We start from the raw sequence: 57,671 nt of genomic DNA, 5'->3' as shown, positions 1-57,671 counted from the left end.
CCTTGTTCATCTCTGATTTGAATGTCCACTTCTTGCTGTTGAGGCTCTATCAAAAAAAATGTTTCTGTATTTGGTAATTTTTCTAGCAATCTCCGGTCAGACTCCAGATTAATCCCAGTACTATCACCAAGAATAGCTAAGATTCTGATTTTCTTTCTAAAATGAATTGATTTTTCAACTTCTCCTTCATAGGTTGGAGCACTTAGTACCAGTTCAGCCTTGGGGTAATCCTCGAAGAAATTCCACAGCTGCCAGGGTAATCGCTGTAGTAAAGAATTTCTAGTTTGCAGAATTACTCGTACTTCGTCAGAAGGCTGTAGTCTCGATAGCATTGCCTCTTTAATAGGTCTAAACTGCTCAGAGTTTAGCCAATTATTTAAACTAACACGCAGATTATTGACTAAATCTTCTATATCATTAGCTTGATTAGAACTATTGGAAATATTGGTAGACTGCGATGCTTCAGGTTTGATTTTTAGAGTTACTATTCTTTGGTAAGCTGCCTGCCAACGTCTGTAGAGATCAGGAATTTCTGAGGCTGGTGGCAAGCTGCCTGAGATTCCTGTAAAGGGGAGAGATTCTTCCTCTCTAATTTGAAGCGAGGCTGGAAAACCTGTCTCAAAGTTGCCATCTTCTACTTTGAGAACAACTAACTGGACTCTTACTAGTTGATTGTTTGGGGAAGTTTTGCTGGTGTGCTTGTTAGTTTTCTCAAGTTTCTGTTTGGGAATCGGCAAATTGACATTAGCAACCTTTAGCTGCTCGCTCTCTCCAGATACTTTGTTAAATTCAGTCGCAGCAGCTACAAACTCACCACGGAAAAAATTCCCCACCCCACGACCATAAATAAGTAAAGGCTCAAATCCAGCCTCAATGAGTGGTTCCGCCAAAGTTTCTACCAACGAAGCGAGGCGAAATACCTCTGCCATATCTTCTTGTTTCACTCTCAAACTGAGAGCCTCGGCTAACTCATTCGCTGCCTCGGTTGGTTGCGTGTATGCCAATGCTGTCCACTCCTGAGCTTCTCGCAAATCCTGTGTATCTGGATCGTCCTCGGTAAGTCGCTGCGCTACATAATCCAGCAAAAACTCACCCAGTTTGTCCAATCGTTCTTGTCCAAACTGCTCTTTGAGTTCCCTCAACAACAGATTGCGATCACTAATATCCATTTCATACATCTCATAGCCTACCTGCCGACATAAGCGTGACAGCAGCACATGAGCCACTGCTGTCCAAGGGCCTTCCGGAACAAAGTTTGCCCAAATTTGGTAGAGCAAATCCGGGGTGAGTACGAGGGGAAATGCCGCGTGACGAGCCAAACTTCGATGTGCCTCCCCAAATTGCTTGGCAAACCCTTCAATCCGTTTAACAGCAACTCGCATCGCACGGGCTTGGTTAATGTTAGATGTTACAGCAGCCATGAGTACATCCTCTCCCAAGCAACATAACGACCCCGCAAAACGCTAATCGCCGCATTCATTCCCTGACGACTCATCTCAAACATAGGCAGCAAACGGGCAATTTCCCCAGCCGTGGTACGCCGCCAGTATTCATTTGGCATCGGGTTCAGCCAAGCAAAATAATGTACTGACTGCTGCAACTGCTCAATCCATACCTTAGTGCTTTCAACCCGCTCTTGGTCAAAATTCCCTCGTGCTGCTCCTCCATCGCTGACAATCAGCACTACCGCCCGTTCTCCAATCTCCTCCAGTACCTCAGAAATCGATTGAGCATCCAACAAAGCGGGATGACGATATAGGTGCTTATCAGGATAGTCGTGAAAGTAAAATACACGAAGCTGCCTCAGCCGTCCACCTCCCTGTGCTGTCTCCACTAACTGCCGAGATAGCTCGTGAAACGGCACCATCGAACCTTCTTGATCAATCATCAGTACAAGATCAGTCCGATTGGAACGCGGGGGCATCAGTACGGGTTCGAGTAAAATACCTTCGTGCCCCATCTTTGCCACTGTCGCTTCTACATCTAACTCTATCGGTACTCCTTCCCGCACCGGACGACGCAGATAACGCCAGCTTTGCTTCATTTGCCGCTTAGTCACCGGAAAATATTCAGTCAGCAGACTATAACGAGGGCGTTTTAGTTCCCTATCCCGCCGACTACTCCGCACAGCTTGGACAGCCTGCACGGGTTCTGGTGTTAGACTCGGATGTGTCTCAAACTCAGGCAACGGTTCATTAGATGAAGGCGGTTCAGATGCTAGCGTTTCATTAGCATCTATAGAGTGCTTGCCCTCATTCCCTGACTCAGCTGGGGAATGTTTCCACATTTGCTCGAATAGCCGTCGAACCAAGCGATTCTCTTCCTCAGACTTTGCCCACACCAGACAGCAAAGTTGCTCTACTTCCTGACGACTGCCAATACCAAAGCCAGCCTGAAGCGATCGCAAAACTGCCAAATACTCATCAACCCCCAACGGCAAACCATGCCGCTGTCGCAGGCTGTTAAAAATATCGAGCAGTGGCAGTTCTTCAAGCTTCATACTTCAGATACCGCAGATGATCCTCCCATTTCTTCAGCAACACTTCCGGGAACGGCAGTTCCTCCTCAAGCTGCTTCAACACCTCATCTTTAGGAAATTGATGCAGCACCGCAAACCAATCGAGCAACTCACTGGTGCTAACCTTTTTCCCCGACTTGCCCTTCTCCATTTTCCGCCGCAGTTCGGTAAAACGGTTCACCGCTGCCTCTACTACATCAGGGGGCGATTCGGGAAAGTGAGCCTTGACAATCTCAGTTAATTGTAAATATGGAAATTTAATGTAATAAAACAGGCAACGCCGCAGAAACGCATCGGGTAAATCCTTTTCATCGTTGCTGGTAACGAACACAATGGGAGGGAAATTTGCCTTTATTTCTTTTCCCGTTTCCTCAATCGTAAATTTCTGCTCGTCAAGCTCCCGCAACAGATCGTTAGGGAAGTCAATATCCGCCTTATCAATTTCATCAATCAGCACCACTGTGCGCTGTGGATTTTCAAACGCACGTCCCAGTGGTCCCAGTTCGATGTATTTGTCCAAATTATCGACCTTGGATTTGCTCTCCTCCCCCATCCGCACCAGTTGAGCATCGTGCAACCGTCTTACAGCGTCGTAGCTGTAGAGTCCATCCCTTGCCCTGCTTGTAGACTTGATGTACCAAGGCTCATAGGGCAAACCCAGTTCGTGAGCTACCGCCTGCGCCAAGCGAGTTTTACCGCATCCCGGTTCCCCCTTGAGCAACAGGGGGCGTTTTTCCAGAAAGATGGCGAGGTTGACGGCATCAATCAGTTCCGGCGATGGCAAGTAAGGGGCGAGTCCGTCCTGTTGGCACTCCTCCGGCGAGATTGGCTTGCCCTTGTAGAACTGCTTGCCACTGGCAGCGAGTACACCTGCTAAATTAGCCATTTTGCCAATCCTCCTTCCCAATCATGACCGTAGTGGCAGCAAATTTCTTCATAGACAAATTCAGGAATACCGTCATCAGACTTCTCTAACAAGACTTGAGAGGTTAACCCAGCAGGCATCTGCACATCGGCAAATCCCGTCACCATATCAAGCCAATCATCCAGGACATCGGGCGGAAACGGACTAACAGGTGGCAAGTGCAAGGGAATCCGGGGATACTCCGGTTGCTCGCATTGCTTTGCTAGCACAATACTTGACTGACAAACGCTGCCGCTATTGTCTACTAGGAACATTAACAGGTGTGTCCCTTCTGGAGTCGGACAGCAATTTGTCTTAACCCTTTCCACCAGCGGTTCCCAGAATTCCTGAAGCCACGCGCCCAGAACCTTTGGCAGCATATAGTCCACTGTGTAAAAAATGAAAATGACATCTTGAGTCAAAAGGCGATCGCAAACCCTTTCGATAATCTCACTTGGCTGAGCATCTTTTGGCAGATGGAACCAAGAGGCAACTTGTCGCCACAGGTGAGAGATACTTCTCCCTACACCGTTATGGCTCACATCAATCTTGATGGGTGATATATTCTTCCACTGTGGCTTCAGCCGGAATAACCGAGTCACCAAAAGCTGCTGTCCGCAGTAAGGCTCACCGTGAACCAAGAAAGCCGCGATTCGGTGCAATGTCATGACTTTTTTCACCAACCGCACCTGCTGCTTAAAGTCTACTTGCAGCAGTAAGTCAAAAAGTAAATGAGGCGGCGTTTGAATCGGTAGAAATTCCCTTTGTGTCTGAACTTCTACAATTAGCTCATCAATGTGTACCTGGATGTTTACACCCACATCTTGACGAATCTCTGCCAATAAAGCACAAAGCGCAGGTTTTCCAGGAGTAACTTCACCAAAGACTACCAGTTCCTTCACCATACCCGTGATGAAAACATCCACAGGTATATTCCAGACAAGACGACGCAACACAGGTGCATCCATACCCAGCGCCCTTATCAAATACCCTCGACGCTGGTTCTCCTCCTCCATAAGGGGTCTGAGCAGAGGCAATAATTTTTGGATGATGTCACTACTTATTGCCATCGCCTAACTATCTATGTGCCAAACCTTGATAGTCGTATCTGCACTGCCACTGACTAGAGTTTGTCCATCAGAACTGAAAGCAACACAATGAACTGGACCTAAATGCCCTAGTGTTTGAAGCAGTTCTCCCGTCTGGAAATTCCAAACCCTCAGCGTATTGTCATCACCACCACTGGCAAGGAGCCTCCCATTGGGACTAAACGTGACACAATAAACTTTACCTGAGTGTTCCGTGAGAGTACGCACCAATTTTCCAGTGCCAGCATTCCATAACATAATTGGCTGCTCGGAACCCCCGCTAGCAATCATCTGCCCGTCAGGACTGATAGCCACAGACCAAATTCCCCCAACAGAGGAATCAAACCAGGACACCAAGGAACCAATTAAGTCTGAAGGTGAGGGTCGATTCAGGGTGTATAGTAATTCACCTGTACGCCAATTCCATATCTTGATGGCACCATCCAAACCTCCACTCACGAGGATTTTTCCATCATGGCTAAAGGCGACTGAATTGACATCCCACCCATGCCCTTTGAGAGTGCTATGCACTTTACCACTGTTCAATTGCCATAGCTTAATCGTGGCATCAATGTTTCCGCTAGCAAGAGTTTGCCCATCTGGACTAAAGGTGACGCAGCTAACACGAAACCTGAGCAATCCTTTGCCAAGTGAGCGTTGTAGCGTTCCTGTCTCAACATCCCACAATTTGATGTTGCCGTCTCCAACTGCCAGGTTACTGGCACTAGCAAGGGTTTTCCCATCTGGACTGAAGGCAACGGATATAACTACACTGGAGTGTCCCTCAAGGGTGTAAAGTCGTTTGCCAGTCTCCAAATTCCAAAGCTTGATCGTCTTATCACCACTGCTACTAGCAAGTATCTGACCATCAGGACTAATTGCCACAGCTCGAACTAACTCTGAATGTCCTTTGAGAGTATGCACACCCTTCCAGAAGAGATTTGGTTCTGGTGTTTTCAGTTCTTTCTTAACCTGAAGTAGCAGTTCATCTATGTCTGACCGTACATCTACACCCACATCTTCACGAATTACTTCCAACAAGGCACAAAGCGCGGGTTTACCAGGTTTAATTTCACCAAAGTAAACTAGTTCTTCCGCCATAGACGGAATTAAAACAGCCATAGGCGTATGCCACCGCAGACGAGTTAACACGGGTGCATTAATGCCCAACGCTAAATTTAAATACGCACGGCATTGGTCTTCATCTCTAATGATTTGTGTAAGCAATTGCGATAATTTTTGAACAGTTTCACCGCTTATTGCTGCCATCTAACTACCTCTGCAAACGGTCATAAATTCCAGGTGCATTGTTTTTTAGATCATCTAACACAGCGATCGCACTCGTTCCTTCGCTTCGTAGATAACGTTGATCCGTACCCGGTTCAGTCAAATCCCCACCACTGTGGTGAATGGCAACCACGTCAAACTCATCGTTAAGCACAGGTGAACCAGACGATCCTGGTAGGGTGCTTCTGGTATATTGCACTACCTTGGTATCGGCATAGGCGACAAAGTTATTCTGCATCGAGATTTTCTTCAGATGTCCGCCTGGATGCTGAATGATTGCTACGCGATCGTCTCGCCGCACTTGCTTACTCTTAAGAATTAGGGGCTTGCCAAAGGAGGGTGCATCTTTCAGGGATACAATGGTGTAGTTTAGTTCAGCATTTGTGTAAAACACACCCCCTGGTAATGCTTGAACTGTATGAGTGCTGCACTCTTTACCATCAATATCCAGTTGATAATTGAAAGTATATTCACTCTGTTCGGCTTGCTCTCGACTGGAGATGATGTGATTGTTGGTCATTAACAGTTCCGGTGCAATCATGAAACCTGTCCCCATAGCCTTTGAAACACGCAGATGAACTACGGCTTTTGCTGCCTCAAAAGCTAACTTCAAAATGTAAATATCGAGAGTATGAACAGGTGGTCTAGAAATTCCCGAACTCAATTCCTGTTTGTTGAGATCTTCACTAATCGGTTGCTGTTTCTTCAGTTCCTCTCTAATCTGTTGAAGCAGCTCATGTAGGCGTATCTTTACGTCTACACCTACATCTTCACGAATCACCTCCAACAAAGCAGAAAGTGCGGGTTTACCAGGGGTAATTTCACCGAAGGCTACCAGTTCCTTCACCATATTGGGAATAAAAACATTCACAGGCGTATCCCAGTCTAGACGATACAACACAGGTGCATCGGTGCCTAACGCCCTGATCAAATACGCCGAACGCTCCATCTCATCCTTCATATACGGTCTTAGAAGGAGCAGTAATTTTTGGATGAGATTGTTACTTATTGCCATCGCCTAACTATCTCGGCAAAAGGGCATAAATTTCCGGCGCGTTGGTCTGTAGATCCTTCAACACGGCTATCATACTCGTACCCGCATTGCGTAAGTAACGCCGTCCTGTACTTGGTTCAGTCAAATCCCCACCGCTGTGATGGATTGCTACTACTTTAAATTCATCGTCAAACACAGGTGAACCGGAAGAACCCGGTAAGGTATTCGTGGTGTATTGCACAACATTGACATCAGCATAGGCGACAAAGTTGTTCTGCATTGAAATTTTCTTCAAATGTCCGCCTGGATGCTGAATGATTGCTACGCGATCGTCTCGCCGCACTTGCTTACTCTTAAGGATTAGGGGACTGCCAAAGGGAGGTAAATCTTTCAGAGATACGACCGTATAGTCTAATTCAGCATTCGTGTGAAACGCACCCCCCGGTAACGCCTGAGTTGTCTGTATATCGCACTCTTTCCCGTTGATATCCAGTTCGTAATTGAAGGTATATTCGGTCTGTTCAGCCTGTTCCCGACTAGCGATGACGTGATTGTTAGTCATCAACAAATCCGGTGCAATCATAAAACCCGTACCTGCCCCCTGTCGTCCTCCTTCTCTCGGAACACGCAGATGAACCACAGCTTTTGCTGCCTCAAGAGCCAAGTTCAAAATGTAAATGTGGCGTAGGGTATCTTCTCCGATAATCTTTTCCTGTACATCAGCCACACTGCTAGTTCCGCGCCATCGGTCAATCAAGCGGTCAGGAGTGGCTGGGACATCGAGGGGATACTTCTGAAATAGCTCCAAAATGAAGTCTGAATCTTCATCGCCAGTAAAAGGCTGAATGTAGTTGAGGAAGACGCTTAAGGCTTCTTTTCCGTAAGCCACCTGCCCAAACTGTGACAAGAAGCGTACTACTTCCACCGAGACGCCCATTGCAGTACCATCCAAATCGAGCCGCGCTAGGATTACATCTGCCTGGGGTACACCTTCCAACGCCCCTGCAACCAAGCGTCTGCGATCGCGCACATTGGCAAAGTCGGGTAAATTCTGAACAATGCGGGTCAATCGTTGAAAGTCCGGCTGGTCTAGCTGAACGGTCACACTTACTGCTCCTATGCAAGAGGATAGCTACATTTTGGCTTAGGGCAATATTAATGCGCTACCACCAGCACTGTTCTGCTGTCTAGCTCTCAATCTCACAACTCAGCCCGTATGCCTCTTCTATTCTCTATTTCAGCAATAGGCAACAGCAACGTCTCCTCAATCTCCTCCCTGACGCGATCGCTCACCACACAACCGCTATGAAGACAATCTACTAATAATTTATTGGCATTACAGTAACACTGAAGTAATTGCTTTTGTTCGGGATTAAAGTTCCAGTTATGTCCTACATTTTGATGTTTAATGATCGATTCTCTAAGCTGTTCAGTCCATGCTTTTCCTTCATGCCGCCACCACTCTCGACGGATATCTAGTTTACTTTCTGTTTCTAAAAAAATATGGAGATCGGGTACTATATCAAATTTATGTAAATGTTCTAGAAGTTCCTTCAAAGGTTTATCTAGTTGAGGTTTAAAATTGGCGGCATGGATGCAAGCCCGATTTAGAGAATGACTAATACCCTTGGCTAGCAAGTTTTCATGGTCATCTCTAGTCGTCGCTCCTACTTTAAATCCGGGAGTAAATCCAATCTTAATAGCAAGGGTTTTGGTTTTATCAAAATTTCCTTGGAAAGCATTGATTATGTTTTGCTTGGAGGTAAGCGCTTCAGCAAAGAAAAGAGCGGTAACAAGCGCTAAATCAAGATCAAAAACGGAATTGCTGGTAATTTTATCTATATTGACCTCAAAGAAGTAGCCTGGTGAATCATGGGCTATAGCATAGTAAAAAGCACGTATAGCCACAGTTCTATAAAAATTCGGCGCTGACTGAGATTTCTCATTTACCCAGTGAAGGAACTGCTGAAGTTGTGAATTTTTTGCCAAAAGAGAATCAGTCTTGCATTTCATCACTAACAAAAAATTGTCAGCATTATCCAATAACTCTAATGTCAATAAAAAGACTTCTCGCCAATGAGATTTTGTAATGTGAACTTCCAACTGTTGGAAAACTTCTTCTTGTGTGGAGCTGTTATCAATAGCATATTTAGCTAGAAAATATTCTTGAAACGTTAGATGGGAAAATGACCAAACCTTCTGCGATCGCTCAATCAACAACCCATGCTGAGACTCGATCGCCTTCAACACCACTCGACTATCCCGCTGCCCAATCCCCAAAAACTCTGCAATATAACCCTCAATCTCCTCCTGCTCAAACAACACATACTGCGGTTGCTCAAACTTCTTCACTGCCAGATAGCTCAATAGCTCCAGCTTCCGCTCCACCGACAAATCCCGATAAATCTCATCCCGCTCAATCTCCCGCGACTTGTCCCACTGCTCCAGCAGCAACTCCAATCCCTCCTCATAGAGTTTGGAACGCTTTGAGTAAAACTTCCCCGTCTGGTGAAACACCGCACAGGTCAAACCCAGCAAAATCGGCGTAATTGCCAACTCCCGAATCGGCTTATTTGCCTCCAAAAAGAGCAGCCCCAGAAACTCCTGCGCCCTCGCCAGTCCCGCCAGCTCATCCCCCATCACCGCCTTAAACCAATGCTCGGCAAACGCCCGCACCTGCGGCTCATTAAAATCCGCCACCTCCACATAATCAAACCGCTCAAACCGCGATTCCTGGCTCTGCGTCCGACAGGTCACAATTACCTGCACCTGCGGATAGGTACGAGCAAACCGCTTGATTTCCTTTGTGATGTTCTTCCCATCCTCCCCCGTCACCTCATCCAACCCATCCAACAGCACCAGCACCCGACCTCGATCAAGTACCAACTGAGTTTCTTCTGCATCCAATAACCGCCAGTACCGCTCTAGATAACGCTCTAGCGAATAAGCAACCTCACGCCCATCCTCCACAAACTCTCGCAGTTTAATCAACACTGGAATCCGGTGCGCTTGTAAATTCCCAGTGTTGCACTCGGTCACCACTCGCTGCAAATACGTAGTTTTCCCCGAACCCGGTTTACCCACTACCATCAGGTTCGTATTCTTCGCCAGCACCTCCAGCCCCGATACCCGTTTCCGCTTTTTGCCCAAGCCAATGCGATCTAAACTGCTATAGCTCGAATACCCCTGCATCCCCGTCGTGAAGTCCTGCCACAGGTCATCGAGTTCCGACCTACAGCTACTGCTCAACTCCTCCAGAATATTGACATCGACAAACAAGTCACCCAACGGCACCCAACGATCCACGCCCCAAAGTGGCATCGTGCCATGCAAGCGTTGGATGTCTTTGTGTAGGCGCGATCTCACTTTTTGCACCAGGACATCAATATCAAGGGTTTCGATACCAGAGCTTATGTCAGTTGCTGCATCAGAATGTGATCGCAAATGAATCAAGGGACGCACTTTGTCGATACGTTGCTGTACATCAACACCAGCTTGTGATCGCACATATTCCAGCAATGCCCAAAGTGCTTGTCTACCTGGTTCAACTTCGCCATACTCTGCCAGTTTGCACACCATATCTGGAATGAAAGTCGCAACAGCGCCACTCCATGTTATGCGTTGCAGCACAGGTGCATCATTGCCCAGTGCTGAGACTAGGATGGAGTGACGGTCTTTCTCAACTTCTATGAATGGTCTGAGAAGTTCGATCAACTCATTGATGGTGTTCGGATCTAATCTCACCCTCACTTCAACCTTTCAACCGTGTAATCCCTATAGGCAAACCATAACTTACTCAGTGAAGAAGGCTGTAAGTGCGATCGCATTATTGACATAACCTTATATGTTTTTGCGATATCGCACGTTAGCAAAGCCGGGTAAATTCTGAACAATGTGGGTTAGTCGTTGGAAGTCTGGCTGCTCTAGCTAAACGGTCACAGTTACTACTCCTATTAAGGATCATTTTATATTTGAGTTTTTCTTCTCATAATGGAAAAACTCAGTATCAGTCATAGCCACTACAATCGTGCCGCTTTTGTCGAAATTCCTTTTTTTCTAATAGAATTCCGGACTTTTAAAAAAAAATCAGTAAAGCGTATACAAAGTACGTAATCCTTAATTTAATTTTTTTGATATGTCACCTGCCTATCAAAGATTCAGAGATTCTTTAGCTAGTCTTCTAGACCAAGGAGTCACTCTCCATGACGCTGTTCAGCAGGTCAATCAACAATATGGTGAGCTTGCCGATAAGGCTGCTCAAGAATTGCTAGAAAAACAAGCTCTTGAAAAAGCTCTCCGAAATTGCCAAAGACATCTTAGAAATAGGTCTTAATTTACTTACGATAGTCTTTGTATGAAATTGGTGATACAAGCTTTTAGCTCTGTGGTTGCTTGGCTAGACAAGGAATTAGGAATTCTTTGGTCTCTAATATAGGTGAAGGACATTTTATAAGCATAGACAGGTAAGGTTTGGAACTCAGGTTCCTCTATAAGGTCGTATTTACCCCAAGTTAAACACCAAGATATGCGTTCTAAGTACTTTTCAATTTCCCAATAGAAATCATCTATCTCATCGGGTGAAAAATCTGTTCTTATCTCTTGATACTCATCTAAAGCGACATTCCCAGCTCTTTTAGCCAGAGCTGCTCGATTCTTATCTAGCCATTTGGCTGCGTCTTGGCCAGCTTTTAAGTCTTGGTCAAACTGCCTAATAACTTGAAGTTGCTCCTCTAAAGGCTTTATCTTTTGTTCTAGTTCAACTTTAAGCTGCTCTATTTGCAGTAAATTATTACTTCCTTGCGAAGATAACTCTTCTATCTCAGATTCGAGAATTTGTCTTGTTTCTCTAAGAAATACTTGTGCTTGAATTGCCATTTCAGATGAATGTTCGTTCGGAATTATCCAAGATTGCACCTTATTCTTCAATATATTGATGGTGCCTCGATGTTCTTCTGAAAGTTTTCCAGCATTCTGTATCTTTTTAGCAGTATCCAAACATAAACGAATAGTTAACATAAAATTGATATGGTCAGCTAGTAGCGCTAACAGCTCGTCCATTGACTTAGGACGCGAATTAATCAGAGGACGCAGTTTATCGATACGTTGCCGTACATCGAAACCCGCTTGAGAGCGCACATATTCCAACAATGCCCAAAGTGCTTGTCTACCTGATTCAACTTCGCCGTAGTCTGCTAGCTTTTCTACCATGTCCGGTATAAAAGTCGCTACAGAACCACTCCAGATTATACGTTGCACCACAGGTATATCATTACCAAGCGCTACGAATAGGAAAGGACGGCGGCTTCGCTCATCTTCCAGGAATGGTTTGAGAAGTTCAACCAACTCATTGATGGTGTAGCGGTCTAACCTCACTCTTAGCTCAACCTTTCGACTCTGTAATTCCCATAAGCAAACTATACCTTACGCACTAGGAAAAGCTGTGAGTGCTATCGCTTCAGCATCCCCGCAGGAGTCTTCAAACTTTTCGCCTTACTTGTCGAAGTATCTTGTAAAAAAGGATACTGGTTTATACCAACTACAAGTGCATCCCGTGTCATAGCAACTAAATAATTCGCATCAGATCGACTAGCTGTACTTTGTCGCCTGGTTACCTTAAGTTGATGAATTCCTCCGCTACCAAGACCCTGTTAGCTCTCCTACTGGCTTTGAGAGAGCTGAAAGTGCCCTTAAGCACTGATGAACAAGAAGTTCTGCAAAATGTAGGACGGGAACTGGAACTCGACCCTGATTACTGGGAAGAAATTGAAAAAGGTCTGATGGCAATAATTGAGGCAAATGCTGCCTTAAATCAGCTCTACCAGCTTAACAAAGCCAAACTAGAGGCTTTAGACGGTCAGATTCCACGAGAGTTATTGCCTAGCCTGGTTGAGTTAGAGCAAGAACTTTTTCCGGAAACCAGAGAAGTCGTAACTTTTGACGGCTCTCCTAAAGGCATTAGTAGTCAACCCAATGAAGTAATCAGCCTTACTAGCACAATTCTTAAAACTGACAACCAAGACCAAACGGCTAAGGAGCTTAGTTTTCTAGAAGGACTCTCGGACTACGTTCAGTCCTACCGTTTCTTCAACACCTACTTCGGCAATTCTGGCGATCGCGTCACCATTCCCCCCAGCGAACCCCTCATCCACGGACAGCCTTACCTCTTATTCATCGATATCAGTCCCGAACGAAAAGGACTAGACGAAGAGCCAACTCCCTTCCCAGACCAAGCTCTAGCTCAAGTTTGGAACGACCAAGAAACCCTATCTCTCGATGTAGTTATTACCTCTAAAGATTTCAGCATCGATGCCACCGTCAAGTTACTCACCTTGCCTCGCCGTGGTTCGTCAGATAGCGTACAATTCACCGTCAAGCCGAATTTATTTGAAGGTCGCGGCTATATCCGGGTCGAGTTGCTCTATCGCGGCTACCTGCTCCAGTCCAAGCAGATTACAGCTCTAATTCTATCCAGAGCTGGCGCTGAAATTCCAGAATCCCTGCGACCCCCCCAAACCGCCCGAATTACCTTCACCACCACTGACCTGCTGACCAACGAACAGCTAGCACTGCTGCCCGAACGAGTCCTAACCGTCGATGTAGAGCTTGACCGACGTGATGGCAGCATTGACTTTCGCTTTCTCGATCGCACTCAAGGCAATCAAGAACTCGGCTTCTACGACACGACCTTACAGCCTACCGCACTCGGAGAAGCGATCGCGGCAGTTCGCCACCAACTGACGTTAATGGCTTCAAACGACGAGGGATACAAGTGGAAAACTCAGGGCGATATGGCACTGCTCAATACCTGGCTCCCGGCTTTAGCTAATGCTGGACGCAGCCTCTATCGAGCCATACTCCCCGAAAATAAAGGGAATACCTTGGGAGAAGACCGAGGCGAAACATTACGAGCCGCTCTTAATCCCAATACCGTCATCCAAGTCAACCCAATTTTAGGAAAGGTAACAATCCCTTGGGCGTTGCTGTACGAGCGCAAAATCAGATTCAGCCAACAGGTGCACGTGTGCGAGCAATTTGTCGAACGGGACACAGACTGTACGGACTGCCCGTTCAAAGATGATTCTAAAGTCGTTTGTCCCCATTCCTTTTGGGGTTATCGCTATGCCATTGAGCAACTTCCGGCTTGGACGAGTAACGAACTCCCTCAACCCCTGGCACTGGTGCGGCAAATTGCGAACGATCGCCCCTTATCGCTGAATTTTAATGTCTGTCGGGAGTTTCTCTTGTGGCAGGAACACTTGCCAAAAATTGAAGCACTCGGTTCAGTGAAAATGTTTGAGGCTGATGAAATTCCTGCACTCGAACTCATCTGGGAGAATGATGGTGCAACGTTGGATCTGATTTACTTTTATTGCCACGGTGGGGTGGAAGAGTCCAGCAAGCAACCTTATCTAGCACTCAGCGGAGAACGAATTTACAGTAATTTCCTGGAAGACTTTGAGCATCGGTGGCAGCATCACCCCTTAGTCTTACTCAATGGCTGCGGTACGGGTGATTACGGGCCAGAAAGCTACATCAGCTTGATTGATGACTTTCGAGCGGCTGGTGCCAGTGGCGTGATTGGTACGGAATGTCCAGTGCCGGAAATGTTTGCCGAACCCTATGCGATCGCCTTATTAGGCAGGCTATTTCGGGGAGAGCCGTTGGGACAGGCTATGCTGGCAGTGCGTCGAGAGCTGCTTCGGGAAAACCTAAATCCCTTGGGTCTGGTTTATTCGCTGTATGCCGCTCACGAGATTGCTTTAACTGTTCCTGTCGCCCATCACTAATTCCTGAAGACGGATAATGAAACGTTGGATTCCTGCTGTTCTGCTGATTTTACTGGTTTGTCCTGCCCCAGTTCTGGCTCAAACCAAAGTTGGGATTCAAGTTGACGCTGGAGACAAGCCTCTACAAATCAAGGGTTGGCTGGGTTCTGAGAATGCTTTCACAGGCAATATGCGACTGACGGCTTCTGGGGGAAATGTAGCAGCGTTTATCTTCCTACCCTCCGACCTCAAACGCAAGGATGGGGATGAAGTCATTGGTCGGCAGCAGGTGGAGTTGGTTGAAAAACCCCAGCTCTCGGCGGAAGTGCCAAAGGATTTTCAGGTGAAGGTGAATGGCATCAAAGTGCCGGGAACCTATGAAGGTCAAATTGTGCTGCTGTTACCCGGTCAAAAGCGGCCTGATGCGATGGTCATTCCCCTAAGCGTGATGGCAAAAGCTAAACCTGCTGTGGTGCCTGTCAAAGGTGGCGAACAGATACGGCGTCAGTTAGTGCGGTGTAGCTGGCTACTAGACTGTGCTTTGGCGCGTCTGTTGCTCCCGGCTAGTGCGTTTCAGGATCAGTGGCAACTCAAGTTAGACAACCCCGTTGAGGCACCCGCATCTCTTACCAGTACTGAGGTGGTCTTAGAGGGTCAGCAGACTGGCTACCAAATTACTAAAGCTGAAGTAGAGCCACCCCCAAGTCCAGCAATGTTAGCAGCCAATCAAATTATTAGCTTGCCGTTGAAATGGAAGCGATCGCAAATTCCCCCCGACCGCTATACAGGATGGGTTTACCTGACGCTGGATGGACGAGAGGAGAGGCTGGGAATTCCAATCGATTTGAATGTGCGGATTGGACCGCTGCTGCCACTGTTGGTTTTACTGGTGGGAATTGCTTTGGGCAGATTGTTTAAGTACATGCAGGAAAAGGGAATTCCCCAATCCGATGCTTTAGGGAAGGTTAACGAGTTGGAGCAAGAGATTGCTGAAGCTGACCCCGAAGACCAGAAAATTCTCACCCCAATGGTTAAAGAAGTCCGCAAATCAATTTACCAGATGGACTTGGAAACAGTTACGGCAAAGGTAGAAGCGATCGCAGACCGTCTCAACTGCTTGAAGCGGTTACGCACGATGGAGCAAAAGTTGGAACCGAAACAGCAGCATCCCAAGGTTGGGGGAGAAAACGGGATACTGCAAAAGATTGCTGAAGCGCGATCGCTGATTGGATTGTCGTCGGATGAAAAAGGATTGGAGCAAGCGAAAACGTTACTCGAAGAAATCCAGGCAGAGGCGGTGAAGTTGGGAACGGCGATGATGGGTTCAGACAAGCAGCCTGATGCCACGATGACAGAAACGGCTCAAGAAGCTCAGAAAGCTGCGGCGGCAGTTAATCATGCTGTGCAGGCTGAGGTGAGGAAAGCGCCTGCTTTGCCGATGTGGGTAGTGCAGTTGAGGCGATCGCTTATTTTCTTGTCTGGAGTATCCAGTACGGTACGAGCCGAAGCAACGTTGTGGGTGGTGCGACCACTGTTGTCGTTGGCGCTGCTGTTTGGGTTGTCCGTGGTAGGAATTCGCGCTCTTTATGTGGAGAAGGGGGCGACATTTGGAGCTGACCCGTTTGCTGATTACTTAGGATTGGTGCTTTGGGGATTGAGTGCGGATGTGGCGAGTCGCAGTTTAAGTAATTTGCCAGGGGGAGAGGCTAAAAATGACTAAGCTTGTGCACCTTAATTAGCAGTTCCGATGCCATCGCAGAGATGGCGATCGCTATCCTTAACGGTGGAATTGTTTTTTAAATAATTGCGTACCCAATCACAACCTTTCCCCAATAAAGAATCTATATCCAAATTCCACATAGTTACAGAACCAGTATGCACAGCTAGAATTTTACTATTGGCAATAAAATTAAGACTATAAACATTAGGGCTTTTAGTCGAAAATGATTTTATTTCTTTTCCATCAATACTCCAAAATTTGATTGTACCATCATCCTTTGTGCCACTACCACTAGCAGAAGCGAATATTTGTCCATCAGGTCTAAAACTTAAACTCGAAACAGCAGAAGTGTGTCCTTGAAGTATTTGAAATCTTGTTCCCGTGAGACTCCAAATAATAATATTTCCATTCTTGTTTCCTGCTACTAAACTTTTGCTATTTGGGCTAAAGCTCAAACTGGTAATAGGATAAGAACTTCCTGCTAAAAATCGTAATTCTGTACCATCAGCGTCCCATATTTTGACAGTATTATCGCTACTAGCAGAAGCAATAATTTTACCATCTGGACTATAACGAACTATCTTGCTCCCTCCTTTAAGGCTTTTGATTTCTGTACCATCGGTATGTAAAAGTTTTACAGTGCCATCTTCTCTTCCAACTGCAATAGTTTTGCCATCTAGACTGAAGCTAGGCTGACCATAATCATTGCGTTTGCCTCCAGCTAGTGTCTGTATTTTTTGTTTCATGATCGTTCTAGATTCTCCAGTTTCAATATTCCAAACTTGAACAATATGATAATTGCTATAACCGCCATATACCAACTGTTTGCCGTCGGAACTGAAATTTATCTTAATTCTAGAAAGAGGGATATTCTCTGCAAGAGTTTTTCGAGGAGTCCCGTCTAAGTTCCAGAGTTTTATTGAACCATCACCAGTAACAACAGTAGCAATTGTTCTACCATCTGGGCTGAAACTTACATCCCCTAAAGATACATTAACTGGCTTAAAGATTTCTTGTTTCACTTCATCAAGGTTCCAGATTCTAACTGTTTTATCAGCGCTGACTGAAAGCAGCATTTTACTATCTAAGCTGAAGTTGACATCAGTAATAATGGAACTATGTCCAAGCAATGGTTGTTCTTGCATCCGCAAACTACCATTAACCCATTCCCAGAGGTTAATATTATCTCTCATACCAAAAGTAGCAACTTTATCACCATCAGAACTAAACTTTACGCCAGTTATGAAAGAATCGTAAAAGTCATCTAATCGTTCAATTTCTTGCCCATTGAAATCCCAAAGTATAGCTTTATTTAACTCTTCAACAGAAGCAAGCATCTTGAATGCAGGACTAAAACTTAGACTGCTAACGCTCCAATTTTGCTTCAATGTGATAGGAGCTTTACCTTTGAGACTCCAAAGTTTAACAGTACCACTGGTGCTATTATCAGCAGAAGCGATAATATTGCTGTCGGAGCTAAAACTTAAAGCGCTAACCCAACTACCTGGTTGCAAGGGATGTTGAAATGATTGCAATTCTTGACCGTTGCGCTTCCAGAGTTTGATTTTCCCTTGAAGATTAACGGCAGCAATAGTTGTCCCATCACGACTAATGCTCGTCAAAATGATGTCTTTTGCATTACCTTTAAAGCTCGATAGTTCTTGACCATCAAAGTTCCAGAGTTTAATGCTGCCATCCCTAGTAGCAGCAACTATAGTATTGCTTTTGGAACTAAAGCTGACGCTACTGGCTAAATAATTTTCATTACTGAGTTCAGAATTTGGTTTGAGATTAATATTAGTTTTTTCTGTTCCATCTATATTCCATATTTTGATACTGCCATCCTCACTAACAGCAGCAATAGTCTGACCATCAGGAGAAAACGAAGTGAGATTGAACTGTTTATTATAACCTTCAAAGCGATTGCGCTCTCTCACACTGTAGACGGACTGTAGTAAAGCACCCACAACTCGCATCTCAGTATTGGCATTTATGCCAAATTCTCTTTTCATTTGTTTCCCTGTTCTGATGCTTTCTAAAAGTGCATCAAACTCCTTATTTGAGGCAAACAATGCTTCTGAAGACTGACTGCGAGCGATAAGTTGAGCATTTTTTTCGGCAATAACAGTACGCCACCATCCCATCCCAGCAGCAAGTGCAAGAATAGAGGCAACTACAGAGAAGCTAGTAAGCGTAATGATAGTTTTGCGGCGTTGACGATCACGCTCTGCCTGTATGCGGTCGCGCTCTTTGTGACTGTCCTCTACAAACTCCTTAGCTAAACTCGACAGTGGCACAATATCCGCCTCATCCTGAAGAAACTTTTCAGCTTCCCCCAACCTCAACCCTGTGAGCAGATAATCCTTAGACTTCTCTTTCTCTCGCCACTCCTCAGCCGCTGCCTGAATCTTCCGCTCAGTTCTAATTGCTTCTCGGTTATTATCTAGTAACTCCCGTAACCGCGACCAATAGCGAATCAGCGATTCATGAGCTACATCCACCACCGCTACCTTCTCTTGTCTTTTCCTTTGCTCGCTGGTGACAATTAACTTTGCCTGAACCAACTTTTGAATCACCCGCCCCACCAAACCAGCTGATTGAGGTTGGGCAAACAGATCCCCTTGAGGAACTTGCTTGCGAGTATCCGGCGTCCCTTCCCCTAACTGAGTTAACTTGATAAAAATCTGATCAGCTACCCGCTGTTCCTCAACGGAGAGCTGCTTGTAAGTTTGTTCAGCCAGATTTTCTAGAGTTTTTTGTACTCCCCCCAGTTTGTTGTAACTATCCAGCTTCAGCCAGTTCAGGGTCTGCCGTTGCCAGAGCTGCTCTAGTGTATAGGACAATAGGGGCAGCATTCCCGGTTCAGGTTCCCGTGTCTGCTGTTCGACCTCAACGCCTAAATCCTTAAGGATGGCGTCAATCAAATTCTCCTCAACTTTGCGCCCCAGTTTTTTCGCTGGTTCGATAACCGCCTGCCTCAACTCCTGGGCATTCATTGGTGTCACCATCACCAGATTGGCTTGAATCAAGTCAGCCAGTTCTCGATAAGCCACACACTTACCCAGGAAATCATCTCGCATTGCAAAGATAAGGCAGAGCTTATCCCCCGTTTGTTTGAGCGCTCCCAACAAACTAGAGATAAACTGTTGTCGCTCAGCCTGACTCTGGCAAACAGTAAAAACCTCTTCAAACTGATCCACAATCAGTACAGTACGCGGTGATTTAGAGGCTCTAATCAACCGTGCCAAACCTGTTACTCCCTGTGCGTTCGCGCTAGCGTGCCGGAGGCATATCGCTTCTTCTGCCTCCTTGAGCTGCCTTGCACGATCAATATCCGTTACTTCCTCATCCAAAAACGCCGTTGCCAAACTTACCAACGGCTGTTCCCCTGGCGTAAAAATCCGAATTTTCCATTGCTCCGTCCCCGGCAACCTGCGCTCCTGCTGCAATTGATGCATCAATCCAGCTCGGAGTAACGAAGACTTGCCACTCCCAGAAACCCCCAGCACCGCCAGAAAATTCCCCTTACCCACCTGCACTCGCTCGATGAGCTTTTGACTCAACGCTTCCCGCCCGTAAAAATAGGCAGCATCTTCAACATCAAAGAAGCGCAACCCCTTGTAAGGACAAATCCCGTCTGGAGTGAGAACGAACACCTCTTCCCGTTCGCCCGTTAGGATAATTTCACAGTTAGGGTTGTACCAAATCGGCTGTTGGGGAGTGCCTTTGAGCCTCTGGTCAATATACTCAATCAACCTGTCATTATTAACCACACCATCCGGTTGTCGCCTGGGGTCGAGTCCTTCCCAAAGTACCTGAGAAAACACCCCATGCTCACCCTGAATATTCTCCTCAGCCGGTTCAAACTCCCGCGCTGCCGCAATAAAAAACCTTGTCCGACCCTGACCCGCAGTCCCCAAATCAGCTTCAGCGAAATTGAGCAACTCACCACTGTAACAGCAGTCTAGCCAAACCATTTGCTGCTGTATCGGAGTCTTTTGCAACAGTTCCCGCAACCACCGCAGAGAAACCCCCCACTGATTCTTCCGGGGGTCAGAATCACTCGTTGCCAAAAACCCTTCAGTCACTCCACCCAGATTGCGGCGCAACCCATGACCCGCAAAATACAACAGTGCCGTCTGGGGAACGCTATCTCCGACTGGATTAAACAGTTGGATAATCGCCTCGTGCAAAGCATCCCCCTGTACCAGCTTTTTCGGATCGACCCGACGCTGCTCTTCCTGAATCGATTCCGGCAGTCGCCGCACTCGAAACCCGCCATACTCTTCTAATCGTAGGGCGATCGCTTCTGCATCGCTAGCAGGGGTATTTAGATGTTTCGCCTTGCTCGTCGGACTATCCTTGAGGAAGGGATACTGATTAATCCCTACCACCAGGGCATCTCGATTCATAGTGGTTAAGTACGTGTACGGTTAAGAAATTTTTCTATCTAAGAGCAATGTCTGATAACAAATTGTTGGTTCCATTATTATCAAATTGATGTCGTCAAGGTGCCTTTGTAGGCATAATTCTTATCCAAAGCCAGAATTGTTGAATGCTGATACAAAACTTTACATAGTTAGTTGCACTAAGTCTAAAAAGCCTAAATTAGTCAACATAACATTATCTCCTCAAACCAATGGACATAACTGATTTTTTGGCACATACAACATTGTAAATAGCGGAATTTATCTAATAGTGTATGCCCCCATTGTTCGGGAATGCATAAAAGCTGTAAAATCAGATAACCTATCAAACTAACGTAAATTTGGATAGTAATACTATTGACGTTTTTGGTAATTAATTTGTCAAGTTTTAAGTGCATCTTTAAAAACTTCCATAATAATTCAACTCTCCAGCGGAGTCGATAAATATCCCTAATGTCATCATCACTAACTGCTGCATCTCCTGCTGCTGGTAAATTAGTCACACTCCCGGAATTCAGTTCGGGTTTCCACATCACAAAAATTAATCACTCTATATGCTTGAGCATCGTTAGATGCACCAATTTTTACTAATTTATTTGACTCTTAAAATTTTAGTTTCCAATTGTTTTGTATCCGCAAAACGAAGTATTTATTTTTTTGTACTAAGTCTTGAATAAATTTTAATCCCGCCAATCCCCTATCCATTACACCAACAGCATGTGTTGGTAAACTAGACATCATTTTTGCACCAATATCCAATGGCGATATTGGGTGAGATTGACTGTGACAGTTAGAAAAGCAGAATGTGAGGTTGCATAACTGCCACACCTCCACGCTTAGGCTGGAAGGACAGAAATTCAATGCTCCCTATCCCTGTAAGGCTTAAGCGCCGCTGTTAAAAAATGAAAGCCTCTTTCAAACCGCTAAGATTTTTCTTCCTGATCTATATGCTTTTGGGTGGGTGTGGCGTGTCAATACTTGCTCCTGTCAAGAGCATTACCAGCTTACCAAGCGATCGCGACGTTATCCTCAACCTCACCGAGATTAACAAGCAACAGGGTTGGTATGTAGTAAACTCAACAGATTGGAAAATGTCTAAGTGGGAGTTTCCCAACAGTATCCCAAGCGCTCTTAACGAGGAAACGAGGAGATCCTATGTGTCATGGTCTCCTGAGACTCAACGACTTCTATACGCGAAAAAATCCATTAGTCCTAACGGTTCTATAGAAGTCTTAAAAATCAAGGACAAAAGTTTTGGCAGTAGTAATCAGTACACCTTGTCCCCAGATGGGAAAACTGTCGCTTATACAGACGGCTTTACTGACAAAACCTTTGGCATTGTCGAAGATGTTTACCTGTTCGATATTGCTAGTCAGCGTTCGCGGCGTATTACTCAACTCGCTCCTGGTAGTGTTTACCAACTGATTTGGTCACCAGACAGTAAAACTCTTGCCTTCTGGCACAGGGATACGAAGAAAACCTTGAAGACGCTGTACCAAATCAACTCTGACGGAAGTAACCTGCAAGTAGTCCTTGATGCCAAAGATGATTTACCAATTCGGATATTCCCATCTCTATCTTCTAATGATGAAGCCATGAAGTGGTCGCCGGATGGTCGCTATCTCGCTTTGCTCATTAGGGCCAAAACCAATAACAACTTCAACTTCAACAGTGAAACAATCTGGCTATTGGATCTGAAGACTAAAAAGCTGCGAGAACTGTTTCCTACACCTGCTAAAAGTCCAGCTGGCGGTATTCAAGACTTCGCTTGGTCACCTGACGGGCAAAAGATTGTATTTGCAGCTGGGTACGACGGTAAATGTTATCGCCCTTTGTTACTAATAGGTTATCCTGAGTGTACTAATTTTCTTTACCTGGTTGATGTAAATGGGAGTAAGCCAACCAAAGTAACGAAGATTCCACAAGGCACAGCCACAAGGCTGCTTTGGCTGAAACAGAAGCGTCAATAAATATTACTATCCGTCCCAACAGAGTGCTAAGCTCGTGCTGGCGCGTTAACTGTAACGCTGGCTCTTCCGTACCTGATATGCTAATCTGCCTCCTGCAATACCCAGAACTTCTGCACAGCAAGGATTTTGGGCATTATTTTAAATTATTTTTGGTGGGAGAGGCGCTAAGAAGTCCCAAAAGTTTGTATTCCAGGCTTTTCAGCCCTTTAAACTAATAGTTTGGCATACCAAGTAATGAAGAACCGTAACGCTTAACTAGACGTTACGCTCAACGGCGGCATCGCTATCTACCAACAATCCACATTTTTTACCTAACTGTACGGCTGATTTTTCATAGTAAGAGTGCGATCGCAACGAGTGGGGGAAATTAGCGATCGTCGAACGAGGCATAAACCCCGGTCGTGGCTCCCAGGTTACTTTGGACTTTGTTGTAAGCTTGCCATCTACCCCCACTAACTCAACTTTGATTCGACGCTGCTTCACAGGTCGGGCAATCAGACTGGTTTCGATGCCCATTAAGGGTATGAGGTGATTAATCTCATCGCACCAAGCCTCACAGTTGTGAGATTCGGGGCAGACTTTTCCTTGTTGAAGAAGAGCTTGGTGGATCATCTCGTGGAGCAACACATCCGCCGCGAATTTCTTACCCAGTAATTTACCTCGCCTCCAAGCGTTAGAAGCTGGTTCAACAAGAGCTTTGTGCAAGGTAATGGCATTGCGCCAGGATTCATAAGAGCCAAGTGATTGTCCGTGGGGTGTAAGTCCCCAAAAAATAGCACCGGGTTCTAAACTTCCGTCCCAATACTGTTCGTTGAAGATTTCCCACTGTTCGTAAGCCCAGCGACCGTATCCCCAATCTGAGATGTCTGCCGCTGTCTTAAGAATTTCTAATTTTTTCTTTGATTCTGAAGTCAAGGTGTAACTCCTAACTAGAGGTTACAGGCGGCGCGGGAATTTTCTGTGTAACGTCTAACAAGACGTTACGGCTTTCACGGGTACGCATACCCTGAGAACCCCTGCTGCAAGCCGCTTAATGAGCGTTAAGCATTAGGGCGTCGGGGTCGGGGTAACTCTTGAGAGCGCTAAGTCGCTAGCTTTAGCTCTGCAAGTGGTACTGGCTTGTTAATCAAGTCAAGCTTGGCGTAATCGCCATCAATAGCTGTGATTTCAAATGGGGCAAACTCTTCGCAATAGGGAGGGCAATTTTCCCAAAAAACGCGATCGCCTTCCCGGAACTTAGTAGGTAAGGTGGATTCAGGATTCCAAGACGTGGAAGCAGCGCCTTGGGGGGCTGGTGCTTCTTCCGCCTGATTTTTTGATTGAATGCGATCACATTCGATCAAATGCGATCGCATTTGATCGCCCCGATCGAACGCCTCTGTATCTTTCCCTACTTGGGTTTCCTCGGTTTTTCGATCGATGTGATCGCAAAGTGGGGGTTGGACAAACAAATTTACTGATAGAGAATCACCCGTATCAAGCTCATAGGTAAGGGAGGGGGAGCGATCGCATTGATCGAATAAATCATCAAACTCCTCAACCCGTGGGACTTTTTCCGTTCGATCGGGGCGATCGCATATTGATCGAATGCGATCGCATTCGGCAGTGCGCGGAGTACAATCGCATTTTTCAACAGTCACCCCTTGACTTCTGCCATTAGCCGTCTGCTCGAACAGTTGGGAATTAACACAAGTCGAGAGCGTGGTGCTGTCGCTTCGGGCAGAAAGCATTTGAGCCGAGCGATCGGCTACCAATGCTATGAGTTCTTTGCCGTCAAACAAAACCTGTTGGGGTCGTGACTGGGCAATAGTTTTGAACATCTCCTGAACTTCAGGCGATCTGAGTGACTTACCATCTTTACCCTTGTGCCGACGCCATTTGTTGATGACGCGGCTGGGGTTAATTCGCCCTTCTTCCAGGCACAAGGACAGGATGTTCATTAGAAACTCACTTAGCCCCTGTTCCGGTGACTTAGTAAATTGAGCCTGCATTAATCGAAACTGACCGATGTAGAAACTAGCCAAGTCAATTGCTCGCTCAAACGTGTCTAACCCCAAGCTGAAGAAGTTAGATTTTGGACGGTAGCAGTGTTCGAGGCAATGAAGAATCAGGGCAAGCCGCATGAGGTTGCTGCACATTTTTCCCAGAAAGTAGGCAAAGGCTGGATTCGTGTGCAAATAGGTTTTGTAACCCCTACGGTACTTTTCCCACTGACGTTTCCAGCGCTGCATGGCTTGAGGACTGAGGTAGACTAACCCTTTCGGGAGTAGAGCCAGCTTCTCGTAAAGGTTGCTGAGCAGTTTATCCAGACTGACTTTGATATCCGACCACTTATCAAAATCTGGGTGCAGTGTCGGGATAGCTGGAAGAATACGAGATTGTAAGCCATCAGCATCTGTATGGTTGCCGTCTGGATTGAAGAATTGACTGGCGGGTTCTATTTGTATGCCTCCACAGATCGTCAGTAACTGCATCTGGAAGCGAAAACTTTCATTCTCGTTCACCCGGTCCACGTTTCCTCTAAGGGGGCCGTTCCAAGCCTTCAGTAAAAACTGTCGGGCATTGCCCTTACCGGGACACTTGAACTGATCTAAACCCTTGAAAAGCCCTAATAACTCGTCAGGTGCCCAGATAGAGCCAGCATGAGCAGGTTGTTCTGAAATCCTGCGCTTTATCGCTTCAATTTCGCCTTCATCAAGCAAATACTTTCGACATGTGCCAACTTCTGACTCTTTATAATTAGCTGGGTTTTCCAGGGTATCTTGTAGTGTTTCTCGCACCTTGGCTGGCTTATTCTTCCAAACTTCCTCTAACTTAGAAAGCGTCGCTTTACTCTGTTCGTAGCGGTCAGCTTCCGTATCTTGCAGGTGTCGAATCGGACTGAGGATAGCGCGATCTGCATCTGATTTCCCAGAGCTGGGAGGAGCGATGGTAGCCGTCCAGAGGTTTGGATACTCAATCCAGCAATCAGGCTCGGTTTCTCCTTCCTTTGCAACCAGACCGATGTTCGCACCTATCATTCCCCCAACACCTGGTAGCAAACTTTGAATCAGGTAGATTGGATCGATCCGGGAAGACTCGCTTTTCGTCAACAATCCTCTGATGAGTGGTTCAGGCAGAAGCTCTTCCCAGTTGACGGCTTGTGCTTTGAGCTGATAGTCAGCTAACTTCTGGAACTGAACGACGTTATCCGATAAATCCTGCTGCTGGGTTTTTTCGCCAAGCCGCGCATCGTATACCGACCGAACTTCTTTGGGATGTCGATCGGCTTCCCGTACTAAATCCGAAAGCCTTAGCTCTAACTCCGACTCTGGTAATTCCCGCTCAATTAGGTCGTCAATTCGCTTTGATAGTTCCTCAGTGTTGAGAGTGCTTCTCAGAGCCGTAGGATGTGGAATTACTTTGTTACTCGAATGGCTGGAGTTATCAGACTTGCGCTCTAAACTACTGGGAATCGATACACCAACTTCCCAAGCTAGCTGTTGCATGAGTTCTACAAACTCTCGTCCTCGCGGTGATCCGTTGCCGCCTGCAAGACGATGGCGGTACTCTACCACCCCGCCACCGATTTCACACGCTGGACATCGCCACAACCAGACGCTGTTTTTCTGTTCGCAGTAGAAAGCCGTACCCGACTTAGATTCGTGCCAAGGGCAGTTACCCTTGTGTTTACCGCCAGGGTATTCTTGGAGGTTGTGTCCCGACCAGTTGAAAGCCTGCTGAGCTGAAAACCTCGGCAGTATATTGTTATTTAATAAGTCTGTCAGTTGCGTGTCACCGAGCAAGTTGCTACGCCGAGGTAACTGGAGTGTGGTTGGCTCGCTCTCAGCTTTTTTAATAAGTGGATAGATTCCGATATCTTCGGGTTGCTCTACTACTGGTGGATACTCGCTCCATTGCATCCACTCGTAAGCAATGCCAGTAATTCCGACTGTTGGAGGCAGAAGCGTGTGTCCGCCGTTCTTGCTGAGCAGTTCCCCAACGTGGTGACTTCCATCAGGCTTGAGGCTAAACCCAGAGTTAGCTTTAAAGTTTTCTGGTTCTCGACTAAAGGCGACTAAGAAGCGATAACCCCCACTGGGAGTCCGAAACATTGGAGCTTTTTCCAACACTATGTACTTTTCGAGCCACTCTTGTATTGTGCGATCGCACGCATCCGGGGAGGGGAAGTCTTTTCGGTCGAAGTCAATCCATCCAAGCCAATGCTTTCCGTTCCAACCGCCTAGCGTGCCTATCCCTGTCTTCGGGTTGGAGAACCAGGCATTGAGGATTTCCTGCAAGGGTTGAATCTCTTGCCATTGCTTCCAGTTGACCGTTTTCAGATACTTCCCATCCAAGAAGCAAGGCTGTTTGGGTTCTTTGCCCTGTTTTGCTGCCTCGATCGGACATTCAGGCAGTGGCGGACGGCCTAGGCGCAGCAGCCACTGGATAGTTTCTCGAACGGTCTGAGGAGCTTGGGGCTGAGGCGTCGTGAACATTTCTCAAACTCCTCCTCTTGCCGTTTCATGCTTAAAGTTCGTATAGGTATTGGCTATTTTCCTGAATTTGCTAAAGTTAAGTGGTAGCACCATACTTTTCCTTCCCAATAACGGAGCTTCGTACCTCTAAGCGCGGTTGCTTAATTTCAACTTCGGTGTCTCCGGTTTAGGAAAACACTTTACTTATAGTACAGCTCAATTCACTTGAAGTGAAGTATTACCTTGGTCTTTAATGCTGATCCACGAAGCCTTTAACGAGACTCTGAAGCGGTACAAAATTAGTGGTAGAGCCTTAGCTCAGGAAGCTCAGGCTAGCGAGAGTCTCGTGTCGCAGTTTAGGCACGGGAAGAAAGGCGTAACCGATGATATGCTCGATAGCCTTCTTGAAGCGATGCAGCAACTGGCTCCGGGGTCGCGCAAGTATTTCTGTTCGCTCCTAGCTGGGGAACCGATAAGGCTAAGTGTAAGCGAGGGTGAGTTTAAGGATATTTCTGAAGACGAGATTCCTGAGTTGTTGATTGCGATCGCACGCCGCTGGAGAGCTGGTGACAACGAAGTTGTGCAAGTAACTTGATTGGATTTAAAGCTTCCCAAGCACATAGCGATCGCATTCAATCTCACCGACCAGGGTACTTACTTCTATTGCAGCCACGCCCAACAATAGCCAAGAAAAGTCTGAGCTGGAAGACGCTCCAAACCCTCAAGCCTGGCCCCTAGAATACCCACCATCGGTCAAGATAGCAGCCCCATTACTTATCCAGCATCGCTATGAGCTGTTCTCGTTCCAGAGGACTTAACTTCTGCAACTGGGCAAGCAAACTTTCGGACTCGGTGTTCGCTTCCTGCTTCAACTCAGGTGATGGCGGCTGCTTAAACAACAGCTCCTCAATCACCTCCTCAATCGGTCGGCGCTTCTCTTCCGGAGTACAGCGCTCATACATTCCCCGTAATGTCTCAACGTTATGTCCCATCGCATAAGCTAATGACCGAGTTTGGGCGTCATCAAGCCGGACTTGATACGCCCAAGTCGCCCAGATAGACCGCATCATATGGGGTGAAATCCGCTTACCAATAAAACGATGAGAGGTACTTTCAAACGAGGAACCAAAATGCGAAGCTGATGCTCCGATGCCAATTTTGGGGAGGACAAACACATAGCCCCAAGGCCACTTGGGCGAATTGGCATCCGTTGACAGATAGAAGGTATCCAACGGATTGAATTCAGCTCGCCCACTTGTCACCCAGCGTCCCCGCTGTCCCTTTAACTCCGGCTGCCACCAATCATAGACCTGTTGATTTTTATAACCATCACAGATCCAACTGCCGTACAAATAGTGTTCAAGGTAATCATAGAAGCAACTGCCGTCAACAAACTGGCGGTTGGGAATTACTATCGATTGAGCGCCATGAGTCGAGCGGGTTTTGTACTGCTGAATGTCCAGCACCCAGACCCCTTGAGGATAAAGCTTTTTCTCGTGGACATAGGTAAAGTAAAGATAATTGTCCTTAATTGTGCCATCCCAATGTTTTTCACGCACTTGTGCAGGCGGCAGGGGATGATACAAGCTGTCAGGTGGTACAGATTCTGGACGCTTAACAGGACAAATCAGCGCAATTCTTAAAGTACGGTATTCTTGTTGCCGCCTTGCGGGGATGTCGGCAAGCAGCGACCACTTTAAGTAATCTTGATAGCTTTTGGCAATGGCAGAGCCGACCCGAATTCCACCTCGGCTGTTTCTGGGTCGGCACTCCAGACGCAACGGTTCTACAATTTTCGTTCTAACAACTTCCATCGCTGTTTCGCCTTCTGCTGTATCCGGCCACTTCTTCTCAAAATCTGAAACAGACTGCCGATTTTTCACCCACTCGCTGATGTCCTTTCTCACTGAACTTAAGTGGTTGTTGAGCGCTTTGAACAGAGGAATCTGCTTGTAATCCGCCTCTTCCTCCACCTCACTGGTGTAGAGAAACTTAGCCAGTGCTAAAAGCGCCCCTAACTTACTGTATTTGGTAGAAGGACTTTTCGACTGAAGGACTTCTCTTAAGAAACGGAAATAACTGCACAGCCAAGTTTCAAGGGTTTGCTTATGCTGTTTCCATAGTTTTGCCTGTTCTTTGCTATTGAGATGTTCTAAGTCTTCTTGCCTAACCACAGAAATCAAATGTGACAAACGCACTTCCTCTAAACCAATTGGCGGTGTGCGGTGGTAACAAAACCAACCAAGCATTAGACGTATATCCTTGGTGTACTTTAATGCGGATAATTCGCTAATTGGGTCAATCACACGGAACGGGCAGTCTGGGTCAGTTAAATATTGATAAAAGTCATCCAATTCTTTTTGTAAAGGAACAGGCGTGTCTTGAGGCTTGAGCGTATATTCCTGACGCATTGTGCTCCGCTCGGTTAAGGGAGTGTTGGAGGTAGAGCCATAAATATTCTTCCTGGCTGGGCAGGATTGCTGTTTCACTATCGCCCGCCGCGAACCTTTAGCTGGCCACCACTGTTGTTGTTCGCTCCAACTCAAAAATTGGTTAAATCGATTTCCGTAAGTGTTTTGGCTAGCAATAGATGCTTTTTGGCTCTGGAAAGCCTGCTGTATTGTTTGACGGGCGCTGAGCAATACTTCAACTTTTAACGTTTTTAAAAACTCCTTAGCTGCCTCAATATCCGCTCTTGTCATCTTTCGGCCTGATGTTGCCCGAGTAAAGCCTAATTGCGATAACCAAAACCGTAAAGTAGCGCAACGAAATTCATTAATAATTCGTTTAGCTTTCGACTCTGGATATATCGCTTGAACTTGTTCTTCATACATCTCGAATACTGACCAGCAAGTGATAGAGTCCTGCATAATAAATGCCTCTGATGGTACACAAAAAAACTAAATTGTCATTGAGCTATTATTTAAAAGCTCTCGAATTACGGTGCCAATGATTTAAGTTTTGCTCATCTTTTCATCTCCAACCTCCTTTAATCGTTTATTTATTATAGACAGCCCTGCTTGCTATTGAACCCAGCGAATTGATTGCTGCCTGCGGCAATTAGCTATATAAATGCTCAAACCTTTTGGAGTATTATTTCTAGCTTCAAAAACCTAGAATTTATTAATAAATAATTAGCAAATACCTAATAAATTTTAGGTATTAAATAAATCCTAATCCTCCGCCTTTCTAGGTTTATTAAAGGCTAAGGATTGAAGCAACCTTTTACTCATCTGGGGAGGGCGAGTCATTTAGCTCTTACTTAGTAGCTCCAGGCCTCTAGTCCAAGTAGAAACGTAAGTTTCACTCGGTCTTCGTTGTCAGTTCAGAGATCGTCAGCAGACCCCGACCGATTCGCTCAACCAATTCACTGCGAGAAATATTTAAACAAGCACTGAATTCATCTAATCCTGTCAAAGCGGTTGGGGTAAGACTTAAAGAAACAATTTTTTTGAGTTCGTCATAGGCTTCAGGCTGACCTCGCATTGATTTCCTTCCTTTAGAACTTGCTTTTTTCTCGTGTTCTAAGCGGGGTCTACCTTTCCTTTTGATTTTTTTTGACTTGGACATGATTATCTGTACACTTCAACAATTTTAAAGAGCCAAAGTTTTCTACCCTATACCCAAATCAAGTGAGCTAGGAGCGAAAATCAATGAGTATCCCTGCAACTAGGTATTAAACTCTGCCGAACTTTGCCAGTCCAGTTGCGTTGAATTCCTAGTAGCAAGGCTTATTCGTTTGGCTTAAAAGCTAGGTATTGGCTCTTCTTTTTAGTTACTGGCTCAGACTATCAGAGTATTTTTTGCTCGTGTTAGAAGCGTACAATTTTCGAGTTTTGTGTAAATTTACCGTTACAATATAAAGTTTAATGACAAAACCAGCATTCATTAAATTATTTGGTTCTTCATTACTTGGTCTGCCAAGCTATTAGTTTAAAGGGCTGAAAAGTCTGGAATAGAAACCTTTGGGGCTTCTTAGCGCCTCTACCGCTAAAAATAATTGAAAATAATGCCCCAAAGTCTTGCTGTGCAGAGATTTGGGGCATCGCCAGAGGCGGATTAGCATATTAGGTACGGAAGAGCCAATTATTTTGACGTGCCAAACCCTTTGTTTGAACGCTTGCCTTTTTCGCCTTTACGTGCGGCATTGGCTTCTCCTGTTTTGGCGTTCAAATAGGCTTGGTATTCGGCTAGCTCGACTCCAGATTCCAGTAATTGGATGAGGGTAACGGAGAAGGCGTCCTTAAGAAATAAAAAATTTTCTTCTTCGTTGTCGGAGTAGAGCAAACTAACTTTAATCCCTTCGTATTCTCTAAGCCGCTTCAGAGTAGCCTGCTCCGCTTGATATAGCTGAAACCCATTTTTGGGGGTATGTTCGTCCCATTGGTTGAGTAGTAAGATAGCTTCCAAAGTCAACCAGGCTTGAGATGGGCAATCGAAAGCCAATATCCATTTGCATAGTGAATTTTGGTTAATTTTTGCATCTGCCCACATATCCTGGATAAGCTCATGAAGCTTCGCAGATATCTTGCCGGGTCTATACTGCCTTTCAGTTGGAGGTTTGAACCCTGACTCGGTTAGAATGTCTGAGCTTCCTAGGCGGTAATGCTCAATCCATAGAGCTTGGGTTCTGTATGCTTTCTTGAATTGGGCAAATATCTCTTGTTGATCGGGCCTAACCAGAATGTCGCCGTTCTCTCGTAGTAGGTTTGGTAGGTACTTGGCTGCTGTTATGTAGTTTTCCTCTTCCCTATCTTTGGAATTACCGTTAGAGTTTTTCTCTTTGCATCCGACGCGATCTACGTTCTTGTTTGCGCTGGCGCGATCGCTATTCTTACTGTCGGAATTTCCCCTTTTGCACCATAGGCGATCAACACCATTAACCTTCCTGTAACCAATAGGCAGGTGCCTCAGTTGATTTATTGACGCGAAAGCCTTCCTTGCCGATTCTGGACAGGAAAAATGTTCGCCAACGCTGGTTTCCATCGTCATTATGTTTTCATCAACTCCCATCGTTGAGTTGAGAAATCGAATCGCATCAAAGTGAGGTGGTTTCACAAGCTTCTGAAAGCCCTCTCCAAACTTCAACTCCCGCACCGTAACCTGTTTCCCTTGTAAAGCTGTTGTCAAGTCTAATGTTTGTTTAGGAACCGGAGTGAAGTCATCGATTAGGGTCTTGGAATTGTTAAAGTCTTTTTTCATGATTAAGGTGGGGAATTGTTATGGTTTGCAAGGTGATGAGTTAATTTCTGGTTCCCAATAAAGTTGGGTTCTTACTTGGAGTTTCTAGTTCCTTACGCTAGTCATGCTCTAGAGAAGCGTGGGATAGGTTGCTGGGGGAGCTGGGTCACTCGTTGTGCAATCCTAGCAACTCTCGCAGTTCTTCTTCGGATGCGATCGCTCTCCACCCACCCGCTCCCTCGACTTTTTTCAACATAGTCTCTATTGCTAGCGATACCAAGACTTCCTTGCGAATCTTACGCCCCATAGAACGGCGGGTCTGTTTGACGGCATCATCCAAGGCGTCGTTCAATGGCTCTGGTATCCTCACCGATAAGGGATACAGGGGAGGTGTCTTGGTATCTTCTGATTCTTGCTTCAATGTACCAGAATCCTGATTCCTGATTCCTGATTCTTGATTATTTTTTCCAGATTCATGAATCTTGATTAATGATTCATTTTTCATTATTCCTGAATCTTCTTGAGGAGCTTCGTTGGATGGTTCGGGAGTAACAGACTCTTCTTGGGAGTCGTTGAACAGTTGCAGTGGGTTACGCTGTCCCATGCGTTTTTTACTTCCTGCCACGTTTCTTTAACCCCCATTCCTTTATCACTTCACCAGCTAATGCTTTGAAGGCACTGGCACCTTTACTTTTGGAAGCATACTCAAATATAGATTGCCCGTGTCCAGCAGATTCCGCGATCGCCACGTTTTCTGGAATGGAGATTCGCAGTAGATTGAATCGGTTGTCGCTGACTAGCACCGAGTCTGCTTCCGCTGTCATGTTCAACGCTGGTTTGTACCGGCTACGCAAAACATCAACGGGAACATCTGGATTAACATCTTTTAAAGTGTCCAGCACTTGAGCCAACCCCACTAGAACCAGGGGGTCTGCCAACACTGGCACGAGAACTCTATCCGCTACCACAAGTGCCGCAACTGTAGCGGGGACGAGGGAGGGAGGACAATCCAGCAGCACTAAGTCGCAATCCAGTTGGCTAATGGCTTTACGTAAAATTTCTGGGGAATCCCATTTCACGTAAGCCGTATCCGTTCCGCCGGGAATTAAGGGTACAGCGGTATCGGTGCGGATAACATCTTCCCCTTCTAGCCAGCGGTCAAAACCCGGTTGTTTTCCCGGCGCTAATCCCAAAGCATAGGTAGCAGAACCTTGGGCATCCATGTCTACCAGCACGACTTTAACTTTGTGCTGTTGTAATCCTGAACCTAAGTTGACACAGGTACAGGTTTTTCCTACGCCCCCTTTCTGGGATGCGATCGCGATTGTCAGCAATGGGCAATTCTGAAGGACAAGTCCTACCTAATCATTATTTTATGAATTCTAGTATAAAGAATCATGATTAAAGAATAAATATTAAGTTTTCAATAATTCAGAATCAGGATTCATGAAAAACTCGAACACAGTAAAATGAATACTGGCGAGGAATGCCTCAATTGCTTGTTATGCTTGTCTTCTGATTAAAAGTCTGGCTCTTGCGTGGGGACAGAAGGTTCTAATAAAGGAACAAAAAGATTGATGACCGCCACCCAAATTGTTACTTACACCAGCAAAATCATCAAGGCTGGAGCGCTCATCACAGAAACAAAAATTCTACTGTCCAACTGGGATGAAAGCCTGTCTATAGCAGAGAATCTGGATCGGGCGAAACAAGATAATATCTTCGGCAAGGCATCGCGATCGCGTGTCACAGATATCTTGGCAATTTTTCGCCAACGGTACTTGAGCGACTTGGCAGTCACTAAGGCATTGGTTAGGCTGGTAAACGGTAGATTTTCAGCCGAGGGACTCAGCTGTATTCTTTACTTCCACGCCACCCAGTCAGATCGACTGCTCCACGATGCTGTCATGGATTTACTGACTTCAATGCGTAACGTGGGGCGTCAGGATGTTAGCGTTCGCGATGTCGAAAACTGGATTAGCAAACAAATTGCCCAAGGCAAAACACAGGGTTCCTGGTCGGATACTACAATAACGCGCTGCGCTAGGGAAATCCTGAGTACGCTTCGCGATTTCGGTATCTTGCAAGGGGCTGTGAAAAAACGTCTAGCTCCGATTTACTTACCAGTGGAAGCTTTTGCTTACATTGCTCTGTATCTGCGGCAAAACCAACCATCGGGAGAAAAACTCCTTCACTCGGACGAGTGGCAGCTATTCTTCCTATACCCGAAAGCCGTAGAACACTTTTTCATCGAAGCGCAGCAGGCTCATCTGTTGGAGTATTACGCGGCTGGTTCAATCATTCGGATTTCCTTTTCAACAGAATCGCTTGAGGAGTATGCCCATGCTATCGCTCAAAGACCGGATTGAACTCCTTGAAAACGATCTGAAGACAGTTCCCCCTAGAATTAGCGTCCACCACGATCTACCCTTTGCCATTTTGCGCTACGACCCTAAAGAGGAATGGGAGGTGCGGCGAGAAGCCAAACTGCTGGCTACCCGGATGGAGGACTGTGGTAAACAGGTGCAGACCATTTCATTAGCAGAACTCCTGTGGGAAGCGATCGCCACTTCCGAAGGATTGGATGCCATTCTAGAACTAGAGCGAGAACGGGGATTTGAGGCAGCACAAGAGCAGGTGAACATTTATCTTTCAGACCCCGATTGGTCTTATCTACCTCAGATGTTGGCAGAACGTCTGCGATCACTCGACCCCGCCAAGAACATTGTCTTTCTCTTGCGGTCTGCTGCTATGGCACCAGCCATTTATCAGATGTCGAAACTGCTTGATGAAATGCAAGGTCGAACCCGCGTGGTAACTATCTTGTTCTATCCGGGAACACTAGAAGGGACAACGGGTTTGCGCTTCATGGCGCTTAAAGAACGAGAAGCGATGGGGAACTACCGAGTAAAAATCTATGGTTAAGTCGGAGGAAGGCAAGGCATGAAGACGATTGGCGAACTGCTAACGCGAGACCTCCAGCAACCGATTGAGGAAATCGTTAAAGTTGACCAAACTGACGAACAGTCCGTACATACAGAGATTAGTGAATATATCGCAACGGAGCGAATTAAAGACCAATATCACCACCTTCTAAGGGAAATCGCCGAAGCTCCATCTGACCCCCATGAAGGAATTGGAGTTTGGGTCTCTGGATTCTTTGGTTCTGGGAAGTCTTCGTTCGCCAAGAATTTGGGATATATCCTCGCTAACAGAACTGTCTTAAATCAAAGCGCCACTGACTTATTCATCGCTCAGGTAAATGACCCGCGGCTTGGTGATTTACTCAAATCTATCAACGCCAGAATTCCTACTGAGGTCATCATGTTCGATGTCTCAGTTAACCGTGCTGTGAGACGCTCGACCGAACGGATTGCGGAAGTCATGTACAATGCTCTGCTGCGCGAGTTGGACTATGCAGAAGACTACGATCTGGCAGAACTAGAAATCGAACTAGAGCGAGAGTGCAAGCTAGATGAGTTCGTAACCTGCTGTCAGGTTACTTATAGCCTTGACTGGCAGCGGGTTCGTAAGGGAGCGCAGAAAATTAACCGAGCAAGTGCGATCCTGCACGCTTTAGACCCAGTTACTTACCCTACCGCCGATTCCTGGTCTCAATCCCTGCGGAACAAGAGTGCCGATATCACTGTAGGCAAATTTGTAGAACGAACCTTCGACTTGTGTGCGCGGCGACGACCGGGGAAAGCGTTGGTCTTTGTCATTGACGAGGTAGGGCAGTATGTAGCCCGGAGTGCTGAGAAAATTGAAGACTTGCGGGCTGTGGTGGAACAGTTTGGTAAAGTTGGCAAGAATCTCCTCAAGGCGAAACAGGCGGTTGCCCCAATTTGGGTGGTAGTTACCTCTCAGGAAAAACTCGATGAAGTGGTAGCTGCCATTGATGACAAGCGGGTAGAACTGGCGAAACTCCAAGACCGCTTCAAGCAGCGGATTGATATGGCACCGGCAGACATCCGCGAGGTGGCGACGCGCCGGGTTTTGGCGAAGAAAGAAGACGCGGTGCAGTTGTTGCAGAACCTGTTTCGGGAATCTCAGGGACAACTCAACGCGGCTTGTCGGCTGGAAAGAACCACCCGCAAAAGCGAAGTTACCGAAGCAGATTTCGTTCAGTTTTACCCCTACCTCCCCCATTTCATCGGGCTATCGATCGAAATCATGTCGGGTATCCGACTGCAACCCGGAGCGCCGAGACATTTTGGTGGCAGTAACCGCACGATTATAAAGCAAGCCTATGAAATGCTGGTGTCTGAACGCACAGCCTTAGCAGAAAAGCCGCTGGGCACCTTGGTTACTCTGGACAAAATTTATGAGCTGGTCGAGGGCAACCTTTCCACGGAAAAACGGAATGACATTGACGAGATTACCCAGCGCTTCCAGAACGAGCCAGAAGACCGGGGAATGGCAGCACGGGTGGCAAAAACTATCTGTCTTTTAGAATTCGTGCGAGATTTGCCGCGCACTGAAGCCAATATTGCTGGTTGTTTGGTGGATAGTGTCGGTCAGCCAGCACTCGTGGCGGCGGTGGAAAAATCTCTAGAACGGCTTTACGAGGCTAAGTTCGTTCGCAACACCGAAGAAGGCTGGAAGCTGCAAACGGCGCAGGAGAAGAATTGGGAAACTGAACGCCGAGGGCATTCTCCTAGACCCAGAGACCGCAGTGAAATTGTTCGCGAAGCCCTGCGGCAAATTTTCAATGACCCGAAGCTAAAAACCTATCGATTCCGCGACCTCAAGACCTTCCAGGTAGGAGTCAAAGTCGATAGTAATTCCATCGGTAACGAGGGGCAAGTCCCATTATCGATCTGCACGGCAGCAGATGAGCAAGAGTTTGTCAATAAAGTCACTGAAATTCGCAGTGAAAGCCGTCAGGAGACCCACCAAAATGATATTTATTGGGTCTTCTCCTTAAATGAGGACATCGACCGACTGGTAGTTGATTTGTACGCTTCCCGCCAAATGGTAAATAAGTACAATCAGATGGCAGGACAGAACCGGATTACCAATGAAGAAGCGGCTTCCCTGCAAGCAGAGAAGAGTGAAGTCGTCCGCATTTCCAATCGGTTAGAGGAAAAGTTGGTAGACGCGCTAGAAGCCGGGACGGGTATGTTCCGGGGTATGTCTAAGGATGGTTCGGATCTAGGCAAGAGTGCGAATGAAATTTTTAAGAGACTCTTTGATTTTGCCGTTCCAGACCTTTATCCCAAACTGGAGATGGGGGCGCGATCGCTCAAAGGTTCAGAAGCCGAGGAAATCCTCAAAGCGGCCAATTTGAGCGGTCTATCTCAAGTATTTTATGGTGGGGATTCTGGATTAAATCTGGTTATCAAAGATGATGCCAAGTTTGTCCCCAACCCCGATGCTGATGTAGCCAAGGAAATTTTTGACTACCTGAAGCGAGAACAAGAGTATGGCAATAAAGACACCCGCATGGGGAAGGCGTTAGAGAGTCGGTTTGGGGGACTCGGTTACGGGTGGGACCGGGATATGCTGCGGCTGGTGCTGGCGGTGCTATTCCGTGCGGGGTCGATAGAGGTTTCTTCTAAGGGGCAGCGGTTTGACTCTTACACAGACCCCCGCAGTCGCGAACCGTTCACCAGTAACACGGCATTCAAATCTGCCCTCTATACTCCTGTTAAACCAATTGGTTTGTCTACCCTGAAACAGGCGGTAAAGAACTATGAGGAGTTGACCGGGGAGACGGTGGATATGGACAAAAATGCGATCGCCACTTCCCTCAAGCAACTGGCGATGGAAGAGTTGGCGGAGTTGTTACCCGTCGAGGCAAAGGCAAGGGCGAACAACTTGCCAGCCATCGACAAACTTGAAAGCTACCGAGAGTCTCTGACATCAATTCAGAATGGGGCTGCTGACGATTGTGTGCGGATTCTAGCAGGGGAAGGGGTATCGCTGAAAGATGCACGCGATCGCGCGAGGAAATTTCGGGAAGCCACTAAGGATTCCTCCCTATATGTCATAAATGCAGCAAAGCGAGTGCTGGGAAATCAGTGGTCGGAGGTGAATAGTCGGAAACCGGAACTGGCAGAAGTTGCGAATCGACTGCGGGAAAATCTGGATGCTGAGTATTTCGTTGACCGCATTGGGGAAATTCAGACGGATGCAAAAGCGATCGCTACTGCCTATGCCGAACACTATACAAATCTCCATACCCAACGCGCTCAGGCTTATCAAGCTGCGATTGAGGAAATCAAAGGGCGCAGTGAGTGGACGACAGTTCCTTCAGAACAGCAGGAAGTGTTGCTCAATGAGTTGCAAAAACGGGCTTGTGACAATGACCTATCTGCCAAAACCGACTGGTCGCTAACGGCGAATGAATGTCCGAGTTGCAAGGCGAATATTGCCCAGATGGAGTCTGATTTGGCGGCTTGGTCTGGATTAAAAAGTCAGGTGTTGGTTCGGATTCAGGAATTAACGGCACAGACTGAAGAGAAGGGAGTGGTTACTAAACGGGTGCGATTGGTGGACTTTTCTTCTGAGCCAATTGACTCTGAAAAGGCAGTTGAACAGGTGGTGGAACAGTTGAAGGAACACCTGCTAGACCTGGTTAGTAAAGGCGTAAAGATTATTTTGGAGTGACAAAAAATGGCTCAACTTGGTGAAGTCTTCGGAATAGCAACTTCAATTCCTAAATATACTTATGTGGATCGGGCGAGTTTAGACAAAAGATTTAGATACTTATTAGGGCGCGATCAACATATCGTTATTTATGGTGCATCAAAGCAAGGTAAGACAATTCTTCGCAAGAAAAATTTACCAGAAAATCAGTGTGTAACTGTTCAATGCCGTTCTAATTCAACCCTCGAACAAATATATGTTGAAATATTAAGACAATTAAATACTCAAATTCCTACAGAAATTACTAATACTCTTACATTTGGAGCCGAGGGCAAAGGAAAAGTCTCCGGGGGGATGAATATTCCATATGTAGCCTCTGGTTCGACTGAACTAGAAGGTAGTGGTAGTGTTGAGAAAGGTTCAGAAAGGGTATATGAACCTGTTGGAATAGGTCCAGATAGTCTTGGATATATTGCTGAAGAAATTAAGAGATCTCAAAAAAGAGTTGTTATTGAAGACTTTCATTATTTACCTGACGACGAAAAGAAGCGATTAGCTTTCGATTTAAAAGCTTTCTGGGATAATTCGGTATTTTTCATCATTATTGGAATCTGGGCAGAGCAAAATCTTCTTACTTACTACAATGGAGATTTAAGTGGACGTGTCAATGAGATAGATGTTCAGTGGACGAACGAAGAACTTCAGGAAGTTCTTAGGCAAGGAGAAGAAGCATTAAACTTTTTATGGCACGATAGTATCCGGCAAGGAATCTTAACCGATGCAAATCAGAATGTGGGTTTATTGCAGAGAATTGCCGAGTCTTACTGCTTTGAAGCCGATATACTTGAAACCCAAGAACAAAGAAAAACTATAACTGACTTAGATGCATTAGATAGATGTCGAAGAAAAATCTGTAATGAAGAATCTGTCCGCTATCGCCAGTTCAGCGAGGCAGTCAGTCGCGGATTTAGGGGTTCAGAATCAAGTGAACTTAAAGTATATCAGCGTATTGTTCGTGTGTGTGTTGAAGCATTGGATGCAGAGCTTTGCAATGGTTTAAATCGTGACGTAATACTGGCTCGTATTAATGAATCAGGTACACAAGTTAGACTTTCAGATTTATCTGCTGCTCTAAACAAGCTCGACAAACTGCAAGCAGACCGCAGCATTACTCCACTCATCATTTCATACAACCCTGATTCTCGAAAAGTTCAGCTAGTAGATCGAGAGCTTTTGTTCTACCGCAATTATGGCAACCCAACTTGGTCATGGGAGGAAACCGAGAATGGATAAGTCCCTGAGAAACACCCTCCGCAACGTTGTTACTCAATGCCGTCGCCTCCTAGAAGAAGCTGTCGCTGAAGTCCTTGAAGGACAGTTTGGCATTTATGCTTCTGGCAAAATAGAGGCGGCTGACCGCATGGGACATCTCTCAGCGGACGATCGCGAATATCGGGAACAGTTGCTCGTTCACTTGCAGCATATCCAGGCAGGGGGGTTCAAAACAAAGGATGCTGTGGAACAACTGGTGCGCGAGGTGGCGTTTACTCATCTCAACCGCTTCTGTGCGTACAAGATGATGGAAACGCGATCGCTAATTCGCAAGGCGGTCAGTGATGGGTTGAAGTCTCAGGGGTTTCTGTTCTATTTAGCTGACTATCCAGAAGAGGAACAACTTTACAACGAGGGGAAGCAGGATGTAGCCTATCGGCATTTTCTGGAATGGTTGGGGGGTACGCTGTCAGAAGAGATTGGCGTGCTGTTTTCGCCTCACGACCCGGCAAATCGACTGTTGCCAACTCAGCGGGTTCTCGACTTGGTGCTGGAGTTGATCAACAGTGAGGAGCTAAAGGATATCTGGGTCGAGGATGAGACGATAGGCTGGGTTTACCAGTATTTTACGCCCAAGGAGTTGCGAGACAAGGCGCGCAAGGAAAGTCAGGCACCGCGTAATTCGTATGAGTTGGCGTTTCGGAATCAGTTCTACACCCCTAGTTATGTGGTGCAGTTTCTCACGGATAACACGTTGGGGCGGATTTGGTACGAAATGCGAAAGGGTGAAACGGTGCTGAAGGAACAGTGCCAATATCTGGTGCGCCGTCCCAATGAGGTGTTTTTGGCTGCTAGCGAGCAGGCTCCGCAGACGAATGGTAGCACGGAGGATTTGTCACAGGAAGAACTGTTAAAGCAGCCTGTCTACATTCCGCACCGACCGAAGAAAGACCCGCGATCGCTCAAAATTCTCGATCCTGCCTGCGGTAGCGGACACTTTTTGCTCTACTGTTTTACTCTGCTGCTGATTATCTACGAGGAAGCTTACGATGACTCACAGTTGGGTTCAGCGTTGCAGCAGGATTACCCAGACCGGGAAGAATATCGGAAAGCTGTACCGGGGTTGATTTTAGCGCACAATCTCCACGGCATTGATATTGACCTGAGAGCAACTCAAATTGCGGCGTTGGCGCTGTGGTTGAGGGCGCAGAAAGCTTATCAGGAGATGGGGATTAAGAAGAATCGCCCTAAGATTACGAAGTCGAATATTGTCTGTGCTGAACCGATGCCAGGAGAGAAAGAACTGCTGGATGAGTTTGTGGCAGAACTTCAACCAAAGGTGTTAGGGCAATTAGTGCGGGTGATGTTCAATAAAATGAAGCTGGCAGGGGAAGCGGGTTCGTTGTTGAACATTGAGGAGGAAATCAAAGACATTGTTGCAGAGGCAAAGCAGCAGTGGAAAACAGAGCAGTTAACCCTATTCCCAGAATATGAACAACCACAACCAGAACAACTGAATCTGTTTGACGTAGCAGATGTTACAGATGAGGAATTTTGGAACCAAGCAGAGACGCGAGTGTTTGAGGCGTTACGGGACTATGCCAATCGCGCAGTGGGTAGTCAGAAACTCTTACGCCAGTTGTTTGCTGGAGATGCGGTTCAAGGATTTGCATTTATCGACATTTGCCGGAAGCGTTTTGATGTGGTGTTGATGAATCCACCGTTTGGTGATGCGACTGAACGCACAGTCGATATTCTTACAGAGCATTTTCCAATTGCTCAGAAAAATCTATATATGGGATTTGTAATAGGGGGATTTAATCGCCTAACTAAAACTGGATTGCTTGGTGCAATTACAGATGCCACATTTATTCATAAGACTAGATATGAAGGCTTTAGACGAAGTTTGTTAAATAACCCAAATCTGAGTCTTCGTCTTATGGCTGCAAATGGTTGGGGGGTGCTGGATTCTTACGTTGAAACAGCATCATTTGTAGTAGCTGCCGCTAATGACCTGCATAGCCTATTTTTCGATATTCGTAATTTGGACGAACAGCGAGATTCTGCTCTTCATGAAGCAATATTTCAACTTAACAGAGGAGAACTTCTAGAAATAACTAAGTTACTTCCTTTAGATGCATTCATACAAGTTTCAAAGAGTGTCTTAGCTTTCTGGCTGCCATCACAGATTTTATCCTCCTATAGAAGAGGACAACCAATTAACCCTAAATTTATTGATGCACGTACTGGAATAGCGTCAGGAGATAATTATCGTTTTTATAAGCTATGGTGGGAAGTTGATGCAAGGCAAATTGGGAGAGATAAAATATGGACTTTTTTGGCGAACGGTGGATATCCATCACCTCTTTATCGCCAACAAATATATGTTGTTAACTATTTTAATAATGGAGCAGAAGTAAAACAATACGTACAAGAAAATTATGGAGGAGAATCTCGGACTATCATTAATCAAAATTATTATTATCGGGCAGGTTTAACTTTTGGCAAACGAACTGAGTCTTTTACCGCCCAATATCTTCCAGAAGACCAAATATTTTCCACTGAAGGGCAAGCTATTTTTCCTAAAAATAATGTAAGTTATGAACCAATATTAGCTTTCCTCAATTCAAGCTTAGTTGCCTATTTACTAAATAGCATAGCAGGACAACATAAGGAAGCAGGATATGTTGGAAGCTTACCTAGTCCTCCTGATGATTTTATAAAGTCTAGCTCTGTGACAAGCTATATACACCGCTCTTATCAACTACTCCTGAATTTAGGTTCAAGCATTCCAGAGTCTCAGTTCTTCTTATCACCATTCGCTCAGATTACTGAAACTATCCCACCTTCAATCATCGACATTTCAAACAGGGCAAAGTCATTTGAGGAAGAATTTGCACAAGCGTTCCTAAGTATCGATTCTTTTCTAGAAAAAAGCATGAGTTTCTCCGAGGAAGCTCCACCCCCCTGGGAACGCAGGCAGTGGTCAATCATTAAAGTCATTTATGAGTCAGAACTATCTGAATTGCCAGGTTTCATTGCGATAGACTTACTTGGTTATGGGGTTGGAACGATATTCGGTCGATGGGATGTTCGCATTGCTAAAAACTTATCACTTGCCCCAATGTTGACTGAACCTCTTGAGGCACTTCCCGTCTGCTCACCAGCTTCGCTTGTTAGCCCAGATGGTTTACCAGCCATCAGCGGCAACATCGTTAGTGAAGAATGGCTCTGCGCCCGACCGAAGGCTAATACACTGCCACCAGAAGGGAGTGTTCAACAACCCACCATTCCTGATTCCGAATACCCCATTGCAATAGATTGGGATGGCATTTTAGTAGACGATCCAGACCACCCTGATGATATTATCCGCCGCGTGCGGGACGTGCTAGAAGTAATCTGGAGCGATAAATCGGAAGCGATCGAAAAAGAAGCCTGCGAAATTCTCGGAATCAAAGACTTGCGAGACTACTTCCGCAAATCTAGCAAAGGTGGTTTCTGGATGGATCACGTCAGTCGCTACACTAAGAGTCGCCGCAAAGCCCCCATTTACTGGCTACTCCAATCCTCCAAGAAAAACTACGCCCTCTGGATTTACTACCACCGATTAGATAAAGATATCCTGTTCAAAGCCCTCATCATCTACGTCGAACCCAAACGGCGCTTAGAAGAAAGCAACCTGGAACAACTTCGCAAAGACAAAGCCACCGCAGGCAATACTGGAAAAGCAGCCAAACAACTCGAAAAACAGATCGACCGTCAAGAAGCCTTAGTCTCCGAACTCCACGACTTTGAAGAAAAACTGCGCCGCGCCGCCAACCTCAACCTCGAACCCGACCTCAATGACGGTGTAGTCCTCAACATCGCCCCCTTGTGGGAATTAGTACCCTGGAATGAAGCCAAGAAATATTGGCAAGAACTAATCGCAGGCAAATACGAGTGGTCTTCCATTGGCAAACAACTCAAGGCTAAGGGGAAAGTCAAATGTTAAAAGAAATACACCTCAAGCAAGTCGGACCTGCGCCTCAATTTGATGTAGAACTTGCCGATAGACTCAATATCTTTACAGGCGATAACGGATTAGGAAAAAGCTTTTTATTGGATGTAATCTGGTATTCTCTAACAGGAACTTGGGCAGACAATCCGGCATTTCCACAACTAACAGAAGGAACGCCCCGAATTTCTTGTAGCTTTATCAATCAAAAAACAGGCGAATCTCAAAGTTTTCTCAGTAATTTTGATTTTGAGGAACAAAAATGGCGCGACCTTACTTGGTCTGCTTCACTAAGGAGTTTAGTCATTTATATCCGCGTCGATAATGGCTTCTCTGTTTTCGACTCAGCCCGCAATCTTTCAAAGGCTTATCATTTTAGTCCTTACACTCTTTGGAACGGATTAAAAGATAATCGTGACCAAGTTTTATGTAATGGTCTTATTCAAGATTGGGTCAAGTGGCAAAACCAACCCGATCGCACAACTTTTCAACTGTTATCTCGCGTCATCGGGAAACTTTCACCCCATGCTAATGAATGGATGGAACCCGGAGAACCGACGCGAATTTCAGTGGAAGATATCCGCGACATTCCCACAATTAAAATGCCCTATGGAACCGTACCAGTTATCCATGCCTCAGCCGGAATGAAGCGCATTTTAGGACTTGCTTATTTACTGGTTTGGACTTGGTACGAACACCTGCAAGCCTCTAGACTGCGTAAAAAACAACCTGTAGAACAAATTTATTTACTAATAGATGAAGTTGAATCTCATCTACATCCGCAATGGCAACGTTCAATTTTGCCAGCCGTTTTAGAAGTCGTGACAGGCTTACAGCAACAAATAAAAATCCAAGCATTCGCTACTACCCATTCTCCCCTAGTACTGGCTTCACTAGAACCGATATTTGATGAAGAAATAGACAGATTATTTTTATTTGAATTGTATGGAGAAGAAGTCACATTAAATGAATTCCCCTGGACTAAACAAGGAGATACTGTCGGCTGGTTAACCTCAGAAATCTTCGGACTCAAACAGGCGCGTTCTAAAGAAGCAGAAATCGCCATAGAAGCCGCCGAAGCCTGGATGCGCGGTGACACTATGAATACCTATCCCGAACACTTGAGAACCCCCTCACAAATTCAGCAAGAACTCGAACGACTTCTCCCCGGACATGACCCCTTCTGGCCTCGTTGGATTGTCACAACGGAGAAACGACGTGCATGATGCGATTTGAAAGAGTGCCAGAACCACCAGAATTCGACCAAAAAGTACGACAGCGAGGAAATGTCTGGTTAGCAAAAAATCCAGATCCAAGAAAGAGATTACCCGATTATTGGTCTGCCTTCAAAAGTTATCTCGCCGATGGTTTCGGCAACCTCTGCGGCTACAGCGCCATGTACGAACCTGTTGGCACTGTAGACCATTACCTGAGTCGCAAGCATTATCGCCATTTAGCCTATGAATGGTCAAATTACCGCTTTGCCTCTGGATGGATTAATAGTAGCAAACAAGAAATTGATGTCCAAGTCCTCGACCCTTTTGAAGTTGAAGATGATTGGTTTGAAATCATCCTCCCTTCCTTGCAATTAGTGCTAACCGATGCCGTACCAGCCCAAGAACGTCAAAGAGCAGAATTTACTCTGGAACGCCTGCACCTGCGGGATGACGAACGAGTCATCCGTCAGCGCCAACAGTGGTATCAGCTTTACCTCGATGGTGACATTACACTGGAAGGACTGGAAAAGAAAGCACCCCTGATTGCCCGTGCCATCAGAAAACAGCAACAGGACAGTTCAGCCAGTCAACAGTAACATCAGTATGGGCAGGTAGGCTCAGAACAGGACGTTATTAATTGGGATGAAGCTAAAAAATATTTTTCGCTCAAAGTGAGACAGCACAGTGGGAATCGTTACCGACTACCTCCACAACCTGATTGCCAAACAAGTCGAAGACCACGGCATTGTCGTTTGGTACGACCCCGAATGCCACTACACTGACATTGTGCCAAGCCTCAAAATTCCCAATACAACCGTCACCAGTTACAAAGACAGCTTTTTTGCCCTGCGCCACGAAGTTAACTCCCTCCTAGACATCAATCGCCTAACCCCTCCCAAGTTAGTGATTTATGTCCCCCTAGACCCCACCGATACTCACAACGCCCTCGTGGAATTAGAAGCGGCTGGCGTCATCATGAGACCCGGTCAGCAGCCTCCCATCCGCAACACCAAACTTTCCGTCATTGCCCGCAACGCCCTCAAACCTATTTTGGGAGACGAGACAACCGCTGCCATTGAGAAACAGGTAGAGGCAGGAAAACTGACCCTAACAGACTTGAATGCGATCGCAGAAAAAGGCGAAGGCATCACCCAAGGTGTCGTTCTCACCATCTTCGGTACTGGCAACCCCCAGGAAGTGGCACTGGCGTTCTTGGAAAGCGATCGCTTTGACACGGATATCATCAATAAAGGCGCTAATCAAGAACTCGCTGTCTTATTACAAAGCGCCTTTGAAGTGGAACTCCCCAGCGACGAACCCCCCAGTGATTACCGCATCCGACTCGCACGCCGCATCCTCACCACTGACCTAATCTCCAACCTCAAAGGCGAAATCCCCACTCAGCTAAGTGGTGTCAAAACTCCCTCAAAACCTGCCACTCGCGACGCCTGCATCCACCTTGCCAGAATCTGGCGACTCCAACGCAACCTCGTAGAAAGCTACATTGATCGCGCCAACCAAGTCGAAAAAGAACTGGGTCTAACAGGGATTGACTTTTCGCGGGAACAAATCGCCGACGCTGAAACCTTCCTCGCCGTAGAACGGGCATTGCAGCGGAATGTTGAGTTAGCCCTCTTGTCAGCGCCAACCGATGAATTAGTCGAAATCGCCCAGAGGCGAAAATCGAGTTTTTGGTCGGAATATCAAGACGTTCAAGCCCATTGGTCGCTAATCGCGGTAGCTGGTCAACTGCTATTAGAAGCGAACCGAATTGAGAAAGAATTAAAATCCTCTGCCGTTGATGTCCAAATCATTTTCAGAGCCTACACCGCTACCGAAGCGCCTTGGTGCTTGCTCGATACCTACCATCGCCAAATGGAACGCCGATGGCATGACTTCGAGTTCAGTCTCCATAAGCGCCATGAAAATTTAGAACAGCTAGTTAACCATGCCAGAAATCGCTACATGACAGTGGGGTCACAGCTAGCAGAAACATTTGTACGTCGATACCAGGCAGCCAAGTTCCGCCTTCCTGGTATCTTACGCCAAACTGAAGTCTTTTTCAAAGCCGTTAAACCCAAATTAGCAGAGGGCAAAACCGCCTATGTATGGGTCGATGCCTTACGCTACGAGATGGCGCGGGAGTTAGCCCAAACCCTAACAGAAGACTATACCTTAGAGATTCAGCCGGCGATCGCCGCCGTCCCCACCATCACCGAAATTGGCATGGCAGCGTTTCTTCCCGGTGCTGTTGAATCTGCCACCGTCGTTGCTGCTGGAGAGAGTAAACTCGGACTTGAAATCAACGGCACTGTCCTCAAAGACCGATCAGGCCGCATCAAATTTCTTCAGGAAAATGCCGGAGTCCCTGTCTTCGCCACTAAATTAGGAGATTTATTACCCAACCCGAAGAAAAAAGAACGAGAGGGTATTGAGAAAGCTAAATTGATTCTTGTCACCTCGCAGGAAATCGATGCGATCGGCGAAGGAGATAACGTGCGTCTCGCCCGTCGGATTATGGATGATATCCTCCACGAACTGCGGCGAGTCTTTCGAGTGTTAAGCGATTTGGGCGTAGAGACAATTATTTTCGCCGCCGATCACGGCTACCTCTTTGGTGAAGAACTCAGTGACGACCAAAAAATCGCTGCCCCTGGCGGAGAGACGGCTGACCTGCATCGGCGCGTCTGGGTTGGTCGTGGAGGAACCGCTGATGCCGCATATCTTCGCGCCAAACTCACCGATTTTGGGTTGGGTGGAGATTTAGAGATTGCCACACCCTGGAATCTCAGTTGCTTCAAAGTTAAAGGTGGGACAGAAGCTTATTTTCATGGTGGCTTGTCACCCCAGGAACTGATTATCCCCGTTGTCACCTTAACACCCAAGCAAAAGCTAACTGTCGGTCTGTTCAGCGAGGTGGATTGGGAAATAAAACCCAGCAAACCAAAGATTACAAATCGCTTCTTTTCCGTGCAGATTCAAGGAACTGCCACCAGTTTGTTTGAACTGATCCCGCCCAAGGTGCGAGTCGAGGTGCGGGTGAAGAAAGAGTGTATTTCCCGACCTGTCAGTGCATCCTATGGGTTTGAAGATGCCACAGGCGACGTACAATTAACGCTTTGTGCCGATGGCTCAAGAGCGATCGAATCCAATACGGTTACCTTAATGATTGCAGAAACCGAGCCAAGCAAGAAAGAAGTCTCAATTCATCTGCTGGACGCCATCACTGGGGCAGAACTGGCACGAATCGCGAAGATAGAAATGGCGATCGCCATTTAGTAAGGAGAAGATTTAATGCCGGAACTAGACGCTAAAGCAGCATCGGTATTTGCAGGAAAAGTCGTTCGCAAAGACTTGGTGCGAAAAGTCAAAGTTGGAGTGAATGTTCCGGTGTTTGTCCTGGAATACTTGCTAGGCAAGTACTGTGCCACCGATGACCCCTTTGCCATCGATGCTGGTTTGAAAGTCGTCAATTCCACCCTGGCGGAAAACTTCGTTCGCCCCGACGAAGCAAACAAAATTCAATCCCTAGTGCGGGAGAAAGGGCGCTACACCCTCATTGACAAAATCAAAGTCCGCTACCTCTCCGACGACGACAAGTACTGGGCAGAATTTACCAACTTCGGTCACAAATACGTCCATATCCCCGAACGCTACATTCGAGATTATGACCGACTGCTCATGGGTGGCATCTGGGCGCAGGTAGACTTGCGTCACGAGTACGATGAGGAAGCAACCGGGAAGAAGCGCAGCCCTTTTTGGATTGACAGCATCAAGCCCATACAGCTAGCGTCTTTTGACCTTGACGAATATCGTGAGTGCCGTTCACAGTTTACCACTGATGAATGGATCGATCTGCTCGTTCGTAGCATCGGACTAGAACCCTCTCATTTTGACCGCCGACTCAAGTTGCTATTTCTCGTACGGCTCATCCCCTTATGCGAACAAAACTATAATCTGGTAGAACTCGGCCCCCGTGGCACTGGGAAGTCCTATGCCTATCAAGAACTCAGCCCCTATGTCATTCTGTTGACTGGTCCTACCACCGTAGCCAACCTCTTCTACAACATGGCAACGGGTAAGATGGGACTGATGGGACTGTGGGACGCAGTGGCGTTTGACGAAGTGGCAGACCTGCAAAAAATGCCCAAGGAAGTTGTCACTACCCTTAAGACCTACTGCGAGTCCGGGACGTTCGCCAGAGGTAAGGAGGCGCTGTCGGGAAGTGCGTCCCTTGCTATGTTTGGCAATACCAACCAGCCTGTTGAAGTTATGGTGCGCTCGTCGCATCTGTTTACGCCTATGCCGGACGTAATTCGAGAGGACATGGCTTTCCTCGATCGTATCCATTTCTATATTCCCGGCTGGGAAGTGCCGAAGATGCGGATTGAGTTCTTCACCGACCACTACGGTTTTGTCGTGGACTATCTAGCCGAAGCCCTGCGCGAACTACGCCGCCATAACTTTACAGAGATTAGCGATCGCTACTTTTCAATGGGGTCGCACCTCAATGCCCGCGACGTAAAGGCTGTCCGCAAGACCGTTGCTGGCTTGGTCAAATTAATCCACCCAAGCGGGGAGGTAGAAAAAGAGGACTTGGCAGAATTGGTAGAGTTGGCTTTGGAAGGTCGCCGTCGCGTGAAGGAGCAATTGAAGAAGATGGGTTCCTTCGAGTATCACCAAACTTCATTCTCCTATATCGATACCGAAACTCGCGAAGAACGTTACGTTGGCGTACCCGAAGAAGGCGGACGAGACTTAATCTCCACCGACCCCCTAGCCCCCGGTTCCGTTTATGTCGCTTCCGTGGATGACCAGGGCAAGGTAGGACTGTACCGATTGGAAGTGGGATGTTCTGCGGGGACAGGCAAGTTAAGAGTTGCTGGTGGTATCGACAGCATAATGAAGGAATCCATCCAACGGGCTTTTGCCTATATCCAGGGTCACAAAGTTAATATGGGAATTGCTCAAGCGATCGCAACAACAGATTTTCACGTTGAAGCTATTGACCTGTTAACCAACCGCGTCTCTTGCGAGGCTGGAGTAGGTTTATTGGTGGCAATTTACTCAGCTATTAAAAAGCATTCTGTGCAGCCAGGACTGTTTATTTTGGGAGACCTCAGCATTCAAGGTAATATCAAAGCGGTTCGTTCTCTGGCTGAACCTCTGCAACTGGGGATGGAGAATGGGGCGCGACGGGCTTTAATTCCAATTGAGAATAAGCGCTACTTTTTAGAGGTGTCGGCAGACATCATGGAACGAGTCGATCCAATCTTCTACAGTGACCCCCTGACGGCAGCAATGAAGGCGTTAGGCGTGAACTGACGGCGTAACAGTCGTAGAAGTCTAGTTAAATCCAGAGTTACCGCTAAACAAACCTCCTAAAATGCAAGTGAAAGTCCACTTTGAAATAGACTTTCAACAGTTTCTTTATCTCTAAGAACAACACCTAACTCATCCCTATAAGTCAGACTAGGGTCAGCTCTAAAAGATAAAAAGTTAAAACTCGTTACTATGCCAAATTTATCATCACACACTATAATCTTGCGGTGAGTATTTTTTACTTTTTCAAACCGAAAATTTTTGTAAGAATCAGCTAAATTCTCTAGTTTTTTAAGAGCAGAAGGGTCATTTTGCTGACCCCATCCGCTTTTTTGCTTTATCCCGTACAGAATATAAACTTTAATCTTTCTCTTTAATGTTTCTTCTAAAATAAATAGGAATTCATTATCAACTACATTACTACGTATCCAAGGAGAAACTATCATTAACCTATTTTTTACTTCTTTCAAAGCTTCAAAAAGATAATCTCTATGTTCTGACGTATGAAGTATTTCTGATATCTTAGTCTGAGTTTTTATTTCATTTAGTTGTTTCTTTAAAGCCATTCTTTGCTCGGTAAATGACTGGCTTTTTATCTCCATAAAAGAATCGTTTTCATTGAGCGCACTGATTTTTACACTAAGTCTTTCTACAGCCTGAATATCATCCTTACGAATACCAATAACTTCCTCAGATAAGGCTTGTTCAATTTGAACATCCTCTTCCTCGTTATTAGTTTCAAATCGGAGAATATAATCAAGTACTTTTTGCCCTTGAGCATACAACTTTTCTATAGTTTTTCTGTAATCCACCTGAATAGTATTTCTTGAGAAAGTTTCATATCCTACCTCATTATCATCTGGATTATTCTTATAAAATACCAGTATGACCTCGTGCCACTGCGTATAAACCTTTTCAAAGTTATTAACTTGAATTAGCTCAACTCGATTCCGGTTATTTTGCGTTCCTAAAGCTTTTTCAATTTCCTCATAGTAGTCAACAACATCTTCTATGTGTCCTTTTCTGGGTTTACGAATAACTCCTTTCAAGCAGTTAGCATCAATCTTACCTACTTGGTTCAGTTTAAAGTAGTCGTAGACTTTCCCGTTTAAAGCATCTATGTAAAAAGTTTGTGTTTCTGAAACTGTATCCAATACTATCTGCCGAGCAAGAGCGTCTAATCCTAGCTCAGTAACTACTAGCTTCTCTTCCCTTTTCACAATGCCCTTTGAGATGAGACCCGACAGTACCTTCTCAACGAAATGATTATCAACTCCCAAAAAGCTAGAAATTTCCCTTCTGTCAGATAAACCATGCGTGATGCACTTAATAACAAATTCTTCTTGAAGTTCCAGTGTTCTATTAGATAAATACGTTAAATCAAGTCTCACTAAATAAAAGGGATAACCAATTGTTTTATAATCAATTACTATAGCTTCTGGAAGAGAATGATATTTCCTAATTTTACTTTCAAAATCTGCTGCTACATTCATCATGTTTTTCGCTTTAAGGGATTATTTGATAAATTCACTAGCAACCACTCTTGTACAAACCTTCGAGTGGTTATCAATATACTCAATTAGTGGCTTGAAGGGATTAGGTAACCTGTTGGGAGTTCTACCTTCATAAGCCATTACATCATTACCTACTATGAACAATAGTTGCTTGGCACGAGACAAAGCTACATTCAATCGTCTGTCATCAGATGTAAATCCTAACAGTTTGTCTTTATTACTTCTCACTAAGTCGTAGATGATGATGTCACATTCTCTGCCTTGAAAGGCATCAACTGTATGTATAGCTATATGCAGATTTTTCCAGAGTTTTTTGTCTTGAGGGGCAATTGCTGCCTCCAAGGTACTTATTTGCGAAGCATAACCGGCTATAATGCCAACCTCTTTAACCAGATTATTTGACTCACAATCCTGTTGAATTTTGTCCAGTATAGCGTTGATCAGATTAGCTTCGTACCTATTGCTGTAGCTAGTTCCACTCTTTCTTTCATGCACCTTTTCGATTGGCTTGACATTGCTTGTGGTTACCCAGTAGATGCATTTATCAAATTGACTCAACTGGTGTTGTTTATCATTAGAGTCAACAAGCTGGCTTGAAACCTGTTTATCATAAAACAACGTACTAACCAAACTCCCGATATCAGGATGCATTCTGTACTGATGGTTTAGAGTTATTTTCTTTGCCTTGGGGAGTTCCTCATACAGGTATTCAAAGAGGCTTATTTCAAGCGCTCTTTTTTGAATATCATGCTCGCTCAATGCTCGCTTTTGCAATTCTCTATCAATAATCGGTGGCAACTGCTTGTGGTCGCCAACTAATATTATTTTTTTTCCCCTTGACATTGGGACAAATGTTTCAGGTGCAGTAGACCTGCCCGCCTCGTCAACAATCACCCAATCAAATTTAAGGTCTTTGAGGTTGGCAATACCTAGGCAGGTAGCTCCAACTACATTAACGCCATCAAGGAAAATAGAGACTAAATCAATTTGCTTTCTCTTTAGCCTTTCATTCCACTCTTCCTTCAACTTCTTTAATTTTAAAAAGTTTTTATAGTTCTCATTTTCGTCTCCCAAAACGGCTTGCAACCTACTATACTCTTGATTGATCCAGTCGGAAAGTTGCTTGTTTTCCGGGTATTCTATACCAAAATTTTCTACATACTTCTTGATAGAGGAAAGTATATTTTCCTCCAACAACAGCTTTTCGTATATCAGTTCACAGGCATTATCAGCAGCCTGTTGAGAAGATGTATTAACTGGAGATATTACTAATTCTGAATTGAAGCGGTGTACGGTTTTCGTAATCTGTTCTGCAATATGCCGGAGTTGTTCGCATAGTGCATTGACTGACTCTATATCCGATATTTTCTTAACTCCTAAAAGCATTTCATCATGCTGTTGTTCATACTCTTGCCAATAAGCATATGAGTTTTTTTGAATAGAATCCTGCCAGTTGATAATCGCTTTTTCTATCTCAAACTTTCTTGCATCATCCTCAATTTTTTCTTCTCTACCAATCCTCAATAGTCTCATATCTCTGGAGTCTATTTTAATGCTGGACAGCCGAGTCAACACATTGTCTACAGCAATATTCGACTGAGAAGAAATTAAGATTTTATCATTGGGATATCGACTTAATATTTGCAGTACTATTTCTGTTATTACAGAGGTTTTGCCTGTACCTGGCGGACCTTGAATTAAAAATATATCTTCAGTTGCCAATGCCTTACAAACAGCTTCTTGCTGCGAACTATCAAGTTTTTCGTTAAAAAAGCGGTTGATTATCAAAGGGTCTACCGGAGGTATATTGGTTGGTTCGGATATCACTTTGCATAAAGCAGTGTTTTCGGAGTCCCCATACCTGATTGCTCTCAGAGCTTTACGTCGGCGTCCAATTTCAGATTCTTGTGCTTTTAAATTTGTTTCAATTTTTCCCTTATCCAGGAGCAATTCAAATAGGTCAGGATTGCAAAAATCCCCGATACTGATATGCAACCTTTCAACATATTCACCAGTCTTTGACTTATCTCCATCAATTATGTCTCCTACCGACCACTGGCTCTCCCGGTACGGTGGTGATTGTTTCTTGACAGAAATAGTTACTGGCAATGGGGGTGACGTTATCTTTTCAAATTCGTCTAAAGAGAGTGGGTTTTTCAAGGTGATAATTAGTCGTTGATTATCACTGTCATAGTTAGCCTCCGAATACGCGAAACTCTGCTTCCTTTCGTCAATTATCTTTTCTTCAATGTCAATAACACTTTGCCATCGACTAAAGGTAGTATCTACTCCCTTGTTACTTTCTATCTCATTGCTGACTTGTTGCTCTTTCTGCAAAATATGGCTTACCAAGTCACTTAGGTCATTCTGCCTCCTCTGATTACCACCCAGCTCTACAATAGGGTCAATCTTGACTACTACTCCATTCTCAAACAACCTTTCTGACTGTTGCGGATTAACAAAACTAATTTCATCAAACAAGACAATTTCATTGGGATTATCTAGGTTAATAAAACCCCTATAGATGTAAGATGTTGTGTCTACTCCGATTTCAACAGTGAGTCTTTTTTGTTGTTCTTCTTTGCCTTTAATTTTGATAATATGTATAATATCTGAGTTAGTTTTAAGCTTTGACTCAACATCTCGTTTGATTTTAAGGGAATGTCCGTCGTATTTATTTAAGTTTGAAATTTTCTCCTTCAATTTAGGAGTTAAACTAAATACGATAGTTAACTTGTTAGACAAATCTTCCTTGATACTGCTAAGAAGTCTTCTGATTTCATCTATCTTTGGTCGATTTTCACGAACAACGTCTGTTGCTCTTATCAAAATCTCACTTAGCGAGTCTCTTAAGGAGTTTGCAACATTCAGACTAGCTAGGGCGGAGTTATACAAAATTTCCTTATTACGCTCCTCCCTAAATTCAGTCCTTGCCTCATCAGTGGACAATAAATATAGAAGTGTCATTCCCAAGGAGTATATATCAGAATCTCTAGAAACTCCTCTAAGTTCAATCTGTTCAGGTGAAGCGAATAAGGGCGTATGATAACTTCTTATAGTATTGGTTAAGAGGGTAGTTGTAATGATAGAAATACCAAAATCCAGAACTTTTGCCACAGGTTGTTCGCTCTTTTCTACAACCATGATGTTATCGGGCTTTATATCTCTATGGATTACATCCTTAGAGTGAGCATGACTTACTGCGTCTATAAGTTGAAGAAATAAATCAACTTTGGTCTTTAGGTCAATTCCCTTATCAAAATAGTTTTTGCTAGTTTCCCCTTCTAAGTACTCCAAAACCAAGTAAACGAGCTTGTGACTCTGCTCATAACCATCTTCAATAAATTTAACTATGCTCTCATGACTTAACCGCTTTAGAGTTTGTGTTTCTCGTTCTAAAAGTTTAAGGGCAGATTGGTCTTCCGTAGAAATTGTTTTAATTGCATAAAGTTCGTTAGTAGAAAGCTTTTTGGCTAGATATACAGTTCCAGTTCCTCCACTTCCAAGTTCACCTTTTATAAGGTATTTGCCACCAATTATCTCGTTAATCATTTTGACAGACATATAATCTTAGATCCAAAACTTAATACAACTAGGTGAGATATTGGTTGAAACCAGTACTCTCTTGGTTTCTTAGTTTAGTTTCTTTAGCCCTAAAGTATAAAATTATCTATTTTGGTATTGCTACGACAACCGAGAAACTACGAACAGAAAAGAAGCTGTGATGCTTTCATCAGTAAATTTATTGACGTTCTGTTACCCTTATTTATAATAAGGGGTGCAGAAAGCAGCAATACCTGCCTCTTCTCCCCGTTTTTGCCAGATGAACAGCATTGTCTGAGAGGTAAACTGATCGCGGCGTTGCATAATATAGGTATGAATCAGGCTGGAACAGGAACATCCCAGAATTTGAGATAGTAAAGTAGCAACCGAATAGAGTATAGAGTGTCTGAGCATTTCCTCCGACGCGAGAATAGCCCAGAGTCTTGCGATGCAGTCGAGCTAGTTTATGACGCAATCGTGTGTTTTCACCTTCCACTCGCGTCATGTCGGTCTTACTAACAATCTGGTCGCCATCGGGAATAAAATCAGGATACACTGACCAGCCATCAGTGATATAGAAATAGCATTGCCATGCCCCCACAATCGTTCATAAAGGTCGAAACGTTTCGCCACTATGGTCGCCCAAAACCCAGCAAAAAATTCCTTGCTTAAAGTGGTTAACTGCTGTCCGAAGCCAGATTTTGTTTTTTTTTGAGCCAATAAAGGTTTCTAATTCATCAAACTCACCAACCTCAGGAACCGTCTCCGCCAGGTTACTATCAGGCAGTAGTTTTCCCACTTGCTTAACTCAAGTAATCACGGTGGTGTGATGCACACGTTTAACTCGTTCAATGCCCCGAAAGCCCATACCATTACATCTTTAATTTCCCTGAATTCATACTCTTATTATGCAACGCCGAAAGTCTTTGAGTCCGCAGAGCGGAATTTCGGTTTCCCAACCTTCAAATATCACCAAAGAGCTGAAACCATGTTTCAGTTAGATCAGCATCTCTCCTATAGAATGCCTAATACTACCCTGTAGTTAGGCACTCCGTTCATGTTTATCCGAACCAAAATAATTAAAGGACAACCTTACCGTTACCTGGTCGAAACTTATATCCCTCTTCTGTCACTTTCCGAGGATTCTGAATAAAAGGATTAAAAGAAAAAACTCTGGAAGGTAAGCAGGAAAATGGATGTAGAATTACAAATTCTGAAACATTTGGCAAGAGACGCCCACCCAACAGTTGCGCTCATAGATGAATATTGTGCAGAGTATCAAGATTTATTTAAAGAAGTGAGAAATTATGAGTGCTTTAAATATTTGCACTTAGGAATAATCTCCCCAATCAAAAGAAAATCATTACCAGAAATTGCCAAAGTAGTAAGTATAAACTCTGCTCAATCATTACATCATTTTATAGCCAATTCAGATTGGTCAGTAAATGAATTAAAAATCCGAAGATTAAACAAAATCAAGAGAGCATTAAAGGGAAATAGAATTACGCTAGTAATAGATGAAACCGGCGATAGAAAAAAAGGTAAAAAAACTGATTACGTGGCCAGACAATATTTGGGAAGCGTGGGGAAAATAGATAATGGGATAGTTTCAGTCAATGCTTATGGAGTTTACGCTAATATAACTTTTCCATTAATTGTAAAGGTATTTAAACCAAAAAGAACATTAAAAGAGTTAGATAAGTAGCTGGGGCTAATTAAATATAAGATGGGAGGGGTTCTCTAAACGGAGTTTTCCCTTATTTATGCCGGCTCCGATTCGGATTATCTTAAGTGAAGCAGAGGACTCAATGTTAAGCGAGTTGCGAGTTGCTCAAACCGTGCCGCAACGGACGCGCGACCGCGCCCACATGATCCGCTTAAATGCACAGGGGTGGAATGTCCCTGC

The 57,671-nt window shown here is 45.4% G+C and carries 32 protein-coding genes and 3 pseudogenes (1 of these 35 running past the window's edge); 14 read left to right on the top strand and 21 right to left on the bottom strand.

Features of this window, described 5'->3' with window-relative positions; all coding sequences use genetic code 11:
- The 9 genes from H6F50_RS18735 to H6F50_RS18695 all read right to left on the bottom strand — a co-directional run.
- On the bottom strand, positions 1-1,421 hold the 5' portion of the coding sequence (locus H6F50_RS18735; RefSeq protein WP_190429868.1) for a DUF1822 family protein. 1,147 nt of this gene lie to the left of the window's left edge; 1,421 of the gene's 2,568 nt are visible here — the first part of the coding sequence; it begins with the start codon at positions 1,419-1,421; its stop codon lies off the left edge, out of view.
- Positions 1,409-2,500 (bottom strand): hypothetical protein, encoded by a 1,092-nt coding sequence (locus H6F50_RS18730; RefSeq protein ID WP_190429867.1) that lies wholly within the window; start codon positions 2,498-2,500, stop codon positions 1,409-1,411. Before H6F50_RS18730 ends, H6F50_RS18735 begins: the two co-directional genes overlap by 13 nt.
- Entirely contained in the window at positions 2,490-3,404 is a 915-nt protein-coding gene (locus tag H6F50_RS18725) for a MoxR family ATPase (RefSeq protein WP_190429866.1), read from the bottom strand. Before H6F50_RS18725 ends, H6F50_RS18730 begins: the two co-directional genes overlap by 11 nt.
- On the bottom strand, positions 3,392-4,492 hold the full coding sequence (locus H6F50_RS18720; protein ID WP_190429865.1) for an XRE family transcriptional regulator: 1,101 nt from the start codon (positions 4,490-4,492) through the stop codon (positions 3,392-3,394). The genes H6F50_RS18725 and H6F50_RS18720 overlap by 13 nt, the downstream gene beginning before the upstream one ends.
- Positions 4,493-4,495: 3 nt before the next feature.
- The gene (locus tag H6F50_RS18715) at positions 4,496-5,779 is read right to left on the bottom strand and encodes a WD40 repeat domain-containing protein (protein WP_190429864.1); all 1,284 of its coding nucleotides are present in this window, start codon (positions 5,777-5,779) and stop codon (positions 4,496-4,498) included.
- A gap of 4 nt (positions 5,780-5,783) precedes the next feature.
- Positions 5,784-6,812, bottom strand: a complete 1,029-nt coding sequence (locus tag H6F50_RS18710) for a trypsin-like peptidase domain-containing protein (RefSeq protein ID WP_190429863.1) — start codon at positions 6,810-6,812, stop codon at positions 5,784-5,786.
- Positions 6,813-6,819: 7 nt separating this feature from the next.
- Entirely contained in the window at positions 6,820-7,896 is a 1,077-nt protein-coding gene (locus H6F50_RS28020) for a trypsin-like peptidase domain-containing protein (RefSeq protein WP_190429862.1), read from the bottom strand.
- A 95-nt stretch (positions 7,897-7,991) separates the two neighbouring features.
- Positions 7,992-10,535: an NACHT domain-containing protein gene (locus H6F50_RS18700; protein WP_190429861.1), complete on the bottom strand. Its 2,544-nt coding sequence runs from the start codon at positions 10,533-10,535 to the stop codon at positions 7,992-7,994.
- Between the two features lie 594 nt (positions 10,536-11,129).
- A complete protein-coding gene (locus H6F50_RS18695; RefSeq protein ID WP_190429860.1) occupies positions 11,130-12,164 on the bottom strand; it encodes a hypothetical protein in 1,035 nt (344 codons plus the stop codon).
- A 248-nt stretch (positions 12,165-12,412) separates the two neighbouring features.
- Here H6F50_RS18695 and H6F50_RS18690 point away from each other — a divergent pair, with 248 nt between their 5' ends.
- Together H6F50_RS18690 and H6F50_RS18685 are read left to right on the top strand one after the other, a co-directional pair.
- A complete protein-coding gene (locus tag H6F50_RS18690) occupies positions 12,413-14,578 on the top strand; it encodes a CHAT domain-containing protein (protein WP_190429859.1) in 2,166 nt (721 codons plus the stop codon).
- A gap of 16 nt (positions 14,579-14,594) precedes the next feature.
- Positions 14,595-16,277 (top strand): hypothetical protein, encoded by a 1,683-nt coding sequence (locus H6F50_RS18685; RefSeq protein WP_190429858.1) that lies wholly within the window; start codon positions 14,595-14,597, stop codon positions 16,275-16,277.
- Positions 16,278-16,288: 11 nt separating this feature from the next.
- On the opposite strand, the gene H6F50_RS18680 is transcribed toward H6F50_RS18685, so the two are convergent.
- Together H6F50_RS18680 and H6F50_RS18675 are read right to left on the bottom strand one after the other, a co-directional pair.
- Positions 16,289-20,689, bottom strand: a complete 4,401-nt coding sequence (locus H6F50_RS18680) for an AAA family ATPase (RefSeq protein WP_190429857.1) — start codon at positions 20,687-20,689, stop codon at positions 16,289-16,291.
- Between the two features lie 200 nt (positions 20,690-20,889).
- A pseudogene (locus tag H6F50_RS18675) lies at positions 20,890-21,454 on the bottom strand (transposase); the annotation flags it as partial.
- 152 nt (positions 21,455-21,606) lie between these two features.
- Between H6F50_RS18675 and H6F50_RS18670 the strand changes: the two are divergent.
- Positions 21,607-22,674 (top strand): PD40 domain-containing protein, encoded by a 1,068-nt coding sequence (locus H6F50_RS18670; RefSeq protein ID WP_190429856.1) that lies wholly within the window; start codon positions 21,607-21,609, stop codon positions 22,672-22,674.
- A gap of 255 nt (positions 22,675-22,929) precedes the next feature.
- Here the strand turns inward: H6F50_RS18670 and H6F50_RS18665 are convergent, their stop codons facing one another.
- Together H6F50_RS18665 and H6F50_RS18660 are read right to left on the bottom strand one after the other, a co-directional pair.
- Positions 22,930-23,589: a hypothetical protein gene (locus H6F50_RS18665; protein WP_190429855.1), complete on the bottom strand. Its 660-nt coding sequence runs from the start codon at positions 23,587-23,589 to the stop codon at positions 22,930-22,932.
- Positions 23,590-23,756: 167 nt separating this feature from the next.
- Complete coding sequence (locus tag H6F50_RS18660; protein ID WP_190429854.1) at positions 23,757-27,152, bottom strand: DUF3987 domain-containing protein; 3,396 nt, start codon at positions 27,150-27,152, stop codon at positions 23,757-23,759.
- A 232-nt stretch (positions 27,153-27,384) separates the two neighbouring features.
- On the opposite strand from H6F50_RS18660, the gene H6F50_RS18655 reads away from it, so the two are divergent.
- Positions 27,385-27,726 carry a hypothetical protein gene (locus H6F50_RS18655; RefSeq protein ID WP_190429853.1) on the top strand — a complete coding sequence of 114 codons (342 nt, stop codon included), beginning with the start codon at positions 27,385-27,387 and terminating at the stop codon, positions 27,724-27,726.
- Positions 27,727-27,901: 175 nt separating this feature from the next.
- On the opposite strand, the gene H6F50_RS18650 is transcribed toward H6F50_RS18655, so the two are convergent.
- The 5 genes from H6F50_RS18650 to H6F50_RS18630 form a co-directional block, all read right to left on the bottom strand.
- Positions 27,902-29,833 carry a hypothetical protein gene (locus H6F50_RS18650; RefSeq protein ID WP_190429852.1) on the bottom strand — a complete coding sequence of 644 codons (1,932 nt, stop codon included), beginning with the start codon at positions 29,831-29,833 and terminating at the stop codon, positions 27,902-27,904.
- 601 nt (positions 29,834-30,434) lie between these two features.
- Complete coding sequence (locus H6F50_RS18645; protein ID WP_190429851.1) at positions 30,435-30,617, bottom strand: hypothetical protein; 183 nt, start codon at positions 30,615-30,617, stop codon at positions 30,435-30,437.
- 600 nt (positions 30,618-31,217) lie between these two features.
- The gene (locus H6F50_RS18640) at positions 31,218-32,333 is read right to left on the bottom strand and encodes a hypothetical protein (protein ID WP_190429850.1); all 1,116 of its coding nucleotides are present in this window, start codon (positions 32,331-32,333) and stop codon (positions 31,218-31,220) included.
- Between the two features lie 145 nt (positions 32,334-32,478).
- Positions 32,479-32,916 carry a hypothetical protein gene (locus tag H6F50_RS18635; protein ID WP_190429849.1) on the bottom strand — a complete coding sequence of 146 codons (438 nt, stop codon included), beginning with the start codon at positions 32,914-32,916 and terminating at the stop codon, positions 32,479-32,481.
- 7 nt (positions 32,917-32,923) lie between these two features.
- Positions 32,924-33,646 carry a ParA family protein gene (locus H6F50_RS18630; protein ID WP_190429848.1) on the bottom strand — a complete coding sequence of 241 codons (723 nt, stop codon included), beginning with the start codon at positions 33,644-33,646 and terminating at the stop codon, positions 32,924-32,926.
- Positions 33,647-33,889: 243 nt separating this feature from the next.
- Here H6F50_RS18630 and H6F50_RS18625 point away from each other — a divergent pair, with 243 nt between their 5' ends.
- The 9 genes from H6F50_RS18625 (at position 33,890) to brxL (ending at position 50,711) form a co-directional block, all read left to right on the top strand.
- Positions 33,890-34,681 (top strand): BrxA family protein, encoded by a 792-nt coding sequence (locus tag H6F50_RS18625; RefSeq protein WP_190429847.1) that lies wholly within the window; start codon positions 33,890-33,892, stop codon positions 34,679-34,681.
- Entirely contained in the window at positions 34,656-35,237 is a 582-nt protein-coding gene (locus H6F50_RS18620; protein ID WP_190429846.1) for a BREX protein BrxB domain-containing protein, read from the top strand. Before H6F50_RS18625 ends, H6F50_RS18620 begins: the two co-directional genes overlap by 26 nt.
- An 18-nt stretch (positions 35,238-35,255) precedes the next feature.
- Complete coding sequence (brxC, locus tag H6F50_RS18615) at positions 35,256-38,924, top strand: BREX system P-loop protein BrxC (protein ID WP_190429845.1); 3,669 nt, start codon at positions 35,256-35,258, stop codon at positions 38,922-38,924.
- Positions 38,925-38,930: 6 nt separating this feature from the next.
- On the top strand, positions 38,931-40,196 hold the full coding sequence (locus tag H6F50_RS18610; protein ID WP_190429844.1) for a hypothetical protein: 1,266 nt from the start codon (positions 38,931-38,933) through the stop codon (positions 40,194-40,196).
- Entirely contained in the window at positions 40,189-44,166 is a 3,978-nt protein-coding gene (gene pglX / locus H6F50_RS18605; protein ID WP_190429843.1) for a BREX-1 system adenine-specific DNA-methyltransferase PglX, read from the top strand. The genes H6F50_RS18610 and pglX overlap by 8 nt, the downstream gene beginning before the upstream one ends.
- Positions 44,160-45,395, top strand: a complete 1,236-nt coding sequence (locus H6F50_RS18600) for an ATP-binding protein (protein ID WP_190429842.1) — start codon at positions 44,160-44,162, stop codon at positions 45,393-45,395. Before pglX ends, H6F50_RS18600 begins: the two co-directional genes overlap by 7 nt.
- On the top strand, positions 45,392-45,982 hold the full coding sequence (locus H6F50_RS18595; RefSeq protein WP_190429841.1) for a hypothetical protein: 591 nt from the start codon (positions 45,392-45,394) through the stop codon (positions 45,980-45,982). The genes H6F50_RS18600 and H6F50_RS18595 overlap by 4 nt, the downstream gene beginning before the upstream one ends.
- Positions 45,983-46,070: 88 nt before the next feature.
- Positions 46,071-48,665 (top strand): PglZ domain-containing protein, encoded by a 2,595-nt coding sequence (locus H6F50_RS28015; protein ID WP_190429840.1) that lies wholly within the window; start codon positions 46,071-46,073, stop codon positions 48,663-48,665.
- 15 nt (positions 48,666-48,680) lie between these two features.
- Positions 48,681-50,711, top strand: a complete 2,031-nt coding sequence (gene brxL, locus H6F50_RS18585; protein WP_190429839.1) for a protease Lon-related BREX system protein BrxL — start codon at positions 48,681-48,683, stop codon at positions 50,709-50,711.
- Between the two features lie 56 nt (positions 50,712-50,767).
- Here brxL and H6F50_RS18580 read toward each other — a convergent pair whose 3' ends face one another.
- The 3 genes and pseudogenes from H6F50_RS18580 to H6F50_RS18570 all read right to left on the bottom strand — a co-directional run.
- Positions 50,768-52,204 (bottom strand): phospholipase D-like domain-containing protein, encoded by a 1,437-nt coding sequence (locus H6F50_RS18580; protein WP_190429838.1) that lies wholly within the window; start codon positions 52,202-52,204, stop codon positions 50,768-50,770.
- 18 nt (positions 52,205-52,222) lie between these two features.
- A complete protein-coding gene (locus tag H6F50_RS18575; protein ID WP_190429837.1) occupies positions 52,223-55,786 on the bottom strand; it encodes a serine/threonine-protein kinase in 3,564 nt (1,187 codons plus the stop codon).
- 317 nt (positions 55,787-56,103) lie between these two features.
- Positions 56,104-56,639 (bottom strand): annotated as a pseudogene (locus H6F50_RS18570) (IS1 family transposase); the annotation flags it as partial.
- A gap of 318 nt (positions 56,640-56,957) precedes the next feature.
- On the opposite strand from H6F50_RS18570, the pseudogene H6F50_RS18565 reads away from it, so the two are divergent.
- Positions 56,958-57,467 (top strand): annotated as a pseudogene (locus tag H6F50_RS18565) (transposase); the annotation flags it as partial.
- Positions 57,468-57,671 lie beyond the last annotated feature (204 nt).

Origin of the sequence: Coleofasciculus sp. FACHB-712, from assembly GCF_014695635.1 — a bacterium.
Taxonomy (GTDB): Bacteria; Cyanobacteriota; Cyanobacteriia; order Cyanobacteriales; family FACHB-T130; genus FACHB-T130.
The sequence above is the reverse complement of the archived record's forward strand: the minus strand, read 5'-3'. Positions and strand labels throughout refer to the sequence as shown.

Excerpts from the sequence above, each read along its gene's own strand:
- brxL (WP_190429839.1), top strand. The coding sequence starts at position 48,681 with ATGCCGGAACTAGACGCTAAAGCAGCATCGGTATTTGCAGGAAAAGTC.
- H6F50_RS18635 (WP_190429849.1), bottom strand. The coding sequence starts at position 32,916 with ATGGGACAGCGTAACCCACTGCAACTGTTCAACGACTCCCAAGAAGAG.
- H6F50_RS18730 (WP_190429867.1), bottom strand. The coding sequence starts at position 2,500 with ATGAAGCTTGAAGAACTGCCACTGCTCGATATTTTTAACAGCCTGCGA.
- H6F50_RS18645 (WP_190429851.1), bottom strand. The coding sequence starts at position 30,617 with ATGCGAGGTCAGCCTGAAGCCTATGACGAACTCAAAAAAATTGTTTCT.
- brxC (WP_190429845.1), top strand. The coding sequence starts at position 35,256 with ATGAAGACGATTGGCGAACTGCTAACGCGAGACCTCCAGCAACCGATT.
- H6F50_RS18650 (WP_190429852.1), bottom strand. The coding sequence starts at position 29,833 with ATGACAAGAGCGGATATTGAGGCAGCTAAGGAGTTTTTAAAAACGTTA.
- H6F50_RS18715 (WP_190429864.1), bottom strand. The coding sequence starts at position 5,779 with ATGGCAGCAATAAGCGGTGAAACTGTTCAAAAATTATCGCAATTGCTT.
- H6F50_RS18655 (WP_190429853.1), top strand. The coding sequence starts at position 27,385 with ATGCTGATCCACGAAGCCTTTAACGAGACTCTGAAGCGGTACAAAATT.
- H6F50_RS18660 (WP_190429854.1), bottom strand. The coding sequence starts at position 27,152 with ATGTTCACGACGCCTCAGCCCCAAGCTCCTCAGACCGTTCGAGAAACT.
- H6F50_RS18720 (WP_190429865.1), bottom strand. The coding sequence starts at position 4,492 with ATGGCAATAAGTAGTGACATCATCCAAAAATTATTGCCTCTGCTCAGA.
- H6F50_RS18690 (WP_190429859.1), top strand. The coding sequence starts at position 12,413 with ATGAATTCCTCCGCTACCAAGACCCTGTTAGCTCTCCTACTGGCTTTG.
- H6F50_RS18580 (WP_190429838.1), bottom strand. The coding sequence starts at position 52,204 with ATGATGAATGTAGCAGCAGATTTTGAAAGTAAAATTAGGAAATATCAT.
- H6F50_RS18595 (WP_190429841.1), top strand. The coding sequence starts at position 45,392 with ATGATGCGATTTGAAAGAGTGCCAGAACCACCAGAATTCGACCAAAAA.
- H6F50_RS18625 (WP_190429847.1), top strand. The coding sequence starts at position 33,890 with ATGACCGCCACCCAAATTGTTACTTACACCAGCAAAATCATCAAGGCT.
- H6F50_RS18725 (WP_190429866.1), bottom strand. The coding sequence starts at position 3,404 with ATGGCTAATTTAGCAGGTGTACTCGCTGCCAGTGGCAAGCAGTTCTAC.
- H6F50_RS18620 (WP_190429846.1), top strand. The coding sequence starts at position 34,656 with ATGCTATCGCTCAAAGACCGGATTGAACTCCTTGAAAACGATCTGAAG.
- H6F50_RS18685 (WP_190429858.1), top strand. The coding sequence starts at position 14,595 with ATGAAACGTTGGATTCCTGCTGTTCTGCTGATTTTACTGGTTTGTCCT.
- H6F50_RS18640 (WP_190429850.1), bottom strand. The coding sequence starts at position 32,333 with ATGAAAAAAGACTTTAACAATTCCAAGACCCTAATCGATGACTTCACT.
- H6F50_RS18710 (WP_190429863.1), bottom strand. The coding sequence starts at position 6,812 with ATGGCAATAAGTAACAATCTCATCCAAAAATTACTGCTCCTTCTAAGA.
- H6F50_RS18610 (WP_190429844.1), top strand. The coding sequence starts at position 38,931 with ATGGCTCAACTTGGTGAAGTCTTCGGAATAGCAACTTCAATTCCTAAA.
- H6F50_RS18575 (WP_190429837.1), bottom strand. The coding sequence starts at position 55,786 with ATGTCTGTCAAAATGATTAACGAGATAATTGGTGGCAAATACCTTATA.
- pglX (WP_190429843.1), top strand. The coding sequence starts at position 40,189 with ATGGATAAGTCCCTGAGAAACACCCTCCGCAACGTTGTTACTCAATGC.
- H6F50_RS18670 (WP_190429856.1), top strand. The coding sequence starts at position 21,607 with ATGAAAGCCTCTTTCAAACCGCTAAGATTTTTCTTCCTGATCTATATG.
- H6F50_RS18680 (WP_190429857.1), bottom strand. The coding sequence starts at position 20,689 with ATGAATCGAGATGCCCTGGTGGTAGGGATTAATCAGTATCCCTTCCTC.
- H6F50_RS18600 (WP_190429842.1), top strand. The coding sequence starts at position 44,160 with ATGTTAAAAGAAATACACCTCAAGCAAGTCGGACCTGCGCCTCAATTT.